Genomic DNA, 55,202 nt, shown 5'->3' with positions numbered 1-55,202 from the left:
TGCGTCAGGGCCGTCTTCAGCACGTCCGTCGTGATCGGTACCTTCTGGATGCGGTGGAAGACGACGCCGTGGAAGCCGTACGTATCGGAGGGCGACTGACGTGTCTGTCGCTGTTCGCGGCGATGGGAGTGTTCGTTCATCGGCGCCACGGTCTGCATGTCTTCGTCACGCGCGGCAGCTCGCGGTTGCGTACGCCCACTGTGAAGGACGTGACGTATCACTGGAGCTCCTCGCCTGACGCGCCCACCCTTCTTCATGTCGCGCCGTTGATCGATGCAGCCCGTCATGCGGTGCGATGCCAAGAACCGCGCGCCGCGATCGCAACGCTGGACAGCCTTCTGCACCACGGTCTCCTCACGATCGTTCAGCTCGATGAGGTCTTCGCAGGACTGCCTGCCCGCGTGCAGCCGCTACGCCCGCTCGTCGACGGCTCCGCCGGTTCGGGGCCGGAGACGTTCGTTCGGCTGATCCTGCGGGCTCTCGGCGTGAAGTACGAGACGCAGGTGGAGATCGACGGCGTCGGTCGCGTCGACTTCGTCGTCGAGGGCTGGCTGATCATCGAATGCGACAGCAAGGAGTTCCACGAGGGCTGGCAGAAGCAGCAGGCCGCCCGGAGACGAGACCTCGCCGCCGCCCGCCAGGGGTATGTGACGATCCGGCCTCTGGCGGCGGACATCCTCGGCGAGCAGACGGCCCTGCAACAGCAACTGCGGGAGATCATCGAGGCCCTAGGCCCACGAGTCACCGATGGTCGGCGTTCACAATTCAGCAAGAACTCCGGCCGTTGACGCGAAACGGCGGGAGAACACGCCTCCGGCGGAATTCTGACTGAATTGTGAACGGGTGACGCAACCCGGCCGCTGGACGCCACCCCCTCTGCCGGGTTACCGTGCTGGCATGGAGACGCTGCTGCTCATTCACGGTCTGCTCGCTGCAGCATGGTTCGCGATGCTGATGCGGAAGCCGCGACCGGCACCCCGGGCCGATCCGGACGGCTTCGCGGTGGATCCGGCGCTGTCGAAGGCGCTCGATGACTCCGCATCCGACAGCGTCAGGTTCCGGGGCTACCTCTGAGTCAGAGGGCGTCGGCGAAGCGCTGGATCATCCGCGCGGCCGGCGCCGAGTCGCTGATAAGGGTGCCGTGTCCGTGATCGGGAATGATCTGCAGGTCGGCACCGGGAATCGCGTCGATGATCGCCCGGCACCAGCTCATCGGCGCCAGCGGGTCGTCCTCCCCACGCAGCACCAGCACCGGGCAGTCGATACGGGCGAAGGCATCCTCCGGCTCGTGCACGATCGTCGCGCGGATCTTTCGGATGAGGTGCGGACCGCCGCGGAGGTACTCTCTCGCACCGCGCCAGATCACGAGGGGCCGCTCTCCGACGAGGTCCGTCAGCAGGTAGCGGGCCTGTGAGCCGACATTGCGCGCCGCCTTGTCGACCGTCGGACCCGCGAGGATGACGCCTTCGACGAGAGACGGATGCCGCGCCGCGAGCTCCGCGGCGATCTGACTGCCCATCGAGTGACCGATGACCACGACCGGTCCGGCGTCGACGTGGCGCAGGTACGCGGCCACGAGATCCGCATGCCGCTCCATGGTGAGGGTGCGCGTGGGCTCCGGCGCTTCGCCGAATCCGGGCAGGTCGAGGGCGATCACACGCCCCTTCAGCCGCTGCACCACGTCGAGGTAGACGCTGCGACCCATGCCGATGCCGTGCAGCAGGAGGAAGGTGTGATCGCCCTCGCCGAAGGCCTCCGCGATGAGGGTCGACCCGCCGTGCTCGTACTCGAGCAGAGTGACTGGGGTGCCCTTCGGGGCGAGGTAACTGTTCGGCACCCGTCAACGGTAGTGCAGCATCCTGGGCGGGCTCTTCGACAGGCTCAGCGGCCCAGAGTGGTTCAGCCGGCCGCTGACAGCACCAGTGTGTCGACCGTCGCCGCATCCACTGCTTTTGACGAGAACGCCCATGGCCGCTGAACGCCGGCCGCCCAGTCCGCGGTCTGGTCGATGTAGTGCTCATGGAACGCGTGCCCGGAGGTGCCCGTGAGCTGGATCCACGTCGAGGCGTCGAAGTCCGACAGATCCACCACCATCCGCATCGACGGCACCGTCGTGGTGGCATAGGAGGTGCCGAGTTCCCAGCCGGTCGCATTGACGACGGAGGCGCCGCCGCTGACCGGGAAGGGGCCGCGGTTGAACAGCGCCTCGACCGGAGCGATGCCCGACGTCCCGAGCGTGTCGCTGGTGAGGGTGATGGCATGCAGGTCGCCCCAGTTCCAGCGGTCGACGGCCGTGCCCTGGATCGCCGAAAGCTCGTTGTAGGCGTCTTCGGCGGAGAGGGCCAGCATCTCTTCCATGCCGTCGACGTCGAGCTCGGCGTTCTGCCACAGCGGATCGGACGGGTTCTCCAGCATGTCGGCGACCACGGCGAACAGACGGGCCTGTCCATCGATGGGGAGGGGCTGCTCGCGCGCTCCGAAGATGTTCTGCACCAGGTTCGACCAGAGCACGTTCGCGTACGCTGCGGCACCGGAGGATGCCGTGGTCTGCGCATCCCAGGAACGAAGCAGCTCGACAGCCTCGCGGGCGCCGGCACCGGACACCTCGACGTCGCCCATGGCGGCCGCGAGCTGCTTGCCGATCCACATCTCGCTGTCCATCTGGATGTCGCGCATGTCCTCTGCGGTCAGCGGAGCGGCCGCGGCTCGGCGCTCGATCAGGTACGCGATACGCGCCGCGCGATAGCCGTAGTCCCAGTCCCGCGAGAGGAAGTACTCGTAGTCGTCGGTGACGATCGCGTTGTTCGCGGTGACGATGTACCCCGACGTCGGGTTGTACGACACCGGCAGCTCCTCGAAGGGGATGAAGCCGGTCCAGTCGTAGGTGCTGTCCCAGCCCGGTTGCGGCATCCACCCGTCTCCGGCGCCGCGGATCGGCAGTCGTCCGGGCGTCTGGTAGCCGATGTTGTCCTCGGTGTCGGCGTAGACCAGGTTCTGCGCCGGCACGTCGAAAAGCGAGGCGGCGTGGCGGAAGTCGTCGAAGTCCTGGGCGGTGGAGAGCGCGAAGATCGCCGTCGCGGTCGTGCCGGGATCGAGTGCCGTCCAGCGCAGGCTGACCGCGTACTCGGCCTCGTCCTCCAGGGCAGGGACGGCACCGCCGATCGCGAGTCCCGGCAGCGGATCGTCGGCGATGGCGGTGAAGTCGTCGGTGAGTCCCGAGATGATCGGACCGTGCACGGTCGAGCGGATGGTCAGCTCGATGTCATCGCCTCCTGCGACCTTGATCGTCTCGGTGCTCTCCTCGAGCGGAACCAGCGCCCCATCGCGCCAGTACTCGTCCCCTTCGACGCGTTCGATGTACAGGTCCGTGACGTCGGTGGTGAGGTTCGTGAAACCCCAGGCGACCTTCTGGTTGTGGCCGATGACGATCCCGGGAAGCCCCGAGAACGAGAAGCCGCCGACATCGAACGGGCACTCCTCGCTCACCGTCGCGCATTTCAGCTGCACCTGGTACCAGACCGAGGGGAGGGATGCTCCGAGGTGCGGGTCGTTCGCGAGCAGCGGCATCCCGGTCTCGGTGAGATCACCCGAGACGACCCACGAGTTCGAGCCGATGCCTTCGCCGACGTCGCCGACGAGCACACTGACCGCTTCGATCACGCTCGAGGTCTCTTCCCATTCGACGGTGGTGAGGGCCTGCTGCACATCGCCGTCCGTGCCGGACGGCGTGAACGCTGCCTGCTTCGCGTCGGTTTCGAGCGCAGTTACCGTCGAGATCTTCGGCACGATCACCGGGTTCTCGTCGAACGGGTAGTCCGGGTAGAGCTTCTCGAGGAGTGCATCCGTCGCTGCGGCATCCGTCTCTCCGGAGTTCAGCTCTGCAGCCAGCAGCGCCCGCTCGGTCTCGTCCTCGATGTTGCCGCGGAGATCCCAGGCCATCGCCTTGAGCCAGGCGACGGAATCCGCAGGCTCCCACGGGTCGGGCGCATACTCCGGATTCTGCATGCCGAGGACGGCATACTCCAGCGAGAGCTCAGCACCCGAGCGCGATGCCAGGTACGCATTGACGCCTTCCGCGTAGGCCTCGTAGTAGCCGAGCGTGACATCGTCCATCGCCGCGACTTCCTGCTCGGCGACCTTGCGCCAGCCGAGAGTGCGAAGGAACGCATCCGTGCCAGCCTGAGATTCGCCGAACATCTCCGCGACGCGACCGGCGGTCACGTGCCGCCGGAAGTCCATCTCGAAGAAGCGGTCCTGCGCGTGCACGAAGCCCTCGGCGTAGAACAGGTCGTGGCTCGAATCCGCGGTGATGGTCGGGATGCCGGTCGCATCGCGCTGCACGGTGACCGTCGAGGTCAGACCCTCCAGCTCGACCGCACCCTCGGTCTGCGGAAACGAGCGCTGGATCGTCCAGGTCACGAAGAATGTCGCGGCCACCGCGATCACGACGATGGCGGCCACGACGAGGAAGACGATGCGTCCGATGCGGACGCCTCGCGAGGGTCGCGAAGGGGTGGCGATCGCCAGCGGATCAGTCGTCATCGTTGAACGCTCTCTCGGGGTGGCAGGTGGAACTCAGTCCCACCGAGCCCCAGTACGCGTTTCAGGTTCGCGCCCTCGCATCATAACCGGCATTGTGCGGCGAACCCTCAATCATATGTTTATCGGCATATCGCTCATCGATCCCCGAAATCGCGTCTCTCGATTGCTACACTCAGTCCAAAATCGGCCGGGGGGCAACTGATTTTGGATGTCTTGATCATCACGGATGCGACTCTGCGCGGCGAGGCGTTGCGGTGGCTTCTCGCCGCGAATGCAGACCTTCGGGTGACATCGTGCAGCTACGAGGCACGACGCACGGGGGCGGCGCGAGGAGTCGACTACGACGTGGTCATCTGCGACGTGGCTGATGCCACGACGTCGGCGCGGCAGATGATCGTGTCGCTTGCTCGCGACTGGCCGGACCGTCCGATCGTTGCCGTCGCCGCAGCAGGCGATGCGTGCTCCGTCGACTGTTTCGCCTCCGGGGCTGCGGGAGTGGTGCAGTGGGATTCGTCTGACGACGAGCTGCGCGCCAGCATTCGAGAGGTCGCTTCCGGGCACTACTACGCGGCCAGGGCAGTGCTCCGCGGGCTGGTCGGAGCGGCTCATCGATCCTCTGCGGCGTCCGCCGATCCGGCACGCCACATCGGAGTGCTCACTGCCAAGGAGCAGACCATCGTCGATCTGTTGCTGCGCGGGATGACCAACCACGAGATCGCCGGCGCGATGTTCCTCGCCGAGCCGACGGTGAAAGCGCATCTCGGACGGATCATGGCGAAATGGGGTGTGCGCGACCGCGTTCAGGTCGTCCTGAAAGCGCTGAACGCCCCGCACAGCTTGCAATCCGGAACCAACCTGAAAGGGTTGGAGAAATGAATACGAAGGTATATGTGAAGAATACTTTGATCATACCGATCGCATACGACCGAACCTCTTATGTCAATGCGGAAATGAATAACTTCGTGAATCACGAGACGGCAAAAGGCCGTCTCGCAATTCACGAATCATTTCCGAAAGGCACGCATTATGGGACCCTTGCTTCGTTTTATCGCCTGGCTCTTCACTCAGATCGGTCGTTGGTCCAAGAAGGTGCTCGATGCCGTCGCCAAGTGGGCGAGGGACAATTGGAAGCGGGTGGTCGGCTGCATCGAGCGCGGCGTCTCCTTCGCGACGATCGTCCAGTGGATCCTGCAGATTCTGGGCTTGGGCTGAACGCCACGCTCATGTCGCATGCAGCGGTGGGCTCGACCCCCGAGTCCACCGCTGCATGTCTGTACTTCCAGGAAGCTCAACATGCAGATCGATGACTGGCGTACCACGTTCGCACCCTCGAAGCGAAGACTGCCCCGAAAGGCGATCACCTATGCACGAACGCGCACGGCCGTGGAATCAGCCCTTCTGGCGACTGTTGGCACCGTGGCCACTGCTGTCCTGGCGCCGGGGGATGCTCGACCATTCTGGTTCGGCGCGGTCGGCGTTCTGGTCCTCGTCATCGTCGCGGTGGATATCCCGTGCATCGATCGCGCGCGAATTCTCAGCGTCTCGTACGACGTGGATAAAGGTTTTGTGCGCCTTCGTCGCGGAATAGTTTTCGTCGAGGACATCGTCGTTCCGATCGAGCGGATATTGAACGTGGCGATCGTCCAAGGTCCGATTCTGCGAGTGTTTGGCCTGGTGCGGATTCGTTTCGTGACGATCTCACGCTTCGATGCGCTGGGCCCGCTTGATCTGGATGTTGCCCTGCGGCTACGGGCAGAGGTGCAGCGGCACCAGGACCGTGTCTCGATCGCCTCGGATGAGAGGTGATCGTGCGGCACATGAAGCGCTTGCCATTCACGTCCGTTACCGCCGAATGGGTTCGCAGCCTGCCTTCCGTCGTCGGAATGGTCGCTGTGTACATCGTGGCGGCGGTGCAACCACTCGGCCCGCTCACCGGCTGGCTCCAGGGCCTCGCCCTCGCACTGATCACAGTTCGTGTGGTCGCACCCATATACCAGTGGGCCACAACGCGCGTAGCGATCGGGGAAAGGGGAGTGAGTACCGTCAAAGGGATTCTCGGCGCACGCAGGGATGCCGTCGCCTGGCGCGACATCGAAGTGGTAGAGGCTCATCAGCCGTGGTCGTTCCGGATCTGGGACCTGTCGATCGTTCGGTTGCGGCCCGCGGGAGACCTCGAGTCGCACGTAGTGCTGGATGGTGTGGACCGCCGAATGCTCAACACGCTTCGCGACGAAGTCCGGTCGCCAGGAGAGGCAGAAGACAGCACGTCGAACACGACGCGGACGCCCATCGCTCCTGATCTTGGTCGCCATATGTACCGGGCGAACGTGCGAGACCTTGTGGTGACGTGCGTCGTGCAGGGGAGGATTCTGGTCGTCGCCCTCGGGATCGCATGTGCTGGGTACGACCTGCTGACGAAATTCAGCTTCGCCGATGTGGCGATCGAATGGACTCGCGACCACGTCTTCCTGGCGGGTTCGCTCATCACGGTCGTCGTGACGGCCATCACCGTCGCATCGATCATCGTTCGGTTCGGCGGTCTGACAATCCGTCGTCGAGGCGACGGTCTGGAACTCCAGTACGGTCTCCTCGACCGGACGAGCCGCGCGGTGAGCAGCGATGCGCTGGTGGGCGTGGCGATTCGCCGGAACATCATCGAGATGATCTTCGACCGCGTGCGCGTCAGCCTCGTCACCTCCGACGGTGCGGGTGGTCTCGGTCAGAATCTCGTGCTTCCGTCGATCCCTCGACGCGCTGCGAACGAGGCCCTCTCCCTGCTGGACCCGGATCTCGCGGACTTCCGCGTCCTCGGTTCGAAGGGTGCGGTGGCCGCTCCGCGGGCCGTCAGCTTGCTCGGACTGATCGCCGCCGCGGCGATCGCTGTCTGGTACGTCGCGATGTCGCTCACCTCGACGGTCTGGCTGTCTCTCGCAGCCGTTCTGGCAGCCGTGCTCGTCGCCATCTGCAGTGCGAGGGTGCTGGCCACCCACTTCGAGGTGACGTCGGTGGCTGTCATCGCCCACCGACACCTCACGACCGAGTTCGAGGAACACCTGCGTGCCGGTGGGCTGCACGTTCTTCGAGTATGCCGACTGCGGCGCCTGCCGATACGGCTGGTGAGACTCACCTACTTCGCAGGATTTGTCCGTCACCGTGCCGGCCTGACGGCGAGCGACGCGGAGGGGCTTGAGATCGCGTCGGCGATGAGAACCGCGGTGCGGGCGGGTGACGAGGTCCGTCGCGTCCCCTCGCACCTGACGGAAGGAAGCGAATGATCGAGGTCATTGAACTCTGCAAGGCATACGACGGCGTGCGAGCGGCGGATCGTGTCACGTTCGTCGCGCCCGACGGAGCGATCACCGGTTTCGTCGGTCCGAACGGCGCGGGGAAGTCGACAGTCCTGCGCTCGATCGCGCAGCTCGTCACGCCGGAGTCAGGTGAGGTTCGGATCGACGGCCGCGAGTCGAAGGTGCACGGGACCCCGAGTCTCCTCGGCGTGTATCTCTCTCCCGGAGACCTGCCACGCCGCGCGACGGCACGCGGCGCACTGCGGTACGTGTGCGACTCCGGGGGTATGCCGTACTCCGCTGCCGACGAGATCCTGGAACTCGTCGGACTCGAGGGTGTGGCGAGCCGGCGAATACGCACCTTCTCGATGGGAATGACGCAGCGCCTCGGACTCGCGGTCGCTCTCCTCCCGCGGGCGCGATCGCTGATCCTTGACGAACCCCTCAACGGGCTCGACCCCGACGGCATCCGCTGGATTCGGAGCCACCTCAGGTGGCTCGCATCCGAGGGTGCGTCAGTGCTTCTCTCTTCCCACGTGATGTCCGAGCTCGCTCAGACGGCGGACCGGATCGTCATGCTCGATGGCGGGAAGGTCGTCGCCGACGGCACTCTCGCGGAGTTCGTGTCGGAGCAGCACCCGATGCAAGTGCTGGTGGAGGTGACGGATCCGGATCGTGCGCGGGAGGTGTGCATCGCGCGCGGGCTCTCCGTCGTCGCGAGGGGCCAGGGGCTGGTCGTCTCCGGAGCCGCCACCCCCGAGGTCGGTCGCATCCTCTTCGATGCGGACATCGATGTGCTGCACCTGCAGACGGTGCGGAGATCTCTCGAAGAGACCTACTTCGGGTGGCTGGCGACGGACGGAGTCCCGGAATGATGGCGTACGTGGCGGCGCAAGGCGCGGATGACGAGCCGAAGGGCGGATCGGACGCGCCGCAGACCCTTCGGCGCGTTCTCCGGGCGGAATGGCGCGCACTCTGGTCGCTCGGAGGGATCAGGGTCGCCACGGTCGTCGCGGCATCCGTCGCCATCGCGACCGGGTCGGCCGTGTTCGCTGTCCTGCGCACCATCGCCCGAGAGCCAGGACACGTGATCGTCAGCGCGCCCGTCGAGGCCTCATCGACGATCTTCGGCCTGGCCTTCGGCCTGGTCGTCGCGATCGCGGTGGGCCGAGACGCGGAGGGACGCCTCGCGTTCACCATGCTGCGGACACCCGCTCGATCGCGGCTGTTCGTCGCACGCGTGGTGAGTGTCACGATGATCGGGATGCTTGGTGCTCTCGTCTGTTCCGCCGCCATCGCGATCATCGCCGTGGCGCTTTCGCTCCCCGCGGCCGCAAAAGCCCTTCCCCTTCTGGCCGTAGCGCTGATCGTCTGCACCGCAGCGGTCGGGTTGACGATCGTGCTCGCCTTCGCCCTGAGCACGATCGCGTGGCGATCTGTTGCCGCCGTCCTCGTCTATCTGTCGCTCCTCATTCTCCTTCCGCTGGCTCTCGCGATCGGCGGCGCCGCCGTGCCCGGCGCGCTGGGCTCATTCCTTGCTAGCGCAAGCGCATGGACACCGACGCCGCTGCTGATGCAGGCGAGCGCCGTCTCGACGATGCCGTCACAAGGTGCGGAAGGTGTGCTGACGGGCATTCTCGGACTGCTCGGCTGGGTGGGAGCGACCACCGTCGCCGCGCACGTGGTCTTCACGCGTCGAGACGCTCCATGAGCGCCCCCCACGATCCTCGACCGAAACCGACCCGAATGAAGGAACGCCGATGACCGCACGCTCGAATCGAAAAGGAGGCGGGGCAGCGACCGCCGCTCTGTTCGTGACCATTCTGTTGGTGAGCATCGGGCTCGCGCTGTGGACCGACTGGCACATCGTCCTCCGCGGGCTCGCTGCTCTCGGTGCAGGCCTCGTCGCGGCCGTGGTGACGTCGATCGTCAGCCGGTGCATCGAGTCATAGGCGCGATCCACCGTCCGAAGCGCTCCTGTGGACGGCTCAGTCAGCCGATCAGGCTCGGCTGCAGATCCCGCAGAGTGCGTCGATGCGTCATCCGCGTCACTCCGATCATCGCGAACGCCAGGGCGCCGACCAGCCAGAAGGCGAGCACCGCGAGGTCCCAGCCGGCGCGGGCGAGGTCGCCGCCGTACATGAGCTGGCGCATCGCGTCGACGACGTATCCCAGCGGCAGCACATGGTGCAGCGCAGCGAGCGGGGCGGGCAGCGTCTGCCAGGGGAAGGTGCCGCCGGCGGTCACGAGCTGCAGCACCATCAGCACCAACCCGAGGAACTGGCCGACCGAACCGAGCCAGACATTGAGCGCGAGGATGATCGCCGCGAACGTCGCGGAGGCGAGCACCATCACGCCGAGCGTGCCGAGCGGATTGTGGAATGTGAAGCCGAGCGTGATCGCGAGAATGCCCATGAGCCCGACCATCTGTACCGCGCCCAGCGCCGCCGGCGTCAACCAACCGGCGAGCGTGATGCGCACCGGAGAGTGCAGCGCGGTGATCGCGCGACGCGAGATCGGCTTCACGATGAGGAAGAGGGCGTAGATGCCGATCCAGGCGGAGAGCGCCGCGAAGAACGGCGCGAGACCTGCGCCGTAGTCCTCGGCCGAGGCGACCTTGTCGCTGGACACCTTCACCGGATCGGATATGGTGTCGGCCTGCAGGGTGCGGAGTTCGGGGGTGGATGCCGGGATCTGCGTGACGCCGTCGGACAGGCCGTCGCGCAGTTCGGCAGCGCCGGAAGCCAGCGTTCCCAGGCCGTCGCGCAGCTGCGCAGCGCCGTCGTTCGCGGATGCTGCACCGGAGGCGACCGTGCCGGCACCGGTGGCGAGTTCCGAGGCACCGGAGGCGACGGATGCCGCGCCGGCAGCGAGCCGGTCGACATCGCCGACCGCGGACTGCACCCGCGTGTTGCCGTCCTGCAGGCGGCTCGCGAGCGGGTCGAGGGTCGCGAGCACCCGGTCGATCTCCTCCTGCGTCAGGCCCTGTTCGACGAGGGTGGACGTGATGTCGGTGCGCACCTGCGGGAGGGCGTCGGCTGCCTGCTGCACCGCGGAACCCGCGCGGTCGGCGACGTCGGCGAGCTGGCGGTTGCCCGCGCTCACCTGCTGAGCGCCGTCGGCGAGCGTCCGGGCGCCCGTCGCGAGCTGGGCGGTACCGTCGGCGAGCTTCGCCGTGCCGTCGGCGAGGGTGGTGCTGCCGGATGCCGCCGTGTTCGCGCCGTCGGTCAACTGCGTCGCGCCGTCTGCGGCGGTGACCAGGCCGTCCCGGACGTCGCTCAGCCCGGTGAGCAGTCGTTCGGCCGCTTCGCTTCCGACCATCTCGGCGACGGAGCTGCGGATCTTCTCCACCGCCTGGGTGCCCATAGAGGACGCGAGATAGTTGTTCGCGTCGTTGGTCTCGAGGTCGATCCGTGCCTGGTGCGGATCGTCGCCGGCCGCCGACGTGAGCGCGGACGAGAAGTCGGCAGGGATCGTCACCGTGAAGTCGACGGCTCCGTCGCGGAGAGCGTCGGCGGCCTCGGCGGCCGTCATCCGCTGCCAGTCGAAGGCATTGCCCTCGATGAGGTTGTCGGCGACGTCCTCGCCGTAGTTCACGGTGTCGGGATCGCTTCCTTCGGTCCCTGAGCTCGTCGACGGGGCCCCGGTGTCGTCGACCACGAGTGCCACTGGCACCTCGGGGAACTTCGCATAAGGGTCCTGGTTCGCCCACAGGTAGAGGCCGCCGTAGAGGATCGGCACGCAGATCAGCGCCACGAGCGCGATGATGCCCATCCTGCTGGCCGTGAGACGCCGCAGTTCGGCGGCGATCATGGAGGGGACCTTCATGATGCGGTTCCTTCCGGGGCCGGGGCCGGTTCCGCGGCAGGGGCATCGAGCACGAGCGGTTCGACCGGGCCCGAGGCGTTGATCGCGTCGAACTCCTGCATCCGCTCGAGGGCGACGGCCGCAGAACCGCCGACGATCACGAGCATCGCGTAGCCGCGGTCGGCGAACTCGCCCGAGATGCGCCACCAGCCGTCGGGGCTGCCGCCGTGGCGGTCGGGGGAGACGAGCACGATGCCCTCCACGCCTTCGCGCAGGACGGCCAGTTCGCACATGATCCGTACCCGGGCGGCGGGATCGACGCTGCCGATGGGGACGGATGCAAGCTCGCTGAAGCCGAGTTGCGCGAGCCAGCGTCGGGCGTGCAGCGGCGTCGCGCCGACGCCGGCGAACATGAGCTCTTCCCCCACGACGCCCGCGACGCTGATGTCGGCGTGCGGGTCGCTGGCGTCAGGTGCGTCCACGAGCGCGCAGCGTCTTCGCAGCGCTCTCGCGTTCTCGGCCCCGTCGAGGGTGACTCTGCCGGCGTCGGGGTGCATCCGCCCGCTGGCGATCAGTCCGAGGATGGTCGGCCGCTGCTCGGTCTCGGCCAGCGCGAACCGTACGGCGCCGGTGTGGAACTCGAGGTTCGTCAGGGGCAACGCCTGCCCGCCGCGGCCCTTGCGCACATCGTGCAGCGTGATCCTCATGCGTCGGTCTCGGGGTCGATGGCCTCCTGCGCGATGGCGGACGCGACGATGTCGGAATGCGCGGCGAGCAGCTCGTCGGCCTCTCGCCAGGACAGGCCGGCGATGCTGAGCACCGTGCGGACTGCGACGTTCGCGGCGCCCGTGCTCGCGGCATCCGTGCGGGAGACGACGGTGCGCGACATCTCCTCGATCAGTCGCGCGAGCGTGGGGGAGGCGAGGTCGGTGCGGAAGCTGCCGTCCTCCTGTCCGCGACGGACGAGGGCTGCGACCGTGCGGCGGAGAGGTGCGAGCGCTGCGGCCGTGTGTTCGACGTGGGCCTCGTCGAGGGCGAGGGCTGCAGCGACCTGCACGTGCGCGGCCTCCTGCCAGAGACGGGCGGCGAGGCGTGCGAGAGCGAGCCGAGCATCCGGGTCGTCGACCGACGCGGCGATGGCGTTGAAGCGCTGCGCACCGCTGGAGATGAGTTCGCGGATCAGCGCCTCGCGGTCGTCGAAGTGCCCGTAGAGGGTGCGACGCGAGAGGCCGGCGCTGCGGGCGATGACGTCGACGGAGGCGTAGGGGTCGTTCGCGAGCGTCGAGCGGGCGGCGGACAGGATGCCGGCGCGATTCTCGACGGCGTCGCGGCGCGGTGGGCGGGTGGTCATGCCTCCATGCTAGTTATTGTGCACAGTCGTGTGCAAGATAACTCGGAGGACTCACAGCCTCTCCACTTCGGCGTGTGCACAACTCAGCAAAGAACGCACGTTCTCCCCGCGGAAAGTCTGATTCGGACCGGTTCAGCCGAATTCTTGCTGAATTGTGCACGGCGCGACGCGGAGCCGGCACGACGAAGGGGGCGGATGCCGCGGCATCCGCCCCCTCAGGTCAGCGGTCCCCGACCTGACGAGGGTCAGTCGGTGCCGGAGTCGAACGCGGCGCCCTCGGAGGCGTGGTCGACGGCGTCGGCCAGGTTCTCGTCGACTTCCTCGACCGAACCGGTGATCTCGCCCGACTCGCCCGCGGTCACGCGACCGACGAGCTCGCCGGTCGCGCCGCCGATGAGGCCGAGGCCGGCGTACTGCTCCAGCCGCGAGCGCGAGTCGGCGATGTCGAGGTTGCGCATCGTGAGCTGGCCGATGCGGTCGACCGGGCCGAAGGCCGCATCGCCGACGCGCTCCATCGACAGCTTCTCGGGGCCGTACGACAGGTTCGGCGAGACGGTGTCGAGGATCGTCCAGTCGTCGCCGCGGCGCAGGCGGATCGTGACCGAGCCCGAGATCGTGAGGCCGACCCAGCGCTGGATCGACTCGCGCAGCATGAGCGACTGCGGCTCGAGCCAGCGTCCCTCGTACATGAGGCGACCGAGGCGACGGCCCTGCTCGTGATACGTGGCGAGCGTGTCTTCGTTCAGGATGCCGTTGACCAGGCGCTCGTATGCGATGAACAGCAGCGCCATGGCCGGGGCCTCGTAGATGCCGCGCGACTTCGCCTCGATGATGCGGTTCTCGATCTGGTCGCTCATGCCGAGGCCGTGGCGTCCGCCGATCGTGTTCGCCTCCATGACGAGGGCCACCGGGTCGCTGTACTCGACGCCGTTGATGGCGACCGGACGGCCGGCCTCGAACGTGACGGTGACGTCTTCGGTCTCGATCGCGACGGACGGATCCCAGAACTTCACGCCCATGATCGGGTCGACGGTCTCGAGCGACACGTCGAGGTGCTCGAGGGTCTTGGCCTCGTGCGTCGCACCCCAGATGTTCGCATCGGTCGAGTACGCCTTCTCGGCGGAGTCACGGTAGGGGAAGTCGCGGGCGACGAGCCAGTCACTCATCTCCTTGCGTCCGCCCAGCTCGGTGACGAAGTCGGCGTCGAGCCACGGCTTGTAGATGCGCAGGCGCGGGTTGGCGAGCAGGCCGTAGCGGTAGAACCGCTCGATGTCGTTGCCCTTGTAGGTGGAGCCGTCGCCCCAGATGTCGACGCCGTCCTCTTTCATGGCGCGCACCAGCAGGGTGCCGGTCACGGCGCGGCCGAGGGGGGTCGTGTTGAAGTACGTCCTGCCTCCGGAGCGGATGTGGAACGCGCCGCAGGAGAGAGCGACGAGACCCTCTTCGACCAGGGCGGTCTTGCAGTCGACCAGGCGCGAGGCCTCGGCGCCGTACTCGAGCGCGCGGCCCGGGATCGACGCGATGTCGTCTTCGTCGTACTGTCCGAGGTCGCCGGTGTAGGTGAAGGGCACGGCGCCCTTGTCGCGCATCCACGCGACGGCGACGGAGGTGTCGAGTCCTCCGGAAAAGGCGATGCCGACGCGCTCGCCGACGGGCAGGGACTGGAGGACCTTGGACATGCTTTCCAGTCTATCCGCGGGCGGCGTGTCGCCCTGTGCCGCGAGACGACGTGGAGCGTCCGCCCTCAGACCAGGCGTACCTCTACTTTGAGGGCCGCGTAAGTCGGTATCGCGCGTCGATCACAGGACAGCAGAGGCGTTGCGGCCACCCGGGCGGCCAGTGCAACGAGACCGTCGTAAACCGCGCCGCCCGCAATGCCCGCGGCGGCGAAAGTGGCGACGGCCCCCAACGCCTCCTCGGGCGGCAGTGAAACGGATGCCGGGAAGGCGCGCGCTATGACCTGCTCGGCGACCTCCGGGCTGAGGCGGGCATCACCGGGGAGCCGCGTCAAGACGGAGTACGTCTCGACGAGCGCGTGTCCGGCAAGGCCACGGACCAGTCCCCGTGTCGCATCTTTGACAGCGTGATGAGCGGGGTGCGAACGATCCACAAGGGCGACCGCTGCGCTCGTGTCGAGGAGGACGTCAGCGCTGATCGGCAAGACGAAGCTCTCGTATGTCATCGGCGGTGAGCGCCGGACCGCCTGTGATTACCAATATTCCGTCTTCCTCGACGACTTTGCCGCGGGCCTCGACCTCGATTCGTACGCCTGTGCCATCGATGATCAGATCGACGGGTCCAGGAAGAATGCCGAGGCGCTCGCGAATCTGCGCGGGGATCACAATGCGCCCTGCCTTATCCATGGTTGATCGCATACCATCATGATACCATTAGAATGGTCCGGTGAACGGTTGCGCGCAAGCAGCAGGAATCCGCCTTCACCGTGCCAGAGTGTCAGGCGGAGGTGGCCATGGGCGAAGCAGTGCTGTGGGGCGTGGTCGCGGCGTCCCCGCTGTTCGTCGGAGCCGTGCTCGCGATGTTGCGGACCTGGCCCCCGCGCTGGCTCGGCATCGTGCTCGGGTTCGGTGCCGGAGCGCTCATGGCGTCCATCGCCTTCGAGCTCTGGGAAGAAGGCCTCGAGCGCGGCGGGGCCGTACCGCTCGTCGTCGGGGTCACGGCAGGAGCGCTCGCCTATTACATCGCTGCCCGCATTCTCGATGCGAGGGCCGCGAAGAAGAAGGGCGATGCCGGAGGCGGTCAGCTCGCGGTCGGCGCCCTTCTCGACGGGATCCCCGAGCAGCTCGTGCTCGGCATCGGACTCGCATCCGGCGAGCCCGTGAGCATCGCTCTCGTCGTCGCCATCCTCGTCTCGAACCTACCGGAATCGATCGGGTCGGCCGCCGACCTGCTCGAGGGCGGCATGGCGAAATCGCGGGTGCTGCTCCTCTGGGGCGGCGTCGCCATCGTCTGCGCGCTCGCCACGATCGCGGGCTTCGCCCTGGCAACGGTCACCGGCGATGCCTTCCGCACGGCGGCGAGCGGGTTCGCGGCCGGCGCCCTGCTCGTCATGCTCGTGGACTCGATGATCCCCGAGGCGCAGTCGAAGGCGAAGGAGGCGACAGGTCTTGCGACCGTGCTCGGCTTCGCGCTCGCCGCGGGCCTGTCCTTCGCAGGCTGACCTCGACGAGCCTCCCCGCCACATGGCGGCATCCGCCGGGCGGATCGGGTGCGGGTGGCGGGTTACCCTCGGGGAAGTCGTGAAGGATGCTGGCGGGACGCCGCCATGCAGACGGCGAGGACAAAGGAGTTCTGATGACTGACACGCTCGCTCGCCCGCCCTTCGACCCCGAGCTCGAGGCCGCTCTCGCCCTCGTCGGCGACCAGCTGCCGTCGACACTGACATCGGAGATGATCCCGCTTCTCCGTCAGTCCCCCATCAGCGGGGACGACGAGATCTTCGCCGTGCTCGACGGGCGCGGCTTCACCCGACGCGACGTGACGATCGCTGGACACGAGGGCGACGAGATCGTCGTGTCCGTCATCGAGAAGGAAGGGCGCACGGGCACCGGTCCCGGCTTCTTCCACACGCACGGCGGCGGCATGATCATCGGCAACCGCTGGCTGGGCGTCGTCGGCTTCCTCGACTGGGCCGAGCGCTTCAACGGCGTGATCGTGACGGTCGAGTACCGGCTCGCGCCCGAGTTCCCCGATCCCTTCCCTGTGGAGGACTGCTACGCCGCGCTCGTCTGGACGGCGGACAACGCCGGTGATCTCGGCATCGACCTCTCGCGGCTCCTGATCGGCGGTGGCAGCGCCGGCGGCGGGCTCGCGGCAGGAACGGCGCTGCTGGCCCGCGACCGTCGTGGACCCGAACTCATCGGGCAGCTGCTCATCTACCCGATGCTGGATGACCGCGACGAGACCGTCTCGACCCAGCAGATCGACGGGATCGGCGTCTGGGACCGCGGCTCCAACATCACCGGCTGGACCGCCCTGCTCGGTGACCGCAAGGGCGGCGCCGACGTCTCGATCTACGCCGCCCCCGCTCGCGCGATGAATCTCGCAGGCCTCCCGCCGGCGTTCATCGACTGCGGCAGCGCCGAGGTCTTCCGCGACGAGGACGTCGCCTATGCCACGCGGCTCTGGGAGGCCGGAGTCCAGGCCGAGCTGCACGTGTGGGCCGGCGGCTTCCACGGGTTCGACATGTTCGCTCCTCATGCTGCCGTCGCCCAGGCGATGCTCGCCGCCCGCGACAGCTGGGTGAACCGCCTGCTCGCCTGAGTTCCATGCCTGCGGGGCCGCGACGGCGACCCCGTAGGGTGGAACTCCCGCGCGATGGAGCCCGACATGCAAGATCTGCTGGGGCGGCTCACCGCCCTCGACCCGGATGCCAGCGAGACCCTCAAGGTCGTCACCTATTTCGATGCGCTCGTGGCACGATCTGTCGGCGTCGAGAGCATGCTGCGTGGTGCGGCGGTGCTGAGCGGCGCGACCGTCGGGCAGCGCGATGGTCGGCAGATCATGCGCGTGCGCGCCGACGGTGTGCGCGTCGACCCGGCCGATCCCGACGACGGATGGATGCTGCGCGACAGCGGAAGGGATGCCGTCGCCTGGATCGAACGCGAGGGCGAGCCGCACACGAACGACGCGATGATCCTGGAGCGGCTCGCGCTCGCGCTCGGCATCATCCGCGCGCGGCGATCCGTCGGGCCCGAGAGCGCGGTGGAGCTCGCCATCAGCTCCTACGCCGGTCCGGACGAGCGGGCCGCCGCGCAGTCTCGGTTGCGATTGCCCCCCGGTCGCTTCCGCGTCGTCGCCTCCCTTCTCGATCCGGCGCCCCGGGCGCAGCATCCGTCCGCCGTCGTGGCCACGCGGCACGGCCTCACTCGGGCGACCATCCTCGCCGAAGGTGAGGCGGTGGAAGACGCCTGGGACGAGACGCCCGACCGGCGCTGCGGCGTCGGCACGTCCGGAACGGAAGCGCACCTTCCCGAATCCTGGTCGGCGGCGCTCATCGCTGTGCGGCTGACCTCTGCCGAAGAGCCCACGCTTGCGGCCGCCGACCTCGGAGCGATGCTGCTGATCGCCGAGACGGCCGACTCCGGCCCGCTGCATCCGGATGCCGCGGTGCTCGCGCGTCTCGATCCCCGCAGCCTCGAGCTGCTCGATGCGGTGACCGACGAGCAGAGTGTGCGCGCGGCCGCCGTTCGTCTGGGGCGCCATCACTCGAGCGTGCAGGACCGGCTGACCGCGCTCACCGAGACTCTCGGCTACGACCCCCGCACCTCTCGCGGGCACGCCCGCTTCGTCCTGGCCCGGATGCTGCTGCGTCTCGCCAGCTGAGACTCCGGCAACTCGAGGTTCCGGTCGCGAAAAGACAGCGATCCCGGCCCCGGATAGCTGCGTTTTTGCGACCGGAACCCGTCTCGCCGGCGGAGACTCAGTTCAGGGCGGAGGTCAGCCGGAACAGCCCATCGAGGAAGGTCGACTTCGCGGGTTCGCGCAGCCATTCCTCCAGCGTCAGCTCGCGTCCGACGGAGCGGTATTTCTGCTCGACCTCGCGCATCTGGGCCACGAACGAGCGTCCGTGCACCAGCAGGGACATCTCGGCGTTCAGGCTGAACGACCGGATGTCCATGTTGCTCGACCCGATCACGGCGACGTCGTCGTCGATCGAGAAGTGCTTCGCGTGCAGGATGTACGGCGCCGGATACAGGAAGATGCGCACGCCCGCGCGCAGCAGCGTCTCGTAGTACGACCGCTGCGCGTGATAGACCATGCCCTGATCGCCGAGCTCCGAGACGAACAGCTGCACGTCGAGCCCGCGCTGGCAGGCGGTCGTGATCGCGTAGATCATCGCCTCGTCCGGCACGAAGTACGGACTGGTCAGGATGACCCTCTCGGTGGCGCCGTGGATCAGAGACAGGAACATGCGCAGGTTGATCTCGGTGCCGTACGCCGGTCCGCTCGGCACCATCTGGCAGTGCAGATCGGCGTCCAGCGGAATCGGAACAGCGGATGCCGGAACGCGCTCGCTCTCGGACAGGTCCTCGCCGGTCTCGGTCAGCCAGTCCGACAGGAACACCGCGTCGACCTGCGCGACGACCGCGCCGTCCACCCGCGACACCAGCTCCTGCCACATCAGGCCGCGCGCGATGTTCTTCTCCGAGTCGTAATCGCGCGAGATGAGGTTCTGCGAGCCGACGAACCCCACGGCCCCGTCGACGACGACGAGCTTGCGGTGATTGCGCAGATCCGGACGCTGATACTCCCGCTTGAACGGCCGCACCGGCAGCATCCACGACCAGAGCACGCCGATGCGGTCGAGTTCGGCGAACGTCTCCTCCGACTTCGGGATCTTCCGCGACGCGATGTAGTCGGCGAGCAGTCGCACCGTCACACCTCGCCGCACCGCTGCTTCCATCGCCGCGAAGAACCGCTGTGTCGTGGCATCCCACGCCACGATGTAGAACTCCACGTGCACATACCGTTCCGCGGTGTCGATCGCCGCGGCCATGGCGTCGATCGACCCCTGGTAGTCGTCGATCAGGCGGGCGGACGAGTCGCCGACCACAGGCAGCCCCGTGAGCGCATGATTCTGCTGAGCCACGCGCTGCAGCCATCGAGATGCATCCACCTGTGCATGGTCACCCGCGCGTTCGGCGATCATCGCCGTGATGCGCGCCTGCTCGTCGCGGCGTCTCTTCGGCAGTCGGAAGTTGCCGATCAGCAGGTAGAGCGCCATGCCGACGAAGGGCAGCAGGAAGATCAGCAGCAGCCACGCCATCGCCGCGGTGGGCTTGCGATCGCGGGGGATGTAGATCAGCGCGAGCACGTTGATGGCGAGAGCCGCGAGTGCCAGAATCGTCCAGATCAGGTTCGCGGAGAGTATCCCGTCCATGCATCCTCCTTCGAGGTGGCGAAGATCCAGCGTGACGCATGCCGTCCCGCCCCGACAGGGCTCACTCATCCTCTGCGGGTGGTACCGCAGCGGGACCGGTTCAGTCGAAGCCGGGGTACTCCTGCAGCTTCTCCTCGAATTCCGCCCGGTCGGCCTCGCTCAGCACGCCGCTCGCGATGACCACGAGCTGCAGACCCTCCAGCGGCTCACCCGTGCGGGCGCTCTGCGCCTCGCGCGTGGCCAGGAAGCCGCCGTCCTCGTCGTGCGAGAGGTCGTAGATGTTGGCGTAGAACCGCAACGGATCGGGATAGTTCTCGGTGTAGTACTCCCAGGTGTCCTGCGTCTGCGGATCGTCACTGCCGTAGAGCTTCGCGATCATCGAGGGATCGATGCCCGAGTTCGTCGGGTCGTTGAAGGAGTAGAGGTTCCAGAGTCCGTGCTCGAGCACGACCTCGTCGATCTCGGCCATGACGTCGAGCTTCTGCCCGTAGTCCTGCACCGGCTCGTTCGTCGCCCACCCGGTGGACGTGTACTCCACGAGCATCGATTCGCCGCCGTAGCCGTTGCGCTCGGGGCGCAGATCCTCGTCGCCGACCTGGACCCAGGTGTACCCGAACTCGTCGGTCAGCCGTGCGCGGATGTCGGCGAACAGCTCATCGGCCTGGGCGCGCACCTCTTCGAGCGACTGCTGGCTCAGCGTCTGCTGCGGATCGGTGCCCTTGATCGCCGGGTACGCCTCCTCGTGCTTCTGCTCGTCGCTCTTCATGCCCTCGTAGTTGCCCGAGGCCGAGGTCTGCAACGCGCTCATGCCGCCGACCGTGGCCACGTTGAACAGGATCGTGATGACGAGCGCGATCGCGCCCAGCATCCGCCCCCGCGCAGAGAACAGCGCCGCGATGATGACCGCGACCACCACGAGCTGCAGAGCGAGCATGGTGACGCCGTAGAGCACGTCGGTACCGCCGGCGATCAGGGTGAACAGCAGGATCAGGGCGAACAGGATCGATGCACTCAGTGCGATCCAGCCGAGCGCGTTCGCCGGCTTCTTCTCGGCGTCGAGCGTGCCGGTCGCCCCGGGGACCGCGGGCTGGGACGGTCCGGCCGCCGGCACCTGCTGGCGTCGCGCCCCGCGGTAGCCGCCGGGCGGGGGCACGGGTGGTGCGCCCTCGGCGCCGGCGAGATACCGCGCGCGCTGCTTCTCGTGATCCATCACCATGGCTTGTCCGTTCCCGAGTCGCCCGGGTCGCCGTCCTGCTGCTGGTCGCGCTCCTGGGTTCCCTGCTCGAGCTTGTCCTGCAGATCCTCCAGCTTGTCCTCGGACGGCTGCGGTTCCTCTTCCTCGGGCTGAGGCTCCTGGGGCTGCTGCTCCTGCTCCTGCTGCTTCTGCTTGAGACGCTCCTCGGTGCCCTCGAGCGTGTCCGACATGTCGCGCTCCGGATCGGACGACTGCTCCTGCGCCTCGTCGCTGTTGCACTCCTCGGGGGTCTCGACCGTGATCGTCAGCGCCTCGCCGTAGAGCTGCGCCGCCGTCGCGCCGTCGCCCCCGGCGCGAGCCGCGTCGCCCATCCGCTCCACGACGAGAGCCAGGTTGATGCGCACGCCGCACACCTCCAGACCGGTCGCGAGGTCGAGTGCCTCCTCGAGCTTCGCCCTCGCCTCGGGCAACTGCTCGGCCGCGCCGAGCGCGGTGCCGATGTTGAACGGTGCCTTGTACGGCTCGAACCAGTTCAGGAACTCCTGGCCCCGAGCCGCCGCCTCCGAGCCCGCATAGTCGTCGACGACGTAGGCCGTGACCGCCTGGTGCGCGAACGCGTACATGCTCAGCAGCTTGCCGACGAAGAACAGCGCGGCGAGCGTGAGCGGGAGGGTGCCGATCGCGACCCACCGACGGATGCTGCGCCTCCGGCGATTCGAGCGGAGGAGTGCCGCTGCATCCTGAGGAGTCATGACCCGCCTCCGTCACCGGTCGTTGAGCGAGCGGAGCGAGACGAAACGTCGCGCGCTCCGGTCGACGTCGTTGCAGGCGTTTCGTCTCGTCGCTTCGCTCCTCGCTCAACGACCGGGGCGGCGGCACCGGTCATTGAGCGAGCGGAGCGAGACGAAACGCGCTCAACGACCGGGGAGGCAACGACCGGGTTCCGCGGTGCCCGCAGCTGACGGAGCCGAGCGATGAGGAGCGCAGCGCGGAACAGCTCCACGCCGAGGAGCGCCACGATCACCAGAGCGGCGATCCAGTACAGCTCCGTGACGTTCCCGACCTCGCCCGACTCGGCGTAGCTCGTGGTGGTCGAGGGGGCGTCCGGCAGTGCCGGCTCGGCATCCGCCGTCCGGTGCTGGTACTCGACGCCGAGCTGCTCTGCGATCGTTCCGAGATTCTGCTCGTCGATCACCGAGAGCGCGTCCGCACCCTGGTACTCGATATACCCCTCGTCTTCGCCGATGCCGCCGCCGGTGATGCGCATCGGCCCGCCCTCGGTGGTGCCGTAGCCGAAGACTCCACCGGCGTCGGTGTACTCCGCGCTCGCGGTGAAGGGCTCGGGCGGGGTGTCGACCGTCTGCTCGCCGTCGCCGAAGTAGAAGACCATCCGCGAGCGGTCCGGCGACGACTCCGCGGCGGATTCCAGGGTCTCGGCCAGCAGGGGGGCGGCGATGCCGATCGAGCTGCCGCGGGACTGACTGGTCACCTCGGGACGCAGCACCTCCAGCGAGCCGATCAGCGCCGTGGTGTCGGTGGTCAGCGGCATCCGCAGTTCCGCCGCGGCATCGGACGTGATGAGCGCGAACCGTGCGCCGGGATACTCCTCGACGATCTCCTGCACGTCGGCGCGCACGCCGTCGAGTCGCGGCTGCCCGTCGGCCCAGTCCTCCGCGACGATGCTCGCGGTGGTGTCGACGACGAGCACGACGTCGGTGTCGGTCGCGAGAGTCTGCGTCGCGCCTCCCGGGATGCCGGGACGCAGCAGCATCGCGAAGCAGGCGATGAGCAGCAGCAGGCGGAGCGCCCACAGCACGCGGGCGGTGGTCTTCGACTGCGAAGACCCTGAGCTTGTCGATGGGCCGCGCACGATGAGCCACACGGCGAGCCCGAACATCGGCGCGAACAGCAGCGCCAGCAGCAGCGGGTGGAGGACGGGCTGGAAGATCACAGTCTCACCCTCCACAGCACCACGGCGAACGAGAGGAGGGCGACGGCGAGCACCACGATCCAGAGGTTCGGGGTGTCGGTCCAGACGACCTGCGCCTCGCCGCGCAGCTCGGTCGCCTCCTGCTCCTGCACCTCGGTGACGATGTCGGCGACCGTCGTCGTGTCGCGCAGGCCGTAGGCGGCGCCGCCGGTCGTCTCGGCGGCGGCGGAGAGCTCGGCACTGACCGTGGCATCCTTGCCCTGCACCGGGTTGAGCGCGAACACGCGCACGCCCTTCGCCTTGGCGAAGCCGGCGGCCTCTTCGAGCGTGACGATCGAGGCGCCGTTGATCTCGTTGTCGGTCGCGAAGATCACCGAACGAGAGCGCTCGTCATCCGGACGGTCGAAGCCGAGGGTGCACGCGGCGAGGCCGTCGCCGATCAGCGAGGCCCCCTCGCCGTTGAGCGTGCCGACCCAGTGCTCCGGGATCTCTTCGACGAAGTCGAAGCTCTCCTTGATGCTCGCCAGATGCTCGCGGACGAAGTCGTAGTCGTCGGTGAGCGGGAAGATCTGCACCGGCGAGCTGTTGAAGATCGTCAGGCCGATGCGCTCGCCCTCGAAGTCCTCCAGCAGCTCCTCGAACACACTGAGCACCTCGACGTCGACCTCGGTCATCGAGCCCGAGACGTCGAGGCAGAGCATGATGTCGCGGCTCGTGTTCACCGGCTGGATGGTCTGCGACGACATCGGGCGGGCGGCGACGACGCCGGCCGCCACGGTCGCGACGGTGCCGAGCACGAGGATGCCCGACAGTGCCAGCACGCGTCGCGACAGCGCCTGGCGGAACGACGGCAGGGTGCGCAGGCGCTCGGCGCGAGCGACGCGGGCCCGCTCGCCGGCGGCACCGTGGCCTCTGCGACGCAGGCCGAGCACGACGCCGATGCCGATCGCAGCGACGACCACACCGACGGCGACGATGATCATCCAGAAGTTCGCTAGTGCCATGTGCGCACCACCGTCCGTGCGGCCTCGGCGCCGGCGATCGGATCGATCGCCGGACCCTGACGGAAGATGCTCGGGTAGTAGTGCCGGCCGAGCGCATCGATGAGGGCGGGATGCACGCCGCGAGCCCTGAGGTCGTCGAGCGCGAGCACCGGCGCCTCCAGTCCGCTGTACTCGTTCACGAACGTGCGGACGACACGGCTCAGCTCGAGGTTGGCGTTGCGTGCCGTCAGCTTCCGCTCCCGGTAGTCGGTCTCGATCATCGCGATGCGCTCGAGGTACTCGGTGCGGAGCTGCGAGAGCACGTCGACCGTGAGCAGTTGCGGGCCGGTCGCCTCGTCCGCCGTCGCGAGCGCGCGCCGAGGGCGGGTCAGCACGATGAGCAGCCAGGCGCCCAGGACCAGCAGGGCGAGGATGCCGATGGCGAGCAGCATCCATCCCCAGCCGTACTGCGCCGGGGGGTAGAGCTCGTCAGATCCCGGCATGAGACCTCCGGTTCAGCAGCTGCAGCAGCTGCGAGACCGCGTCATCCTGACCGCCGAGCACGGCGTGACTGATCTCCATGCGCTTCAGGGTCTCGGCGAGACGCACGGCATCCGCCTCGGTCTGCGCCGTCAGTTCACGCACGATGCCGAGGTCTCCCTGCACGAAGTCGGGCACATCCCACCGGCTGTCGACGTCGGTGCGGATCGCGCGCGTGGAGTGATCGAGCACCGGATCGGCGTCGCGCACGGTGAGCCAGAGCACATCGTGCTGCACGCGCAGTCGACGCAGCATCCGCTCGGTCTGGTCGGTGATCGGCGCCTCGTCGGTGATCACGACGACAATCATGCGGCGCGAGATCGTGCGGGTGACGTACGACAGCAGTGCATCCCGGTCGCTGGGAGCCGTGCTGTCGTCGATCGCCTTGTCGATCGTGCGCAGCGCATGCTCGAGGGCGCCTTCGCTGCGCCCGGGCGCGCGGCGTCGCACGCGGTCGGCGTCGCCGTAGACCGTGGTGAAGTCGTCGCCGTGGCGCAGCGCGAGCACGCCCAGCACGCCGGCGGCGAGGATCGCGAGGTCTTTCTTCGACCGCTCGTCGTGGGCGAGGGCAGTCATCGAGCGCCCGGTGTCGACGACGAACATGATCGTGTGCATCCGCATCGCACGGTGACGCTTGACAAGAGGAACACCCAGGCGCGCCGTCGCGCGCCAGTCGATGTCCCGCACCTGATCCCCGTACTCGTACTGGCGCAGGTCCTCGAAGTCGAGGCTGCGCCCGTGCAGCAGCGACGCGTAGGCGCCATCGAGCGCGTGCAGCGACTTGCGCGACGAGTGGATGAAGAGCTTGCTCTTCACCTGGGTGATCAGGCTGGGCATGGGTCAGGGGGTCGGGACGGCTGCGAAGATCTCGTCGATGATCTCCTCGCTGCGGATGCCCTCGGCATCCGCTTCGAACGTCAGCAGCAGACGGTGGCGCAGCACCAGGTGGCGGAGCGCGCGGATGTCCTCCGGGAGCACGTGGGCGCGGCCGTTGAGCAGCGCGAGCGCGCGAGACGCCTGCAGGAAGGCGATGCTCGCACGCGGGCTCGCCCCGTACTTGATCAGGCGCGCGCGCTCCTCGCCGATGTAGGGCGCAGGGTTACGGGTGACGTAGGCGATCGACACGATGTAGTTGCGGATGGCGGGGTCGACGTACACGCGGCTCGCGACATCCTGCAGCAGCTCGACGTCGTCGAGGGTGACCGCGCTCGTCACGTGCCGGTCGGGGTCGAGCACGCCGGAGTCGATGCGGCTGAGGATCTCGAACTCCTCGGCGGGGCTCGGGTACTCGACGATCTCCTTCAGCAGGAAGCGGTCCATCTGGGCCTCGGGCAGCTCGTAGGTGCCCTCCTGCTCGATCGGGTTCTGCGTCGCGATCACGAGGAACGGCTTCGGCAGCGGGTGGATCTCGCCGCCGATCGTGGTCTGATGCTCCTGCATCGCCTCGAGCATCGCGCTCTGCGTCTTCGCGCTCGAGCGGTTGATCTCGTCGAGCAGCACGAAGTTCGCGTGCACGGGACCGAGGACCGTGCGGAACGTGCCGGTCGCCGACTCGTAGATCTGGCTGCCGGTGATGTCGCTGGGGAGCAGGTCGGGCGTGCACTGGATGCGCTTGAACTGCGCCTTGACGGTGTCGGCGAGCGTGCTGGCGGCGGTCGTCTTGGCGAGGCCCGGCACGCTCTCGAGCAGGATGTGCCCGCCCGCGATGAGCGAGACGAGCAGGCTCATCCGCAGGCGATCCTGGCCGACCATCTTCGCGGAGTACGATTCCGAGATCACCGTGAGCACCGAGGCCGCGCGCGACATCTCGGTATCCGTGGGCGCGCTCTGATTCTTCGAGCCCGACACGCCCTGGGTCGTGGTCCCCTGGGTCCCTGAGCCTGTCGAAGGGGCCGCTGTCGAAGGGGCCGCTGTCGAAGGGGCCGGAGGCGCGGGCGGGGGAGGCGGAGCCGGGTACGTCTGCGGGTCCTGTGCATAGGGCTCGTTCATCGGTGTCTCCCTCGTTCCACACGGGGCGCACGTCGCATCGGTCCCCCGTGCACCAGCGTATCCCGCATCCGACGGGCCCTCGGCGGGCAGCGGTGCCCAGTTCCGGCCGAAGCGGCAGAGCGGATGCTGCGCTGTCATCGTTCGAGAAAACCTGGAGCATCGCACCGGTATATCGGTAGTCTCCTTCTCGAAGGCGCCGGGGGTGGGCGCGGTGACGGAGGGCACATGAGCGAGGTCGCAGGCGAGAAGACGGGCACCGAGCGGAGAAGATTCCGTTTCCGCGGTGGGCTGAGCATCCAATCGAAGCTCCTCATCATGCTTCTCGCCGTGAGCCTGGTCTCGTCCGTCGTCGTCGGCGCGATCGGATTCATCAACGGGCGGCAGTCGCTCCACGACGCCGCGGTCGATCAGCTGATCACCATCCGCTCGATGCGGGCCGCCGAGATCGTCGAGGCGATCGACGACGTCAAGGAGGGTGCGTCACTGCACTCGCGCAACCTCAGCGCGCAGACCCTGTCGAACACCATGAACGCGGCGTGGGACGAACTGCAGCAGCAGGAGATCACCGACGACCAGCTCGCACAGCTCGAGGCGTACTACGCCGACACGTTCATCCCCGAGCTCGAGAATCGCGCCGGCGAGCAGTACGGCGACGCGGCCTTCATCCCGGAGTCGAATGCCGGACGCTATCTGCAGCTGCAGTACTCGACGAAGAACCAGGACTTCGACGCCGACTACGACGCCCTGCTGGCCGGGAACGACGCCGGCGACGGCACGAGCTACTCGGCGGGGGCCGAGCGCTACGGCGACTACTTCACGCGCCTGATCGAGCGGGCCGGCTACGAGGATGCGCTCCTGCTCAACCTCGACGGCGACGTGGTGTTCTCCGCGTACAAGGGCGTCGACCTCGGCACGAACGTGAACACGGGGCCGTATCGCGACACCGCTTTCGCGCAGACCTACCGCGACACCATCGCCACGAACACGGTCGACGCCATCGGCATCACCGACTTCGAGCGCTGGATCCCCTCGCTGAACATCCCGACGATGTGGGTGATCTCGCCCGTCGGCAACGACAGCGGGATCACCGGAGCCATGGCGCTGCAGATCCCGCTGAGCCGGATCAACGACGTGATGACCGGCGGCGAGCAGTGGAAGGAGCAGGGTCTCGGCGACACCGGCGAGGTCTACCTCGTGGGTCGCGACGGTCTCATGCGCAGCACCTCTCGGCGCCTTGTGGAGGATCCGGAGGACTACGTCGAGCGACTCATCAGCGGAGGGGTCGTCGCCCCGACGATCGCCAACCGCATCGGCGAGATCAAGGGCACGGTCCTGCTGCAGCCCGTCGAGACGTTCGCCGTCGGCGAGGCGCAGGCGGGTCGCAGCGGCACCGTCGTCGGCCGCGACTACATCGGCGGCGACAGCGTCACGGCGTACGCCCCGCTGGAGATGGAGGACCTCGACTGGGTGATCATTGCACGCATCGACACGGCCGAGGCTTTCGATCCGGTGAACGACTTCACCCGCAACGTGCTGCTCTCGCTCCTCGGCATCCTTCTCGGCGTCTCCCTGCTCTCGCTGCTGCTCGCGCAGGTGTTCACCCGGCCCATCCACCGACTGGTCGGTGCCGTGCACCGGGTGGCTGAAGGCGATCTCGACGTGCAGGTGCCGCAGGGCTCCCGCGACGAGTTCGGCGACCTCGGCAATGCCTTCAACGACATGGCTTCGAGCCTGCGCATCAAGCAGGAGCTCATCGACGAGCAGCAGAAGGAGAATGAGAAGCTGCTGCATACGCTCATGCCCGAGAGCGTCGCCGCGAAGTACAAGAAAGGCGACGAGGCGATCTCCGAGGCCCATGAGAACGTCTCGGTGGTCTTCGCGGAGCTCGTCGGCTTCGATGAGGCCGTGCGCGGCCAGAGCGCCGCGGAGGAGATCGCCCTGCTCAACACCCTCATGCGCGGCTTCGACGAGGCGGCCGAGAAGGCCGGTGTCGAGAAGGTGCGCACGCTGCGCGGCGGCTATCTCGCGTCATCCGGACTCATCGTGCCGCGCGTCGACAACATCCGCCGCAGCGTCGAGTTCGCCAAGAATCTGCTCGAGGTGCTCGAGCGGTTCAACTCGCAGCACGGCACGCAGATCGGGCTGCGCGCCGGTGTCGACGCCGGCACGGTCACGAGCGGCCTGGTCGCCCGGACCACCCTCGCGTACGACCTGTGGGGCGATGCGGTGAACCTCGCGTATCGCGTGCGTTCGGTCACCGGTGAGCCGGGCATCTATGTGAGCCAGACCGTCCGCGACCGCACGCAGGAACTCGTCACCTACGTCGAGGCGGGGACGGTGGAGGCACAGGGCAGGACCGAGACCGTCTGGAAGGTGGTCTGACCGTGGAGGACGCGTTCGCGGACGGATGGGCCTGGTGGGTCATCGGGCTCGCGGTCGGAGTGCCCGTGCTTCTCGTGGTGCTGACCGAGATCATCGGCACCCTGACGCGGCGCGGCAACCCCGCGGCGAAACCGCTGCGGATGCTGCGGAACTGGGTCATCCCGGTCGGCGCCCTGTTCGCGCTGCTCGTGTTCGCGATCCAGTCGCCGGCCGAGCAGGTGTGGACGCGCGTCGTGGCGACGGTGTTCGGGTTCCTCGTCATCCTGCTCGTGCTGTCGGCTTTCAACGTGGCCCTGTTCGCGACGGCCCAGCAGGATTCCTGGCGTGGGCGCATTCCGACGATCTTCGTCGAGATCGGCCGGCTCGTGCTCGTCGGCGTCGGCCTCGCGCTCCTCTTCTCGTGGGTGTGGGATGCCGATGTCGGCGGCCTCTTCACCGCCCTCGGTGTCGGGTCCATCGTCATCGGCCTCGCGCTGCAGAATGCCGTGGGCGGCGTCATCTCGGGGCTGCTGCTGCTGTTCGAGCAGCCGTTCAAGATCGGCGACTGGCTGGATGCCGCTGGCGTGAAGGGCCGGGTCGTCGAGGTCAACTGGCGGGCCGTCCACATCGAGACCGGTGCGGGCATCCAGATCGTGCCGAACTCGACCCTGTCCGGCGCATCGTTCACGAACATGAGCGAGCCGGACGGGCCGTACACCGCCGAGTCGCCGGTGACGTTCTCGACCGATGATCCGCCGCACGAGGTGATGGCGCTGCTCGTATCGGTGGCCGAAGGGCTGCCGATGAAGGTGCCGCGCGAGCACGCGACGGTGAGCTACTCGGGCGCAGGAGCGTACGAGGTGTCGATCCCGGTCGCCGGTCCCGCCGACGCGTCACGCGCGCTCTCGATGTACCTGTCCTGGCTCTGGTATGCGGCGCGGCGTCGGGGCTTCGCTCTCGACGGCGACTCGACGGATCCGCTGGCCGAACCTCAGCGGATGGTCGAGGCGATGAAGGCCATCGGACCCACGCTGCACCTCCGCGAAGACGACATCGAGGCCGTGATGGCGGGCGCGCGGCTCGAGCGCTACGGCGTGGGCGAGGTGGTGCTTCCGAGCGGTGTCGTGCCCGACGAGGTGCGGGTGGTCGTATCGGGTCGGGCTGCTCTGGCCATCGAAGCCGACGGCGGCCGCATCGAGTTCGCGAGCGCGGAGAAGGGCGACATCGTCGGTCACACGGCCCTCACCCGTGAGCGCACGCAGGCAGTCACGATCGCGGGGGAGATCCTCACGGTCGTGGTGCTGCCGCTGTCGACGGTCGACGCGCTGATCCAGAGTCGTCCGCGACTGGCGGGGGAGATCGGGGAGGCGCTGGAGCTGAAGCGCACCCTCGCCGCCTCGCGGTTGGCCGAGCTCGGCATTGCCCGGAGTGTGATCGGGGAGCGCTGAGGCGCGGCTGTCAGGACTTTCGAATCGCGCAAATGGCCGTTCTCCGGCCCGAGGATCGGCAATTTGCGCGATTCGATAATCGGCCCTGAGGTCGTTTACGCGCGCCGCCTCCACCGCATCCGGGTGACGAGGACGCCGAGGAGACACAGCGCTCCGCCGAGGAACATGAGCGGCGTCGGCACCTCGCCGAGGATCGCCCACGACATGAGGATGGCGATCGCCGGCACGACGTAGGTCGTCGCCGAGGTCTGTCCGGCCGTGCTGCGTTGCAGCACGTACGCCCAGGTGGTGAAGGCGATGGCTGTGGGGAAGATGCCGAGGTAGATCACCCACAGAGTCGAGTCGAGCGGGGCTGTCTGCAGGGCGCCGATGAGGCTGCCTGTCCACGGGAGCAATGCGACGGTGCCGGCGATCGCCCCGAGCCAGGTGAGCGTGGTCGCGTCGGCGCCGGCGCTGAGCAGGCGCTTCTGGACGAGGGTGCATCCGGCGTACATGACGGCCGCGAGGAGAGCGAGCAGGAGGCCGGTGATGTCGGGCCCGGCGCTGGTCGACGAGTTCATGCCGATCAGCACGACGCCGAGGAAGGCGATCGGCGCACCGATGACCAGGGGCTTCGGGAAGCCCTCGCGCAGGAACAGCCCGCTGAAGACGACGACCATGAGGGGCGCGAGGTTCACCACCATCGCAGCGGTACCGGCGTCGAGCGTGCGCTCAGCGCTGTTGAGGGCAAGGTTGTAGACGCAGAACCAGCCGACGCCCCACACCGCGATGAGCCACCAGTGCCGACGTTCGGGAAGACGGATGCCGTGCCGCACGGCAATGAGTGTGAGGACGAGCGTGCCGACGGCCATCCGCAGCAGCGCCAGCGCCCCCGGTTCATAGTGCGGACCCGCGCCGCGGATGCCGATGAACGCCGAGGCCCAGAGGACGACTGTCACCAGCGCGGCGATGAGGACGAGCGCACCCTGCTTCTTGGGCGTGACCGCACTCGTGCGGGCACCGGTGTCACCCGAAACGGTCTCTGGCATCCTCTGATCGTGGCAGGGGTCACCGACATCGGTCGATGGGTTCGAGCGACAGCATTCGTCGGTTTCCCGCCAGTCGGCGGCCGGCCGGCGGCACCCGGCACCTGCTCTCCTTCCGGTCGCAGTTTCCGCCGCCCCGCCCGTGCCCAGGCGGCACGAACTGCGACCGAAATCACCGCACCCGGCACGAACTGCGACCGGAAGCCCTCCCGCACCCCGACACAGCCCCGAAACCCCCTCCCGATAGGATGGGACCGCCCGAAGAGGGCCAGCTCATCGGCCGGTGCAAGCCCGGCGAAAGCAGGGGGGACACCCATGCCAGGAATCGTGATCGTCGGCGTGCAGTGGGGCGACGAAGGAAAGGGCAAGGCCACCGATCTTCTCGGTGAGCGCACCGATTGGGTGGTGAAGTTCAACGGCGGCAACAACGCCGGGCACACCGTCGTCGTCGGCAACGAGAAGTACGCGCTGCACCTGCTGCCCTCCGGCATCCTCTCTCCCGGAGTCAACCCGGTCATCGGCAACGGTGTGGTCGTCGACCTCGAGGTGCTCTTCTTCGAGCTCGAGGCGCTCGCCGCCCGCGGCATCGACATCTCGCGGCTCAAGGTCAGCGCGAACGCGCACATCATCACGCAGTACCACCGCACGCTCGACAAGGTCACCGAGCGCTTCCTCGGCAAGCGGATGATCGGCACCACCGGCCGCGGCATCGGCCCGGCCTACGCCGACAAGATCAATCGCGTCGGCATCCGCGTGCAGGACATCTTCGACGAGAACATCCTCCGTCAGAAGGTCGAGGGCGCCCTCGACCAGAAGAACCACCTGCTGGTGAAGATCTTCAACCGGCGCGCGATCACCGCCGACGAGGTCGTCGAAGACCTGCTCTCGTACGCCGACCGACTCCGCCCGATGGTCGCCGACACCGGTTACCTGATCGCCCAGGCGCTCGACCGCGGCGAGGTCGTCGTCTTCGAGGGCGGGCAGGCGACCATGCTCGACATCGACCACGGCACCTACCCGTTCGTCACGTCGTCGTCGGCGACGGCGGGCGGCGCGGCCACCGGTTCCGGTATCGGCCCCGGGGCGCTCGACCGCATCGTCGGCATCGTCAAGGCGTACACGACCCGCGTGGGCTCCGGCCCGTTCCCGACAGAGCTCTTCGACGAGCAGGGCGAATGGCTGCGCAAGCAGGGCTTCGAGTTCGGCACCACGACCGGCCGTCCGCGCCGCGTCGGCTGGTACGACGCCCCCATCACGCGCTACGCCACCCGCATCAACGGCATCACTGACCTGGTGTTGACCAAGCTCGACATCCTCACAGGCCTCGAGCAGGTGCCGGTCTGCGTCGCCTACGACGTGGACGGTGTGCACTTCGACGAGGTGCCGGTCAACCAGACCGACTTCCACCACGCGAAGCCCGTGCTCGAGTACTTCCCGGGCTGGAGCGAGGACATCTCGACCGCGCGCACGTTCGAGGATCTGCCGCAGGCCGCGCAGGAATACGTGCTCGCGCTCGAGAAGATGAGCAACACGCGCATCTCGGTGATCGGCGTCGGCCCGGAGCGCGACCAGGTCATCGTGCGCCACGACCTGCTCGACTGACCTCGACCGACCGGGAGGCATGCGCATGACACGGTTTTGGCTCGGGGGCTACGGCCCGGCGATGGACGGACAGGCCGAGGGCATCGGCCTGCTCGCCGGCGACGAGGGCCGCGAGGCGAAGACACTCGCCTACCGTGGCGCGGTCACCGAGACGCCCTCGCCGTCGTGGTTGGCGCAGCATCCGTCCCTCGATGTCGTGTACGCGGCGCTGGAAGGGGATGCGGCGGTGCAGGCCTTCGCCCGCACCAGCGAGTCGGCCCTCTCGCCACTCGGCGATCCGGTGGCGGTCGGCGAGAACGTCTGCCATGTCGCTGTCGCCCCGAACGGCTCGTCCCTGATCGCGAGCTGCTACGGCGACGGGCGCGTGGTGCGCATCGGGCTGGATGCCGCCGGCCGTCTGGTGCCGGCGCAGCAGGGAAGAGCGGATGCCGCGGCGGCGCTCCGCGCGGCCCTGTTCGGCGACGAAGACCCGGATGCCCCGGCCGCCACTCCTCCGGGAGACGGCGTCGCCGCGACCGACCCGCACGCGGCGGGCCCCGAGCGCGCCTCGCATGCGCACGCCGCGGCGTTCCTGCCCGACGGCCGGATCGTCACCACCGACCTCGGGTTCGATCTGGTGCGGTTCTGGCGTGCGGGCAGCAACGGGCTCGTCCTCGACCAGGAGGTCGTCCTGCCCCTCGGCACCGGCCCCCGCCACATGGTCGTGCACCCCAGTGGACATCTGCACGTCGTGACCGAGTACTCGTGCGAGGTGTTCACCCTCGCCTCCAGCGTCGACGGCACCTGGCGCGTCGTGTCTTCGACCCTGTCGAGTCCGATCGCCCAGGTCGGCGTCGACTTCCCCGCCGAGCTCGCCCGCTCCCGCGACGGCCAGTTCTTGTACACGGCACTCCGCGGCAGCAACACGATCGCGGCCCTCCGCGTGCGCGGCGGCGGCGACTCCCTCGAGTCGATCGCCCTCGCCGATTCGGGCGTCGACTGGCCGCGCCATCACCTGATCCACGAGGGCAAGATGCTCGTCGCGGGGCAGCGCTCCGACACGATCACGCTGCTCGACCTCGACGAGCGCACCGGCGCGCCGCTCGGCATCCGTCATGAGGCCCAGGTTCCTGCGCCGACGCACTTCCTTCCGGTGCGCTGAGGCCGCTCAGTCGCCGCTGACTTCTGCGGTCGATCCGAACTTTTGCGGCCATTTCCGGGCTCTGAGGCCGCAGAAGTTGCCATTGGCCGCAGAACTTGCCCAGCCTCGCGCGTGACGACGTGATTTGCGCGGGCGCGAAGTCGTCGATACTCTGCTGAACAGTGTTCAGGTGAACACCGTTCAGGAAGGGTTCCGATGACCACCACTCCCCGCGACACCAGCGCGACTCTCGGCCGCGTGGCCGTGTTCGCCGCCCTCATCATCGTGCTCGGCACGGTCGTGGTCCCGCTGCCCGGTGGCGTGCCGATCACGGCCCAGACGCTCGGCGTCATGCTCGCCGGACTCGTGCTCGGGCCCCGAGTCGCACCGTTGTCGATCCTGCTGGTGCTCGTACTCGCCGCCGTCGGGCTCCCCGTCCTCGCGGGAGGACGCGGAGGCCTGGGCGTGTTCGTCGGCCCCACCGCCGGATACCTCGTCGGCTGGATCGCCGGGGTGGTCGTGATCGGACTCATCATGCGCGCCGGGCGGGTCACCTGGTGGCGGGCCGCCGCAGCATCCCTCATCGGCGGAGTGCTCGTCGTCTACTCCTTCGGCATCCCGGTCCAGGCGCTCGTGACCGGCGTCCCGCTCGGCCTCACCGCGCTGTCGAGCGCCGCCTTCCTGCCCGGCGATCTGATCAAGGTCGCCGTCGCCACGCTCGTGGTCGTCGCGCTGCGGCGGGCCTACCCGCGGGCCTTCGCTGAGCGTCGCCCGGTGCGGGAGGCGGTCGCGGCCTGAGGACGGCGTGCATCCGCACGGGTCGCCGCCGCGCCGGCCGGTGCATCCGCAGGTCCAGATCACATGTGCAGGTCGACACGCCGGGTTCTGCGCCTGCATCCGTGATCTCATCCTGCAGATGGAAGCAGGATGCCGCTTGGCGCGAGGGGCTAACCGATACATCCGCAGGTCCAGATCACATATGCAGGGCGACACGCCGCGTTCTGAGCCTGCATCCGTGATCTGGACCTGCAGATGAAAGCCCGGATGCCGCGACGACCCATGGAACAACTGACCCGTGACTCGACGTTGCTCTTGAGCGAGACTGGGCGACGGAGAGGTGCGACACATGAACGCTGCGGAGAAGACCGACGAGTACGACCTGATCGTCCTGGGCGGAGGTGCCGTCGGCGAGAACGTCGCGGACCGTGCCGTGCAGGGCGGACTCACCGCGATCATCGTGGAGAACGAGCTGGTCGGAGGCGAGTGCTCGTACTGGGCCTGCATGCCCTCGAAGGCACTGCTGCGTCCGGCGCAGGCGCTGCGTGCGGCGCAGCACGTCGGCGGAGCCGCGCAGGCCGTGACCGGAAAGCTCGACGTGCGCGCGGTGTTCGACCGTCGCGACTCGTTCACCAGCAACTGGATGGATGACGGCCAGGTGAAGTGGCTCGACTCGGCCGGCATCGACCTGGCGCGCGGCTTCGGCCGGATCACCGGCGAGCGCGAGATCACCGTGACGGATGCCGACGGGGGCACCCGCGTGCTCCGCGCACGCCACGCCGTCGCGATCAGCACCGGCTCTGAGGCCGTCATCCCGCCCATCGACGGTCTGCGTGAGGCGAAGCCGTGGACGAGCCGTGAGGCGACGAGCGCCGAGCAGCTGCCGGAGAGCCTCGCCGTCATCGGCGGCGGCGTCGTCGCGGTGGAGATGGCGACCGTGTACGCCTCGCTCGGTTCGACCGTGACCCTCATCGCCCGCGGCGAGCTGCTCTCGACCATGGAGCCGTTCGCCGGGGAGCGCGTCGCCGCAGGACTGAAGGAGTTGGGCGTCGACGTGCGCACCTCCACCGGCACCACCTCGGTGCGCCGCACGGATGCCGGCGTGACGATCACCCTCGACGACGGCGAGGAGATCGTGGCGAGCGAGGTCCTCGCCGCGACGGGACGCTCGGCGCACAACCGCGACATCGGACTCGAGACCCTCGGTCTCGAGCCGGGCCGCTGGCTCGAGACGGATGACACGATGCGCGTGCCCGGCCACGACTGGCTCTACGCGGTGGGAGACGTCACCGGCCGCGTCCTGCTCACGCATCAGGGCAAGTACCAGGCGCGCGCGGCGGGCGACGTGATCGCCGCGCGGGCGAAGGGCGAGGATGTCGACGACGCCCCATGGGGCCGGCACGTCGCGACCGCCGATCACGCGGCGGTGCCGCAGGTCACCTTCTCGTTCCCGGAGGTCGCCTCATCGGGGCTCACCGAGGCTGCCGCCCGCGAAGCCGGATACGACGTGAAGGTCGTCGACTACGACCTCGGCTGGGTCGCCGGCGCGAGCGTCTACGAGGACGGCTTCGAAGGGCAGGCGCGGCTCGTGATCGACACCGCGCGCGATGTCGTGATCGGCGCGACCTTCGTCGGGCCCGAGGTGGCCGAGCTCATCCAGGCGGCCACGGTCGCGATCGTCGGCGAGGTGCCGATCAAGCGGCTCTGGCACGCGGTCCCCGCGTACCCGACGATCAGCGAGATCTGGCTCCGGCTGCTCGAAGGATACGGCCGAGACTCGGCCTGATCGCCATTCGACGGCATCCGAGACCAATCCGTTCACGAGACGGCATCGAACAGGATCAGGAATGTTTCCCCCATTGACGACTCCGAGCGCAACCCCGGCCCGGATGTCGCCGCCGTCTTATACGCTCGAACCCACATCCGAGGAGGCAGGACCATGAAGGCTGTACTCGCAGGAACCGTCATCGCCGAAGCAGACGAGAGCGACCTCGTCCGCATCGAGGGGAACTGGTACTTCCCGCCGGCATCCATCGCCGAAGGCGCGCTCGTCGAGAGCCCGACGCCCTATACCTGTCCGTGGAAGGGCGCAGCCCAGTATTTCTCCGTGCAGACGGGTGACGAGCTCCACACCGACTACGCCTGGTCGTACCCGAACCCCTACCCGACCGCCTTCGATCGCGTCGGGACGGACTTCTCCGGCTACGTCGCGTTCGATCCGCGCGTCCAGATCTCCGAGTGATCCTCCCATGACCTCCGTATGCCGGCGCCGGGGCGCCGATGCACGGCTCGTCGATCGAGCGTTTGGAAAGTAGCCCATGATCGAGTTCCGCAGCGTCACCAAGCAGTTCCCTGACGGCACGGTAGCGGTCGACGACTTCAGCCTGGTGCTGCCGTCGCGAAAGACCACCGTGTTCGTCGGTTCATCCGGTTGCGGCAAGACGACGCTGCTGCGCATGATCAACCGAATGGTCGAGCCGACCTCCGGTGACATCGAGATCGACGGCGAGAACGTGCTCGTCGGCGATCCGGTGCAGCTGCGCCGCCGCATCGGCTACGTCATGCAGAACTCCGGCCTCATGCCGCACTTCTCGGTGATCGACAATGTCGCCACCGTGCTGCGCCTCACCGGTGTGAAGAAGCCCGAGGCGCACAAGCGGGCGCGCACACTGCTCGACACCGTCGGCCTCGACCAGGCCCTCGCCGACCGGTACCCGAGCCAGCTCTCGGGTGGTCAGCAGCAGCGCGTCGGCGTGGCGCGAGGCCTTGCCGCAGACCCGAACATCCTCCTGATGGACGAGCCGTTCGGCGCCGTCGACCCGATCGTCCGCGCCGACCTGCAGCAGGAGACGCTGCGACTGCAGCACGAGCTCGACAAGACGGTCGTCTTCGTCACGCACGACATCGACGAGGCGTTCCTGCTCGGCGACCAGGTGGTGATCCTCGACAAGGGCGCGCGCATCGTGCAGGTCGGCAGCCCGAGCGAGATCATCGAGAATCCGGCAGACGACTTCGTCGCCGCCTTCATCGGCGCCGACCGCGGACGCCGCGCGCTGCACCTCAAGGAGACGCCGCACGGCACCGTCGTGGTCGACTCCGAGGGCCGCACGCAGGGTGCGATCGTGCGTGAGGCCGAGGGCATCGCGGTCTTCGAGGCCGGCGAGGGATCGCAGGCGGGGAGCACCGCGTGAACTGGGTCGTCGACAACTTCGGGTTGATCCTCGAGCTCGCCGCGGTGCACCTGCGGCAGAGCATCGTGCCGATCGTCCTCGGGTTCCTGCTCTCTCTGCCGCTCGGCTGGGTGGCCTGGCGCTACCGACTCGTGCGCGGACCGATCATCGTCCTCACCGGGCTGCTCTACACGATCCCCTCGCTCGCGCTGCTCATCCTGCTTCCCTCCGTCGCCGGCTACTCGGCTCGCAGCGAGGCGAACCTCATGATCGCTCTCACCATCTACGCGATCGCGATCCTCGTCCGAGCTGTGTCCGACGGACTCGATTCCGTCGACGACGGGGTGCGCCAGGCGGCGACGGCCACCGGATTCGGGCCCTTCCGACGCTTCTGGGCGGTGGAGTTCCCGCTGGCAGGACCGGTGATCCTGGCCGGTCTCCGCGTCACGGCTGTGAGCACGATCTCGTTGGCCACGGTCGGCATCCTGATCGGCGTCTCGAACCTGGGTTATCTGTTCACGAACGGACTCGACCGGCGCATCATCGCCGAGGTGTTCGCCGGGATCATCGCGGTCGTCGTGATCGCCCTCCTGATCGACCTGATCCTGCTGCTTCTGGGCCGCGCCCTGATGCCGTGGACGAGGGCTGCGTCCGCGACCACGGTGACCCGCACTCTCGCGGTGGGGGCCCCAGCATGAACCTCTTCCTCGAGGCCTTCGCCTGGATGGCGGCACCCGCGCAGTGGACGGGCAACTACGCGTTGCCCAAACTGCTGGGTGAGCACTTGGCGCTCACCGCGATCTCGGTTCTGATCGCGGCCGCCATCGCCATACCCGCCGGGTGGCTGATCGGCCACACGGGGCGCGGGCGAGAGATCGCGGTCGCCATATCCGGAGCCGCGCGCGCGATCCCCGCCTTCGGGCTGATGATCCTGCTCGTGCTCCTGCTCGGCGTGCTTCGCATTCCCCAGGCCGCCGTCATCACCTTCGTGCTTCTCGCGATCCCGTCGCTGCTGGCCGGCGCCTACACGGGACTCGAGGCGATCGACCGCCGGGTCATCGATGCGGCGAAGGCCGTGGGCATGACCGGCTGGCAGGTGTTCTGGAAGGTCGAAGTGCCGCTCGGGCTTCCCCTGCTCGTCGGCGGCATCCGCTCGGCCCTGCTGCAGGTGATCGCGACCGTGACGATCGCGGCGTACGTGAACCTCGGCGGTCTCGGCTATCCGATCATCCAGGGCATCCCCCTGCAGAAGTTCGACCAGGTGCTGGCGGGGGCGCTGCTCGTCGCCGCCCTCGCGCTGCTCGTCGATCTGCTCCTGGCCGCCGCGCAGCACGCAGCAGTCCCCGCCGGTCTTCGTGAACGCCGACCTGCACGTAGACGCGGCGCGAAGGCGACCCCGCCTGTTTCCGCACCCGTCCCGGTCTGACCGATTCGTCCCACAGCAGTCCCAGAAAAGAGGAAGTCCATGTTCACAGCACGAGGCAAGCGCTCCATCGCCGCCGTCGGCCTGGTCGCCGCGGCCACTCTCGCCCTGTCCGCCTGCGGCTCGAGCAACCCGCTCGATGAGCCGTCGGATGACGCCGGATCCGGTTCGGGCAACTCCGACAGCATCGTCGTCGGCTCGCAGGCGTACTACTCCAACGAGATCATCGCCGAGATCTACGCCCAAGCGCTGGAAGCCGCCGACTTCACGGTCGACCGCCAGTTCAGCATCGGTCAGCGCGACGCGTACATGCCCGACGTCGAGTCCGGTGAGATCAACGTCTTCCCCGAGTACACGGGCAGCCTGCTCGAGTACATCTCCGATGACGAGATCGATGTGACCAGCCCCGACGACGTCTTCGCGGCGCTCCAGGACGCACTGCCCGACGGGCTGACGGCTCTCGACTTCGCCGAGGCGACCGACCAGGACTCCTACACGGTGCTCAAGAGCTTCGCCGAGGAGAACGACCTCACGACGATCGGCGACCTGAAGAACGCGCCGGCACCGGTCACGATCGGCGCTGCACCCGAGTTCGAGCAGCGTCCGTACAGCCCGTCCGCAGCGAAAGAGGTCTACGGCGTCGACCTGACATTCTCGGCGACCGGCCCGACCACGCTCGAGTCGCTGCTCGCCGGCGAGATCCAGGTGGCCGACATCTACACCGCCGACCCGGCCTTCGAGACCGAGGAGATCGTCGCTCTGGAAGACCCGGAGAACCTGATCATCTCGTCGAACGTCGTGCCGATCGTCTCGAGCGACATCGCCGAGGACGTCTCCGATGTGCTCAACGCGATCAGCGCGAAGCTGACCGCTGAGGAGCTCGTGTCGCTGAACGTGCTCAGCACCGTCGAGCAGCAGTCGTCGGCCGACATCGCGAAGAAGTGGCTCGAAGACAACGACCTCTGAGTCGTCGCCTCCGAAGTGCCCGGGCCCGTTGCTGATTCAAGCAAGTGGGTCCGGGCATTTCTGTGTTCGGGGTACTAGACCTGCGCGTCCTGCTTCGGCACCCAGACCTGTTTGATGATGATGAGGATGGATGCCGTGACCGGCACGGCTACGAGCGCGCCGAGGAGCCCGAGCAGGGTGCCGCCGGCCAGGGCGCCGATCACGACGAGCGAGCCGGGGACAGCGACCGCCCGGTTCATCACGCGCGGCGTGATGACATAGGCCTCGATCTGCATGTACACGAGATAGATACCCGCGAAGATCAGCGCAGCGACGGGGTCAGCGAACAGCGCGAGCGTCGTGCCGATGATCCAGAACAGCACCGAGCCCACGAGCGGGATGAGGGTGACGCAGAAGGCGATTGTCGCCATCAGCGGCGGGAAGGGCAGCCCGAGGAAGAAGTAGAGCAGGAAGGCGAGCGTGGCGTTGCAGAACGCGAGCACCACCATTCCCATCACGTAGCCGCCGACCGATTCGGTGATCTGGTCGGTGATGTCGCCCGCGCGAGCGCGGTCGCGGGCCGGTGCGAGACGCAGCAGGCTCGTCTTCATTCCGGAGAGGCTCGCGAGGAAGTACAGCGTGAGCACCAGCACGATGATCGTGCCCGAGATGCCGGTGGCGATCGACGCGCCGACCTTCAGGGCGCCGCCGCCGATCATGGCGATGTTGCCGAAGTCCGAGAGGAACGTCTGCACCTCCGCGACCAGATCCTGGAACTGCTCCCCGAACTGCTTGTCCAGGGTCGCGTACAGATCGCTCCGGGTGAAGTCCTGGATCATGCTCGGCACCGACTTCACGAAGCTCGTGATCTGGTCGATGACGATGGGGATCACGATCCACAGCAGAAGCGCGACGACCGCGATGAGCGCGAGGATCACGACGACCACGGCGATCGCGCGGGAGAGCCCCCGGCGCTCCAGGAACCGCACCGCCGGGTCGAGCCCGAGTGCTGCGAAAAGGGCGAGGGCGATGTAGATGAGGACGGTCGAGAGGTTCGTCAGGGCCAGCCCGATCGCGAGCGCGGCGAGTCCGCCGAGCGTGACCAGAAGGCCGAACACGAACGGCCGGTCTATGCGGGTCCAGAACGCGCCCCGAGGCGCAGCGGGTTCGCCCGCCGCGGGCGAGGAGGTCGGCGCGGGTGTGGCCTCCGGTGCGGGGGCGGATGCCGCGTCGTCGAGGCGTTCGGAGGCCGCCGACTCTTCGTTGCTCATGTGCTCACGATAGCGCTGAGGGGTCGTCGGAACACGGGCGATCTGCGGCTCTAGAGTAGGGGCATGACTGCCGCCCCGGACCCGAAGGCCGAACTGCTCCGACTTCGCGCCAGCATCGACAACATCGACGCCGCGCTGATCTTCATGCTGGCCGAACGCTTTCGCGCGACCCAGCAGGTCGGGCAGCTGAAGGCCGAGCACGAGATGCCGGCATCCGACCCGAACCGCGAGGAGCAGCAGGTCGGGCGACTGCGTGCGCTCGCCGAGGAGGCGCACCTCGACCCGGAGTTCGCGGAGAAATGGTTCAACTTCGTGGTGGCCGAGGTCATCCGCCATCACACCGAGGCGGCGGAGGGCCGCTGAGAGAAGTGCCGGACGGGCGACGGTGTGTGCAGCACTCGCCCGTCCGGAGCTTGTCGGAGGCCTGCCGGCCAACTAAGTTCAATGAATAAACTTACGGAGAGACTACGGATCGCAGCACGATCTGTCAACAGTCGGCACACCGACGCCCCGAACGGACCACGATGCTGAACACCGATGACGCCCTCGACACGCAGGCCTCCGTGCGGCGTGCGAACCTGCGGCGGGCGCTTCAGCTGGTCTTCCGGAATCCCGGGGTGCAGACGCGCGCGGGGATCGCCCGCGCGACGGGCCTCACCGCGGCGACGGCGTCGTCTCTGGTCGCCGAGCTCATCGAGAACCGGCTGATCGTCGAGGGAGAGCAGGCCGCGAGCACCGGGGGCAAGCGCGCGACCACCCTCAGCATCGATGCCGGCCACCATCTGATCCTGGTCGTCGTCATCCAGCCGCGGCACGCCCAGCTCGCCCTCGTCGCCCTCGACGGCAGCGAGATCGAGGGGCGCCGTCTCACGTACTCGCCCGAGACCCGCGACGCCGCCCTCGATGCCGCGCTGGTCGAGATCGCCGCCGCGTACGGCGATCGCCTGCTCGCGGCTGGGGTGCAGCTCCCCGGCACCACCGACGGACGCTCGGTCCTGGAGAGCGTGCAGCTCAAGTGGGACGACGTGCCGCTCGCCGCGAGGTTCGAGCGATCCATCGACGCGCCCGTCCTGCTGATCAACGACGTCGACGCCGAAGCCATCGCCGAGGCGGGACGAGAGTCATCGCCCGAGGGGTACCGCCTCTTCATCCACATCGGCGGCGGGATCGGCGCTGCCGTGACGCTCAACGGCGAGCTCGCGCCCGGACCTCGAGATCGCGCGGGGGAGATCGGCCACGTGCAGGTGGTGTTCGGCGAGGCCGCGCGCGACTGCAGCTGCGGGCGACGCGGATGCCTGGAATCGGCATCCGCCATGGGGGCGATGCTCGGCCCCGACTTCTCCGATGCCATGGATGCCGCGGAGCTCCAGGTTCTCGCCGCGCGCGCGGATCCGCGGCAGCTCGACGAGGGCGCCCGCGCACTCGCCCGGGCCGTGAAGCTCATCAGCGCCCTCCTCGATCCGGCGGAGGTGGTGATCGGCGGCCCGGCCACGGTGCTCGGTCCGCGCTTCCTCGAGCGGCTCCGCAGCGAGACCGACTACGCCTCCCGAGGCACGGTGCAGGTGCCCATCCGCTACGCCGACCCTCGTGTCGCGCTCTCCGCGGGCCCAGCTCAGGCGGCGCTCACCGCGGCGCTGGGGGTGCGCTGGAGTCCGGAGCAGCTGCTCGCGGCATCCGCCTCGCCGTCCTGAGGCCGGCGCCGCCGGCATCCGTCCTCCACTTCTGCGGCCCGTTGCCCCCGGCATCCGTCCCTGACTTCTGCGGCCACACGCAACTTCTGCGGCCAATCCGCGCGTAGGAGGCCGCAGAAGTTCGAGATGGCCGCAGAAGTTGCGTGCACGCGAGCCAGCGCGGCTGGTCAGAGCCCGTCGTCCAGGTGCCAGTGCTCCTGCCAGCGCCAGTCGATCGGGTCGGACACGCGCTGGTAGCGGATGTCGGTGGACAGGCGGATGCGGCGCTCCGGGTCGACGTTGTCGGTGGAGGCATGCACGATGTGCGCCGAGTGCACCATCACGTCGCCCGCGCGGTAGTCGTTGATCAGCCATCGCGAGTCGTACTCGTCTGCCAGCCCGGGCAGATCTGCCGTGATCGAGGCCGCCGGCATCTTGAGCGTGCCGGCGCGCTCCTCTGCCATCACGCGGTGGTGGCTTCCCTCGAGGTACGCGAGTCCGCCGTTCTCGACGGTGCAGTCGCCGAGGGGGATCCACATCGAGAGGACGCGGTCGGTGCCCTCGCGCAGGTAGACGAGATCGTAGTGCGCCTGGGTGGCGGTGCCGATGCCGGTCTCGCCGGGACGGGTGTGGCGGATGATGCGGCGCTTGTGCAGGTGCACGTCGTCGCCGAGGAACCACTGGAACCACCCGCGGATGGACGGATGCGAGGTCAGGGCCGCGTAGGCGTCACCGGGGACGACGTCGTCGAAGAGCACGCGCCGGGTGAGGGCCAGGTCGACGTCGCCGCTCGAGTCGATCCCGTCGCTCGCTCCCTCAGGCGCGACGAGGCCTGTCGGTGCGAGCTTGCCGAAGTAGTAAGCGCGGAAGTCGCGCACGACCTCGGCGTCGAGGTGATCGCTCAGGTACAGGTAGCCGTCGCGACGCAGGCGCCCCCACATCGCGTCTTTGTCGTCGCGCACGTCTGTCGGCACGGGCTCGAGTCGTCCGAGTCGCGCGGGGCTCTCGTCGAGGACGTATCCGTTGGAGGTGATCATGCATCCATTCTCAGTCGGGTAGGACTATTCGTCCATGGACGAACCGCAATGTCCCTTGTATTTTCAAGGACTCCGCGGGAGACTCGGACAATCATGGAGAACTGGGCGACCTACGCGAATCCGGCGCGCGTGTTCGCCGACCTCACGATCGCGTGCTTGGGAGCCGGCGAGTATCGCGGCAGCCACGAGGGATTCCGCGGGCGTCAGCTGCGCTCGCACGCGGCGGTCGTGATCAGTGAGGGGAGCGGCTGGTACTCGAGTCCGCTCACCGGCGACGTGCGAGTGGAATCCCCGGCGCTCATCTGGCTCTTCCCCGGGGTGGCGCACGGGTACGGCCCGCACCGCACCGGGTGGACGGAGCACTGGATCCTGTTCTCGGGCGTCGCGACGAGGGCGTTGGACGAGCTCGGGGCCTGGCGGCGCGCGGCGCCGGTCGCGCAGCTCGGACGGATCCCGGACTCGTTGCCGACCACCTTCGAGCGCCTGCGCGCGGCTCTGGCGGACGGCAGTTCGATCGGCGCGCTCCGGCCGTCGGCGGAGAGCTACGCGTGGATCGCCGAGCTCGCCACGATGGTCATGCCGGACTCGGCCCCCGACCTCATCGACGCCTTCATGCGCGGCGCGAGCCGGCAGGTCTCCATGGAGACGCGTGCACACGAGCTGGGGATGAGCGTCGCGCAGTTGCGGACCGCGACGGTCGCCGCCACCGGGCTGACGCCGCTCCAGCTGCTCATCGAGGCGCGGCTCGCGCGAGCGCAGTCACTGCTCGTCGAGACCGACCTCGAGGTGAGTGTGATCGCTCAGCAGGTCGGATTCGACGACCCCTCCTATTTCTCCCGGCAGTTCACGCAGCGTCTCGGCAGCCCGCCGAGTCAGTTCCGCCGTGAACAGCGCCGGATGCCCACCCCGACGGACGGACACGAATGACGAACCTCTCACCCCTGGTGCTCATGGGCGACTGGGTGACTCCGCTGCCCGCCGCGCAGCTCGTCGCGAGCGCGCACGAGCAGGGATACGACGGCGTGGAGGCGTGGTGGCCGGCCGAGGAGGATGCTCAGCGAGAGCTCGCCGCCGCCGTCGCGGATGGAGAGGCGCAGGTGTCGCTTCTCGCAGGCAGCGCGCACCCCGATCCCGCCCTCCACATCGCGGAGATCGAGCAGCAGCTGCGCACGATTGCCGTGAGCGGGCTGAACCCGCTGCATGTGACCCTGCACGCGGGGCGGGATCACTGGAGCGACGCCGACCACGACCGGCTCGCCGAGATGATCGTCGCCAGCCGCCGCGACACGGGCCTCGACGTGCTCGTCGAGCTCCACCGCTCCCGCATCCTGTACGCGGCGCACGCGGCGCGGCGCATCCTCGAGCGTCACCCCGAGCTGCACGTGACATTCGACGTCTCCCACTGGCTCGTGGTCGCCGAATCGATGCTGGAAGATCAGACGGCGGCCGTCGATCTCGCGATCGAGCGGGCCCATCACGTGCACGCGCGGATCGGGCATCCGCAGGGACCGCAGGTCAACGACCCGGAGGCCGAGGAGTGGAGCGCTGTCGTCGATCAGCACCTGCGGTGGTGGGACGCGATCGTCGCTCGCCTGCGCTCCGAGGGACGCCCGGTCACCTTCCTCGCGGAGTTCGGCCCGGTCGACTACGCCCCGAGCGAGCCGGGGACGCGCCGGCCCCTCCGCGACCCCGAGTCATCGAACCGCTGGATGATGCGCGTGCTCCGTGACCGCTACGCGAGCGCACGCGACGTCGGCTGAGACGGGCAGCGGATGCCGGACCCCCGGCATCCGCTCTCCCGCGGACGCCCGCAACTTCTGCGGCCAGACGCAACTTCTGCGGCCATCCCGGGCGGAATTGGCCGCAGAAGTTCGCGATGGCCGCAGAAGTTCGGGCCAGACGAGGTGTTACTTGACGCTGCCCGCGGTCAACCCGCCGACGAGGCGCTTCTCGATGAGCATGAACAGGATGACGACTGGGAGGATCGCGACGATGGAGACGCCGAACACGTATTGCCAGCTGGTTTCGTACTGTCCCACGAACTTCGTCAGCGCGACGGACAGCGGCTGGTTCTTGTCGGTGGAGAGGATGACGAGGGAGGCGGCGAACTCGTTCCAGCAGGCGACGAACGTGAACACGATCGCGGTGACGATGCCGGGCCAGACGAGGGGCAGGTTGATCTTGAAGAGGACGGTGAAGCGTCCGGCGCCGTCGATCTGCGCGGCTTCGTCGATCTCTTTGGGGATGCCGGCGAAGAACGAGTGCATGATCCAGACGGCGAACGAGAGGTTGAAGGCGGCGTTGATGAAGATCATCGCGGCCCAGGTGTCGCCGAGGCCGAGCACGGTGAACTGGCGGAACAGGCCCGAGGTGAGCACGGCGGGCTGCAGCATCTGGGTGACGATCACGAGGAACAGGAACACGATGCGGCCGGGGAACCTGAATCGGGCCGTGTAGTACGCCGCGGGCAGCGAGACCACGAGCACGAGCAGGGTCGCGAACACGGCGATGATGATGGTGGAGATGAGGTTGTACGGCAGTGGGGTCTCGGGGGTCGACCACATCGTGAGGTAGTTCTCCCAGTGCCACTCCGTGGGGAAGTAGGTGGGGTCGACGGAGCGGATCTGCGGCTTCGTCTTCACGGAGCCGAAGAACATGATCAGGTACGGCAGCACGAAGATCGCGAGCACGAGGAATCCGGCGGCCATGCGCAGGATGACGCGGGGGAGGGTGACCTGGTCCTCGGTGTAGCGGCGCTTGCGGCCGTTGATCGGAGGGAGGGCGCGGCCGCCGCGGCCGGTGGTGGTGGTGACGAGCTCGGTCTCGGTGACGGTCACGGTCAGACCTCCTTCATGGGCTTGACGGTCTTGACGTAGATCGCGACGATCACGATGACGATGAGGAACGCGACGACCGAGAGTGCGCTGGCGACGTCGACCTTCTTCTGCAGCTCGATGTATTTGAAGATCATCGTCATGATCGTGTCGGCGCCGTAGCCCGGGATCGACCCGGTCATCACCTTCAGGATCGGCAGCGAGTTGAACACGTTGATGATGTTGATCAGCACGGCGACGGCGAGGGCGCTGCGCAGCTGCGGGAGCACGATCGACCAGTAGGTGCGGGCGGGACCGGCGCCGTCCATCTTCGCTGCCTCGATCGCATCCGCGGGCACCGACTGGAGTCCGGCGAGGATCGTGTAGGTCGTGAACGGCAGCGACACGAAGATCGCGATCACGATCGACCAGGTGAACGCGGTCGCGGGGTTCTTCGTCCACCCGTAGCCGACGGCGTCATCGGAGAGGCCGATGTCGTAGAGGAACTTGTTGAACACCCCGAAGTACGGCTCGAGGCTGTAGTAGAACACCATGGTCGTCATCACGACGGATGCCGCCCATGGCACGATGACCGCCATGCGGACGATCTGGCGTCCGGGGAAGGCCTTGTTCAGGATCTGCGCCAGACCGAGCGAGATCACGACGGTGAACAGCACCACCGACACGACCCAGATGAGGGTGCGGCCGATGATCGGCCAGAACTCCGCGAACGCGAACACGGCCGCGAAGTTGTCGAACCCGACCGAGCCCTTGTCGAGGCCCGAGAGCGAGATGTCGCGGGTGGAGTTGAAGAACATCACCCCGGCGGGGAAGAACACCACGCCGATGATGAGCAGCAGCGCCGGCGCGATCCACGGCAGCGCCTGGAGGAGGTCTTTCCCTCCGGAGCTGCGCCGGGGAAGAGAGTCCGGCCGGGAGCTGCGGGGAGCGCGGGGGCGGCCGATGGCCGCCCCCGCGAGGTTCGAGGATTCTGTCGTCTGGCTCATGGGAATACCCGAACCTCTCCGTTCAGCGGGCTCAGCCCGCGTCGACCTGCGCCTGGATCTCCGTCAGGACATCCTGTGCGGGCTTGGACTGCAGCTGACCGAACAGCGACTTGAAGGCGCCGTCCGCGGCGGACCACTTCTCGTTCGTCGACGGGTAGAACTGCGCGTCGGGCAGCACGTCGAGGAACGGCTTGAGAGCCTCTTCGCCGGCGAGCTCCTCGGCACCGGACTTGGTGACGGGCAGGAAGCCCTCGGCCTGCACCCACGGCACGTAGACATCAGCCGAGTAGTAGTAGTCGAAGAACTTCGTGATCGCGTCGGCCTTGTCACCGTCGTTCTGGAACGCCATCAGCTGGTCCATGACGCCGAGCGTGAACGGCGAGCCGTCCTTGGTCGGGATCGGGACGATCGAGTAGTCCAGCTCGGGGTTGCCCTCTTCGATCTGACCGACCGTCGGCGGAAGGCCGACCTGCATGCCGATCTTGCCCTGGATGAAGATGTCCATCAGCGGCGAGCGCTGCGTCGAACCGGGGTCGGCCTGCGTGGCGCCGGCGTCGATCATCTTCTTGATCTGCTCGGCACCGGCGAGGTTCTCCGGGGTGTCGATCGTGATCTCGGACGCATCGCCGAACGATCCGCCGCCGCCCCAGAGCCACACGGCCGCCTCGGCCTGCGCCTCTTCGGAACCGAGCGGCATGCCGTAACCGGCGACGCCGCCACCGAGCGCGGACACCTTGGTCGCGGCATCCAGCAGCGAATCCCAGTCGGTCGGAGCCTCGACGCCGGCCTGCGAGAGCAAGGCGTTGTTGACGAACAGCGCACGAGCCGACGCGATGAGCGGCAGCGCGTAGGCGGTGCCGTCGACCTCGGCATTCGCGATGAACGACTCCTGGAAGTCGCCGAACGTCTCCGCCGAGACGACGTCCTCGACCGGGTAGAGCAGCTCATCGCTGACGAAGCCGGCGAACGGACCGCCGTTGTAGATGTCGGGTGCCTCGCCCGCCTGGATCTTCGTGGAGACGACCTTCTCGAGGTTGTCCCAGGACTGCACCTCGAGCTTGACGTCGATGTCGGGGTTGGCCTTCTCGAACCCCTCGATCACGGTCTCCCAGTTCGCCTTGGTGCCGTCGGAGTAGCTGGGGACGAGAAGGTCGATGGTGGTCGAGCCCTCCGCATCGCCGCTGTCTCCGGCAGATCCGCCGAACCCGCACGAAGCGAGCGAGAGCGTGGCGACGGCCGCAATGGCGACGGCGCCGAACCGCAGTGACTTCTTCATGTGTATTGCATTCCTCACTGTGAGTGTCCGCTTCGGGACGGGTGCCCGACTCCGAAGGGGGTGTGGTGCACGGTCGCAAGCACATCACGCGACGGTGCGTGGTGATCGCTTCGCCGGAGCAGCCGCGATCGGTCAAGCCGAGGCTCGGGTGTTCGACGGCAGGGTCACCGTCAAGGTGGTGGAACTTGTACGATTATTTGTCAAGGGAACAAACAAATCAAGAAGATCCTGAACTTGCTGTTCTTAATCGTCATACTATGATCGAATAAGGCTCTAAAACATCACAAGTATGCAACTTCTGCCCCGAAAGGCACCCCGATGACCGAATCGCTGCCCGGCGCCCACATGCGCGAAGAACTCCACTCCCAGCCGCAGACCTGGGCGACCGCTGCTGACCTCACGGCTGAGCAGCGGGTGCTCCCTGCAGCCGGCGCTCGCATCGCCGTCGTCGGCTGCGGCACCTCGTGGTTCATGGCCCAGTCGTACGCGGCGCTGCGCGAATCGTCGGGTCAGGGCGAGACCGACGCGTTCGCGGCATCCGAGGCCTTCGTCGACCGCGGCTACGACGCCGTCGTCGCGCTCACCCGTTCCGGCACCACCACCGAGGTGCTCGAGCTCGTCGACCGCATCAAGGGTCGCGTCCCCACGATCGGGGTCATCGGCGACCCGACGTCACCCCTCGTCTCGATGGTCGACGACGCCGTGCTCCTGCCGTTCGCCGACGAGAAGTCGGTCGTGCAGACCCGCTTCGCCACGACGGCGCTCGCGCTCTTCCGCGCCTCCCTCGGCGAGGATCTCACCGCGGCGATCGCCGACGCGACGGCAGTGCTGACCGAGGTCGCCGACGACGACGAGCTGCGCGATGCCGAGCAGTACACCTTCATCGGCCGCGGCTGGGCGACCGGGCTCGCGCATGAGGCCGCGCTCAAGCTGCGGGAGTCGTCGCAGTCGTGGACCGAGTCGTACCCGTCGATGGACTACCGCCACGGCCCGATCGCGATCGCCGCTCCCGGCAGGGTGACCTGGCACTTCGGGGATGTCCCGGAGGGGCTTGCTGCGCAGGTGCGCGCGACCGGCGCCCGGTTCGAGCACCGCGCGATCGACCCGCTCGCCGACCTCGTGCGGCTGCACCGCCTCGCCCTCGACCGGGCGGTCGCCCGCGGGCTCGACCCCGACCAGCCGCGCAACCTCACCCGATCCGTCATCCTGGATGCATGAGCGGATCCACCGATGACCGGCACTGACGGCGCAGCATCCGTCCCCGACGTCGTGCGCGACGCGGCGGGCGAGAAGCTCGCCGCGGTGCGCACGCTGGGCGCGGGTGCGCCCGTGCTGGCGTTCGACGTCGGAGGCACCGACATCAAGTCGGCGCTGTTCGACGCGGAGGGCAACGCCCTCGGGCTGCGACGCACGCCGACCCCGACCGCGGACGGCGACCGGACCGAGGTTCTGATCGATCGCCTCGAGGTGCTCGCCGGTGAACTCCGCGCCGCCTACCCGGACGTCGTGCCGCAGGCCGCTGGGCTGGTCGTTCCCGGGATCGTCGATGCGGATGCCGGACTCGGCGTCTTCGCGAGCAACCTCGGGTGGCACGACTCCCCGTTGCGCGACCTTTCCCGCGACCGCCTCGGCTTGCCGGTCGCCTTCGATCACGACGTCCGGGCCGCGAGCTGGGCCGAGCGCCGCCTCGGCGGTGCCCGCGACTACGCCGACGCGGTCGTGCTCGTGATCGGCACCGGAATCGCCGGCGCCCTGCTCGTCGGCGGAGTGCCCTACACGGCGGGCGGCTACGCGGGCGAGATCGGCCACTCGCCGATCGCCGACGGCCCGGTCTGCGCGTGCGGCGCGCGGGGCTGCCTCGAGGCGGTCGCCTCCGCCGGAGCGATCGCGCGACGCTACCGCGCAGCGACCGGCGTCACGCCCGACGGCGCGAAGGACGTGATCGCGCGTGCTGCCGCCGGCGACGAGATCGCGGCGGAGATCTGGAACTCGGCGCTCGACGCCCTGACGATGTCGCTGGCGCAGCTGACGGCGGTCGTCGCTCCGGAAGCCGTCGTAATCGGCGGCGGCCTCTCCCGCGCCGGCGGAGCCCTCTTCGACGAGCTGCGTTCCCGCCTCGCCGAGCGTCTCAGCTTCCACCGGCTGCCCGTCCTCGTTCCCGCGGAACTCTCCGGCAACGCGGGCCTGATGGGCGCCGCGCTCCGCGCACGGGAGCTCACATGATCCTCACCGTCACGCCGAACCCGGCGCTCGATCTCACCTGGCGGGTCGACCGCCTCGTCGAAGGCGGGACGCACCGCGCGGATGCCGGCATCGCGCGCGCGGGAGGCAAAGGACTGAACGTGGCTCGGGTCGCGCACGCCGAGGGCGTTCCGGTGCTCGCGATCACCACGATCGGCGGTCGGGTCGGCGAGGAGTTCGCCGCAGAACTGGGCGCGAGCGGAGTGCCGCACGCCCTCGTTCCGGTCGCCGCCGAGACCCGTCGCAGCATCGCCGTGGTCGACGACGCCCGCGGCGATACGACGATCATCAACGAGCGCGGGATCAATCCGGCCTACGCCGAGTGGGGTGCGCTCCTCGCCGAGGTCGTCGAACGGCTGCCCAGCGCACGCGTGCTCGTCATCTCAGGGAGCCTTCCGCCCGGGGCGCCCGACGCACTGCTGCCCATGCTGATCGCGGTGGGGAAGGATGCCGGCGTCCCGGTGATCGCCGACACCTCGGGCCCTGCGCTCCTGCGGGCGGCGGATGCCGGTGCCACCGTCCTCAAGCCCAACGCGGCCGAGCTCGCCGAGGCGACCGGCATCTCGGACCCGGTCGAGGGCGCACGGTCGCTGCTCGATCGCGGGACCGAGCTCGTGCTCCTCTCACTCGGAGCCGACGGGATGCTCGCCGTCACGGCATCCGACCTCGTGCATGCCCGGCTCGATGAGCCGCTCGCCGGCAACCCGACCGGTGCCGGCGATGCCGGGGTGGCGGCCTGCGCCGCGCTGTACGCCGAGGGCGTGCGCGACCCCGAGCTGATCCTCCGGCGGGCGACGGCGTGGTCGGCGGCGGCTGTACTGACGCCGCTCGCCGGCGACATCTCCCCGCGCTGGACCGAACTCGAGCAGCAGCTGCGCGTCTCGCGCCCCGATCCCGCGTCGTTCCGACCGCAACCGTCCTGAAAGGACCCTCGTGACCCTCGTCTCCGCCCGTGAACTCGTCTCCGCAGCATCCGCCGCCGGCACCGGCATCGGTGCGTTCAATGTGATCCATCTGGAGACGGCGGAGGGGCTGGTGCGGGCATCGGCCCTTGCTCAGCTGCCCGTGATCCTGCAGATCTCGCAGAACTGCGCCGTCTACCACGGTGGTCTCGAGCCGGTCGCGCTGGCCGCCCTCGCGATCGCCCGGAACGCCGAGACCCCGGTCGCGGTGCACCTCGACCACGCAGAGCGTCCGGAACTGGTCGACGAGGCGATCGCTCTGGGATTCGGCTCTGTCATGTTCGACGGCGGTGCCCTCCCCTACGACGAGAACGTCGCCCTCACGGCAGAGGTCGTGGCACGCGCGCATGAGGCCGGCGTGTACGTCGAGGGCGAGCTCGGCGAGGTCGGCGGCAAGGATGGCGCTCACGCGCCCGGAGTCCGCACCGACCCCGACGAAGCACGCGCCTTCGTGGCGGCTACCGGCGTCGATGCGCTGGCAGTGGCCGTGGGCTCTTCGCACGCGATGACCGAGCGTTCGGCCTCGCTCGACCTCGATCTGATCGCCCGGTTGCGGGAGGCGCTGACGGTACCCCTGGTGCTGCACGGGTCGTCCGGGGTCGAGGATGCGGTGATCGCCGCCGCCGTGCGTGCGGGAATGACGAAGATCAACGTGTCCACGCATCTGAACGGCTTCTTCACCCGCGCCATCCGCGAGAAGCTCGCCGCCGACGAGCGGCTTGTCGATTCCCGCAAGTACCTCGCGCCGGCCCGCGATGCACTGGCCGAGGAGGCTGCGCGCATGCTGCGCCTGTTCGCCCTCGCGGGAGCCGATACGGTGGCGGGATGAAACGAGCGGCCCGGCTGAACGCGATCCTCGATCTCCTCGCCGAGACCGGTGAGGTCACGATCGACGAGATCGTGGAGCGGTTCGGCGCGTCGGCCGCGACCACGAGGCGCGATCTCGACAGCCTCGCGGAGCAGCGCCTGCTCACGCGCACGCACGGCGGGGCGGTCGCGCAGACCGTGGCCTACGAGCTCCCGATCCGCTACAAGAGTCATCTGCGCACGCACGAGAAGGAGAGCATCGCCCAGGCGGCGGCCGACCTCGTCACCCCTGGCATGGTCGTCGGGCTCTCCGGCGGCACCACGACGACGGCGATCGCGGCCGCCCTCGCGGCTCGCGACGACCTTGCGGCGAACGGCGGCATCACCGTCGTGACCAACGCCGTCAACATCGCGGCGCAGCTCGCCACACGACCCGATATCAAGGTCGTCGTCACCGGCGGGGTGATCCATTCGCGCAGCTACGAGCTCGTGGGACCGTTCGTCGAGCAGCTCCTGCGGGGTGTGCGCCTCGACATGGCATTCATCGGTGTGAACGGGATCGATCCGCGCGCCGGCGCCTCCACTCAGGACGAGCGCGAGGCCGCGGTGAACCGCATGATGGCCGAGCGCGCGCGCCGTGCGGTCGTCGTCACCGATGCCAGCAAGCTCGGGGTCGTCGCCTTCGCGTCCGTGGGGGGCGCCGAGTTGTTCCCGACCGTGATCACGGATGCCGGAGCGGATGCCGGGGTCGTCGCGGCCCTCCGGGAAGCGGGGCACGAGGTGCTGCTCGCCTGACGGGACCGCGTGACGGCTCTGTCAGCCGAGCAGGCGAACGTACTGCGGGCGCGCGCGCATGGCATGGATCAATTCTTCAGTGCCGTCATCCCAGACGAGGACGATGAGCTCCAGCAGTCGGCCGCTCGTGTCGAAACCCAGCCGAAGCTGGCGCCCGGGGTTGTCGTCGTCGAGGGATAGCGCCAGCGCCGGCCATGTGGCGGCATTGACGCCATCCTCCTCTCGGACTCCGTGCTTGAGGGCCGAGCCGCGGACGATCACGCGGCGTGCGACCAGGCCGCCAGAGCCGCGCGGATCGCGTCAGAGCGATTCAGGTGCTCTCGCTCCGCCCGTTCCATCACCGCGGCGAGCTCGGCCTCGGTGAGCCTGACGGGCACGACGTGTGATGCCTGGCTTCCCCGCGCCGGCCTGCCGCCGGCTCGGCGCAGCAACTCTTCCGGGTCGTATCCGGCCTCGGCTTCAGCGACCCATTCGTCGACCTGCGACTCCGATACCTCGCGTCCCTGCATCTTCCTTGCCATACGCGGTATCGTAATACGAAACCTCGGCACTGTGAAGGGCCCGAAACCTCGGGGTTCCGGGCCCTCGTCACGGTGTCGGACGAGCTGCCGCTTTCAGGAGCGGCCGAACATCTGCGTCCAGTAGATGCCGTGCGGGCCGCCGTGACCGATGCCGACGCCCATGGTCGTGCTGTCGCAGTTGAGGATGTTGGCTTTGTGCCCTGCGCTGTTCATCCAGCTCGACATCACGCTCTGCGCGGTGCTCTGACCCGCCGCGATGTTCTCGCCGCTTCCGTCCGAGTAGCCGGCCGCCTCGAGGCGATCCCACGGCGAGCGGCCGTCGAGCGACGTGTGGCTGAAGTAGGCCTTGTCCGCCATGTCCTGGCTGTGCGCGCGAGCGACCTCGGCGAGCACGGGGTTGACGGTC

At 68.2% G+C, this 55,202-nt stretch carries 57 protein-coding genes (1 of these 57 running past the window's edge); 32 read left to right on the top strand and 25 right to left on the bottom strand.

All coding sequences use genetic code 11. From position 1 onward, the window contains the following. Together RS85_RS16605 and RS85_RS19765 are read left to right on the top strand one after the other, a co-directional pair. On the top strand, positions 1-788 hold the 3' portion of the coding sequence (locus RS85_RS16605) for a hypothetical protein (RefSeq protein WP_052703608.1). It extends 118 nt beyond the left edge of the window; only the last 788 of its 906 coding nucleotides appear in the window; its start codon lies beyond the left edge, outside the window; its stop codon occupies positions 786-788. Positions 789-897: 109 nt separating this feature from the next. Then, a complete protein-coding gene (locus tag RS85_RS19765; RefSeq protein WP_160298644.1) occupies positions 898-1,074 on the top strand; it encodes a hypothetical protein in 177 nt (58 codons plus the stop codon). Between the two features lies 1 nt (position 1,075). On the opposite strand, the gene RS85_RS16600 is transcribed toward RS85_RS19765, so the two are convergent. Together RS85_RS16600 and RS85_RS16595 are read right to left on the bottom strand one after the other, a co-directional pair. Further along, positions 1,076-1,837 carry an alpha/beta fold hydrolase gene (locus RS85_RS16600; protein ID WP_052703607.1) on the bottom strand — a complete coding sequence of 254 codons (762 nt, stop codon included), beginning with the start codon at positions 1,835-1,837 and terminating at the stop codon, positions 1,076-1,078. 62 nt (positions 1,838-1,899) lie between these two features. Beyond that, a complete protein-coding gene (locus RS85_RS16595) occupies positions 1,900-4,542 on the bottom strand; it encodes a penicillin acylase family protein (protein ID WP_082087679.1) in 2,643 nt (880 codons plus the stop codon). A 213-nt stretch (positions 4,543-4,755) separates the two neighbouring features. On the opposite strand from RS85_RS16595, the gene RS85_RS19105 reads away from it, so the two are divergent. The 7 genes from RS85_RS19105 to RS85_RS16560 all read left to right on the top strand — a co-directional run bounded on the left by RS85_RS19105 (position 4,756) and on the right by RS85_RS16560 (position 9,781). Continuing rightward, positions 4,756-5,418: a response regulator transcription factor gene (locus RS85_RS19105; RefSeq protein ID WP_052703606.1), complete on the top strand. Its 663-nt coding sequence runs from the start codon at positions 4,756-4,758 to the stop codon at positions 5,416-5,418. A gap of 150 nt (positions 5,419-5,568) precedes the next feature. Further along, positions 5,569-5,754 (top strand): aureocin A53 family class IId bacteriocin, encoded by a 186-nt coding sequence (locus RS85_RS16585; protein WP_046014587.1) that lies wholly within the window; start codon positions 5,569-5,571, stop codon positions 5,752-5,754. 81 nt (positions 5,755-5,835) lie between these two features. Then, the gene (locus RS85_RS16580; protein ID WP_046014586.1) at positions 5,836-6,348 is read left to right on the top strand and encodes a PH domain-containing protein; all 513 of its coding nucleotides are present in this window, start codon (positions 5,836-5,838) and stop codon (positions 6,346-6,348) included. Between the two features lie 521 nt (positions 6,349-6,869). Further along, complete coding sequence (locus RS85_RS19560; RefSeq protein ID WP_152642448.1) at positions 6,870-7,817, top strand: hypothetical protein; 948 nt, start codon at positions 6,870-6,872, stop codon at positions 7,815-7,817. Beyond that, on the top strand, positions 7,814-8,704 hold the full coding sequence (locus RS85_RS16570) for an ABC transporter ATP-binding protein (RefSeq protein WP_046014584.1): 891 nt from the start codon (positions 7,814-7,816) through the stop codon (positions 8,702-8,704). The genes RS85_RS19560 and RS85_RS16570 overlap by 4 nt, the downstream gene beginning before the upstream one ends. Further along, the gene (locus RS85_RS16565; RefSeq protein WP_152642447.1) at positions 8,701-9,540 is read left to right on the top strand and encodes a hypothetical protein; all 840 of its coding nucleotides are present in this window, start codon (positions 8,701-8,703) and stop codon (positions 9,538-9,540) included. Before RS85_RS16570 ends, RS85_RS16565 begins: the two co-directional genes overlap by 4 nt. A gap of 49 nt (positions 9,541-9,589) precedes the next feature. After that, on the top strand, positions 9,590-9,781 hold the full coding sequence (locus tag RS85_RS16560) for a hypothetical protein (protein WP_046014582.1): 192 nt from the start codon (positions 9,590-9,592) through the stop codon (positions 9,779-9,781). A gap of 40 nt (positions 9,782-9,821) precedes the next feature. Here RS85_RS16560 and RS85_RS16555 read toward each other — a convergent pair whose 3' ends face one another. The 6 genes from RS85_RS16555 to RS85_RS19340 form a co-directional block, all read right to left on the bottom strand. Next, positions 9,822-11,657: a YhgE/Pip family protein gene (locus RS85_RS16555; protein ID WP_046014581.1), complete on the bottom strand. Its 1,836-nt coding sequence runs from the start codon at positions 11,655-11,657 to the stop codon at positions 9,822-9,824. After that, complete coding sequence (locus tag RS85_RS16550; protein WP_200894857.1) at positions 11,654-12,343, bottom strand: hypothetical protein; 690 nt, start codon at positions 12,341-12,343, stop codon at positions 11,654-11,656. The genes RS85_RS16555 and RS85_RS16550 overlap by 4 nt, the downstream gene beginning before the upstream one ends. Continuing rightward, positions 12,340-12,987: a TetR/AcrR family transcriptional regulator gene (locus RS85_RS16545; protein ID WP_046014580.1), complete on the bottom strand. Its 648-nt coding sequence runs from the start codon at positions 12,985-12,987 to the stop codon at positions 12,340-12,342. Before RS85_RS16545 ends, RS85_RS16550 begins: the two co-directional genes overlap by 4 nt. A gap of 245 nt (positions 12,988-13,232) precedes the next feature. Continuing rightward, on the bottom strand, positions 13,233-14,666 hold the full coding sequence (gene argG / locus RS85_RS16540; RefSeq protein WP_046014579.1) for an argininosuccinate synthase: 1,434 nt from the start codon (positions 14,664-14,666) through the stop codon (positions 13,233-13,235). A gap of 65 nt (positions 14,667-14,731) precedes the next feature. Further along, on the bottom strand, positions 14,732-15,169 hold the full coding sequence (locus tag RS85_RS16535; RefSeq protein WP_235282473.1) for a PIN domain-containing protein: 438 nt from the start codon (positions 15,167-15,169) through the stop codon (positions 14,732-14,734). Next, a complete protein-coding gene (locus RS85_RS19340; RefSeq protein WP_235282472.1) occupies positions 15,132-15,362 on the bottom strand; it encodes an AbrB/MazE/SpoVT family DNA-binding domain-containing protein in 231 nt (76 codons plus the stop codon). The genes RS85_RS16535 and RS85_RS19340 overlap by 38 nt, the downstream gene beginning before the upstream one ends. Before the next feature lie 95 nt (positions 15,363-15,457). On the opposite strand from RS85_RS19340, the gene RS85_RS16530 reads away from it, so the two are divergent. From RS85_RS16530 to RS85_RS16520, 3 genes are all read left to right on the top strand, one after another. After that, on the top strand, positions 15,458-16,165 hold the full coding sequence (locus tag RS85_RS16530; RefSeq protein ID WP_046014578.1) for a ZIP family metal transporter: 708 nt from the start codon (positions 15,458-15,460) through the stop codon (positions 16,163-16,165). Between the two features lie 134 nt (positions 16,166-16,299). After that, on the top strand, positions 16,300-17,268 hold the full coding sequence (locus tag RS85_RS16525) for an alpha/beta hydrolase (protein ID WP_046014577.1): 969 nt from the start codon (positions 16,300-16,302) through the stop codon (positions 17,266-17,268). Between the two features lie 66 nt (positions 17,269-17,334). Next, on the top strand, positions 17,335-18,330 hold the full coding sequence (locus RS85_RS16520) for a hypothetical protein (RefSeq protein WP_235282471.1): 996 nt from the start codon (positions 17,335-17,337) through the stop codon (positions 18,328-18,330). 97 nt (positions 18,331-18,427) lie between these two features. On the opposite strand, the gene cls is transcribed toward RS85_RS16520, so the two are convergent. The 8 genes from cls to RS85_RS16480 all read right to left on the bottom strand — a co-directional run bounded on the left by cls (position 18,428) and on the right by RS85_RS16480 (position 26,342). Further along, the gene (gene cls, locus RS85_RS16515; protein WP_046014575.1) at positions 18,428-19,888 is read right to left on the bottom strand and encodes a cardiolipin synthase; all 1,461 of its coding nucleotides are present in this window, start codon (positions 19,886-19,888) and stop codon (positions 18,428-18,430) included. Between the two features lie 100 nt (positions 19,889-19,988). Further along, positions 19,989-21,104, bottom strand: coding sequence for a DUF4064 domain-containing protein (locus RS85_RS16510; RefSeq protein ID WP_046014574.1), 1,116 nt, complete (start codon positions 21,102-21,104; stop codon positions 19,989-19,991). After that, a complete protein-coding gene (locus tag RS85_RS16505) occupies positions 21,098-21,835 on the bottom strand; it encodes a hypothetical protein (protein WP_046014573.1) in 738 nt (245 codons plus the stop codon). The genes RS85_RS16510 and RS85_RS16505 overlap by 7 nt, the downstream gene beginning before the upstream one ends. Further along, positions 21,832-23,034, bottom strand: a complete 1,203-nt coding sequence (locus tag RS85_RS16500; protein ID WP_082087676.1) for a VWA domain-containing protein — start codon at positions 23,032-23,034, stop codon at positions 21,832-21,834. The genes RS85_RS16505 and RS85_RS16500 overlap by 4 nt, the downstream gene beginning before the upstream one ends. Next, positions 23,031-24,017 carry a VWA domain-containing protein gene (locus RS85_RS16495; protein WP_235282470.1) on the bottom strand — a complete coding sequence of 329 codons (987 nt, stop codon included), beginning with the start codon at positions 24,015-24,017 and terminating at the stop codon, positions 23,031-23,033. Before RS85_RS16495 ends, RS85_RS16500 begins: the two co-directional genes overlap by 4 nt. Then, entirely contained in the window at positions 24,008-24,499 is a 492-nt protein-coding gene (locus RS85_RS16490) for a hypothetical protein (RefSeq protein ID WP_046014572.1), read from the bottom strand. The genes RS85_RS16495 and RS85_RS16490 overlap by 10 nt, the downstream gene beginning before the upstream one ends. Further along, positions 24,486-25,373 carry a DUF58 domain-containing protein gene (locus tag RS85_RS16485; RefSeq protein WP_046014571.1) on the bottom strand — a complete coding sequence of 296 codons (888 nt, stop codon included), beginning with the start codon at positions 25,371-25,373 and terminating at the stop codon, positions 24,486-24,488. Before RS85_RS16485 ends, RS85_RS16490 begins: the two co-directional genes overlap by 14 nt. Before the next feature lie 3 nt (positions 25,374-25,376). Then, positions 25,377-26,342: an AAA family ATPase gene (locus RS85_RS16480; RefSeq protein WP_046014570.1), complete on the bottom strand. Its 966-nt coding sequence runs from the start codon at positions 26,340-26,342 to the stop codon at positions 25,377-25,379. 408 nt (positions 26,343-26,750) lie between these two features. Between RS85_RS16480 and RS85_RS16475 the strand changes: the two genes are divergently transcribed. Both RS85_RS16475 and RS85_RS16470 read left to right on the top strand, forming a co-directional pair. Beyond that, on the top strand, positions 26,751-28,907 hold the full coding sequence (locus RS85_RS16475) for an adenylate/guanylate cyclase domain-containing protein (protein WP_052703605.1): 2,157 nt from the start codon (positions 26,751-26,753) through the stop codon (positions 28,905-28,907). Positions 28,908-28,909: 2 nt separating this feature from the next. Continuing rightward, the gene (locus RS85_RS16470; protein ID WP_046014569.1) at positions 28,910-30,334 is read left to right on the top strand and encodes a mechanosensitive ion channel domain-containing protein; all 1,425 of its coding nucleotides are present in this window, start codon (positions 28,910-28,912) and stop codon (positions 30,332-30,334) included. A 95-nt stretch (positions 30,335-30,429) separates the two neighbouring features. On the opposite strand, the gene RS85_RS16465 is transcribed toward RS85_RS16470, so the two are convergent. Beyond that, entirely contained in the window at positions 30,430-31,362 is a 933-nt protein-coding gene (locus RS85_RS16465; protein WP_046014568.1) for a DMT family transporter, read from the bottom strand. A 312-nt stretch (positions 31,363-31,674) separates the two neighbouring features. Between RS85_RS16465 and RS85_RS16460 the strand changes: the two genes are divergently transcribed. The 9 genes from RS85_RS16460 (at position 31,675) to RS85_RS16420 (ending at position 40,417) form a co-directional block, all read left to right on the top strand. After that, positions 31,675-32,961, top strand: a complete 1,287-nt coding sequence (locus RS85_RS16460) for an adenylosuccinate synthase (protein ID WP_046014567.1) — start codon at positions 31,675-31,677, stop codon at positions 32,959-32,961. Between the two features lie 25 nt (positions 32,962-32,986). Next, on the top strand, positions 32,987-34,102 hold the full coding sequence (locus tag RS85_RS16455; RefSeq protein ID WP_046014945.1) for a lactonase family protein: 1,116 nt from the start codon (positions 32,987-32,989) through the stop codon (positions 34,100-34,102). Positions 34,103-34,297: 195 nt separating this feature from the next. Beyond that, positions 34,298-34,879, top strand: coding sequence for a biotin transporter BioY (locus RS85_RS16450; protein ID WP_046014566.1), 582 nt, complete (start codon positions 34,298-34,300; stop codon positions 34,877-34,879). A gap of 328 nt (positions 34,880-35,207) precedes the next feature. After that, complete coding sequence (locus tag RS85_RS16445; RefSeq protein WP_046014565.1) at positions 35,208-36,644, top strand: dihydrolipoyl dehydrogenase family protein; 1,437 nt, start codon at positions 35,208-35,210, stop codon at positions 36,642-36,644. Between the two features lie 153 nt (positions 36,645-36,797). Then, complete coding sequence (locus RS85_RS16440) at positions 36,798-37,100, top strand: DUF427 domain-containing protein (RefSeq protein ID WP_046014564.1); 303 nt, start codon at positions 36,798-36,800, stop codon at positions 37,098-37,100. A 76-nt stretch (positions 37,101-37,176) separates the two neighbouring features. Beyond that, positions 37,177-38,049, top strand: coding sequence for an ABC transporter ATP-binding protein (locus RS85_RS16435; protein WP_046014563.1), 873 nt, complete (start codon positions 37,177-37,179; stop codon positions 38,047-38,049). Then, a complete protein-coding gene (locus tag RS85_RS16430) occupies positions 38,046-38,726 on the top strand; it encodes an ABC transporter permease (RefSeq protein WP_046014562.1) in 681 nt (226 codons plus the stop codon). Before RS85_RS16435 ends, RS85_RS16430 begins: the two co-directional genes overlap by 4 nt. Beyond that, positions 38,723-39,454, top strand: coding sequence for an ABC transporter permease (locus tag RS85_RS16425; protein ID WP_046014561.1), 732 nt, complete (start codon positions 38,723-38,725; stop codon positions 39,452-39,454). Before RS85_RS16430 ends, RS85_RS16425 begins: the two co-directional genes overlap by 4 nt. Before the next feature lie 39 nt (positions 39,455-39,493). Continuing rightward, complete coding sequence (locus RS85_RS16420; protein WP_046014560.1) at positions 39,494-40,417, top strand: ABC transporter substrate-binding protein; 924 nt, start codon at positions 39,494-39,496, stop codon at positions 40,415-40,417. 74 nt (positions 40,418-40,491) lie between these two features. On the opposite strand, the gene RS85_RS16415 is transcribed toward RS85_RS16420, so the two are convergent. Next, positions 40,492-41,667: an AI-2E family transporter gene (locus RS85_RS16415; protein WP_046014559.1), complete on the bottom strand. Its 1,176-nt coding sequence runs from the start codon at positions 41,665-41,667 to the stop codon at positions 40,492-40,494. A gap of 63 nt (positions 41,668-41,730) precedes the next feature. On the opposite strand from RS85_RS16415, the gene RS85_RS16410 reads away from it, so the two are divergent. Together RS85_RS16410 and RS85_RS16405 are read left to right on the top strand one after the other, a co-directional pair. Next, positions 41,731-42,030, top strand: coding sequence for a chorismate mutase (locus tag RS85_RS16410; protein WP_046014558.1), 300 nt, complete (start codon positions 41,731-41,733; stop codon positions 42,028-42,030). 161 nt (positions 42,031-42,191) lie between these two features. Continuing rightward, positions 42,192-43,358, top strand: a complete 1,167-nt coding sequence (locus RS85_RS16405) for an ROK family protein (RefSeq protein WP_046014557.1) — start codon at positions 42,192-42,194, stop codon at positions 43,356-43,358. Positions 43,359-43,525: 167 nt separating this feature from the next. Here the strand turns inward: RS85_RS16405 and RS85_RS16400 are convergent, their stop codons facing one another. Further along, complete coding sequence (locus tag RS85_RS16400) at positions 43,526-44,374, bottom strand: phytanoyl-CoA dioxygenase family protein (RefSeq protein ID WP_046014556.1); 849 nt, start codon at positions 44,372-44,374, stop codon at positions 43,526-43,528. 93 nt (positions 44,375-44,467) lie between these two features. On the opposite strand from RS85_RS16400, the gene RS85_RS16395 reads away from it, so the two are divergent. Continuing rightward, complete coding sequence (locus RS85_RS16395; RefSeq protein WP_046014555.1) at positions 44,468-45,301, top strand: helix-turn-helix domain-containing protein; 834 nt, start codon at positions 44,468-44,470, stop codon at positions 45,299-45,301. Further along, positions 45,298-46,134 carry a sugar phosphate isomerase/epimerase family protein gene (locus tag RS85_RS16390; protein ID WP_052703604.1) on the top strand — a complete coding sequence of 279 codons (837 nt, stop codon included), beginning with the start codon at positions 45,298-45,300 and terminating at the stop codon, positions 46,132-46,134. The genes RS85_RS16395 and RS85_RS16390 overlap by 4 nt, the downstream gene beginning before the upstream one ends. A 147-nt stretch (positions 46,135-46,281) precedes the next feature. Here RS85_RS16390 and RS85_RS16385 read toward each other — a convergent pair whose 3' ends face one another. Genes RS85_RS16385 through RS85_RS16375 form a run of 3 tightly spaced genes read right to left on the bottom strand, consistent with a single transcriptional unit; the run spans position 46,282 to position 49,470 of the window. After that, positions 46,282-47,211, bottom strand: coding sequence for a carbohydrate ABC transporter permease (locus tag RS85_RS16385; protein ID WP_200894856.1), 930 nt, complete (start codon positions 47,209-47,211; stop codon positions 46,282-46,284). Positions 47,212-47,213: 2 nt separating this feature from the next. Continuing rightward, positions 47,214-48,194: a carbohydrate ABC transporter permease gene (locus RS85_RS16380; protein ID WP_046014554.1), complete on the bottom strand. Its 981-nt coding sequence runs from the start codon at positions 48,192-48,194 to the stop codon at positions 47,214-47,216. Positions 48,195-48,225: 31 nt separating this feature from the next. Further along, positions 48,226-49,470: an extracellular solute-binding protein gene (locus RS85_RS16375; protein WP_046014553.1), complete on the bottom strand. Its 1,245-nt coding sequence runs from the start codon at positions 49,468-49,470 to the stop codon at positions 48,226-48,228. Between the two features lie 318 nt (positions 49,471-49,788). Between RS85_RS16375 and RS85_RS16370 the strand changes: the two genes are divergently transcribed. From RS85_RS16370 to RS85_RS16350, 5 genes are read left to right on the top strand one after another with little or no spacing between them, the layout of a single operon-like run. After that, positions 49,789-50,688 (top strand): SIS domain-containing protein, encoded by a 900-nt coding sequence (locus RS85_RS16370; RefSeq protein WP_046014552.1) that lies wholly within the window; start codon positions 49,789-49,791, stop codon positions 50,686-50,688. A gap of 12 nt (positions 50,689-50,700) precedes the next feature. Next, positions 50,701-51,693, top strand: a complete 993-nt coding sequence (locus tag RS85_RS16365) for an ROK family protein (protein WP_082087673.1) — start codon at positions 50,701-50,703, stop codon at positions 51,691-51,693. Beyond that, positions 51,690-52,634 carry a 1-phosphofructokinase family hexose kinase gene (locus RS85_RS16360; RefSeq protein ID WP_046014551.1) on the top strand — a complete coding sequence of 315 codons (945 nt, stop codon included), beginning with the start codon at positions 51,690-51,692 and terminating at the stop codon, positions 52,632-52,634. Before RS85_RS16365 ends, RS85_RS16360 begins: the two co-directional genes overlap by 4 nt. A 10-nt stretch (positions 52,635-52,644) precedes the next feature. Next, the gene (locus RS85_RS16355) at positions 52,645-53,502 is read left to right on the top strand and encodes a class II fructose-bisphosphate aldolase (RefSeq protein ID WP_046014550.1); all 858 of its coding nucleotides are present in this window, start codon (positions 52,645-52,647) and stop codon (positions 53,500-53,502) included. After that, positions 53,499-54,275, top strand: a complete 777-nt coding sequence (locus tag RS85_RS16350; RefSeq protein WP_046014549.1) for a DeoR/GlpR family DNA-binding transcription regulator — start codon at positions 53,499-53,501, stop codon at positions 54,273-54,275. The genes RS85_RS16355 and RS85_RS16350 overlap by 4 nt, the downstream gene beginning before the upstream one ends. Positions 54,276-54,296: 21 nt before the next feature. On the opposite strand, the gene RS85_RS16345 is transcribed toward RS85_RS16350, so the two are convergent. The 3 genes from RS85_RS16345 to RS85_RS16335 form a co-directional block, all read right to left on the bottom strand. Next, positions 54,297-54,536, bottom strand: a complete 240-nt coding sequence (locus tag RS85_RS16345) for a hypothetical protein (protein WP_046014548.1) — start codon at positions 54,534-54,536, stop codon at positions 54,297-54,299. Then, the gene (locus tag RS85_RS16340) at positions 54,533-54,796 is read right to left on the bottom strand and encodes a ribbon-helix-helix protein, CopG family (RefSeq protein ID WP_046014547.1); all 264 of its coding nucleotides are present in this window, start codon (positions 54,794-54,796) and stop codon (positions 54,533-54,535) included. Before RS85_RS16340 ends, RS85_RS16345 begins: the two co-directional genes overlap by 4 nt. A gap of 93 nt (positions 54,797-54,889) precedes the next feature. Continuing rightward, positions 54,890-55,202, bottom strand: a 313-nt coding sequence (locus RS85_RS16335; protein WP_046014546.1) for a CAP domain-containing protein, incomplete at its 5' end; no start/stop codon positions are given.

This window comes from Microbacterium sp. SA39 (genome assembly GCF_000967865.1).
Taxonomy (GTDB): Bacteria; Actinomycetota; Actinomycetes; order Actinomycetales; family Microbacteriaceae; genus Microbacterium.
This window is presented reverse-complemented; position numbering and strand designations above follow the sequence as displayed.

What these genes read in the sequence shown, in the direction of transcription:
- RS85_RS16400 (WP_046014556.1), bottom strand. Translation starts at nt 44,374, where the DNA reads ATGATCACCTCCAACGGATACGTCCTCGACGAGAGCCCCGCGCGACTC.
- RS85_RS16465 (WP_046014568.1), bottom strand. Translation starts at nt 31,362, where the DNA reads ATGCCAGAGACCGTTTCGGGTGACACCGGTGCCCGCACGAGTGCGGTC.
- RS85_RS16530 (WP_046014578.1), top strand. Translation starts at nt 15,458, where the DNA reads ATGGGCGAAGCAGTGCTGTGGGGCGTGGTCGCGGCGTCCCCGCTGTTC.
- RS85_RS16405 (WP_046014557.1), top strand. Translation starts at nt 42,192, where the DNA reads ATGCTGAACACCGATGACGCCCTCGACACGCAGGCCTCCGTGCGGCGT.
- RS85_RS16595 (WP_082087679.1), bottom strand. Translation starts at nt 4,542, where the DNA reads ATGACGACTGATCCGCTGGCGATCGCCACCCCTTCGCGACCCTCGCGA.
- RS85_RS16495 (WP_235282470.1), bottom strand. Translation starts at nt 24,017, where the DNA reads ATGGCACTAGCGAACTTCTGGATGATCATCGTCGCCGTCGGTGTGGTC.
- RS85_RS16580 (WP_046014586.1), top strand. Translation starts at nt 5,836, where the DNA reads ATGCAGATCGATGACTGGCGTACCACGTTCGCACCCTCGAAGCGAAGA.
- RS85_RS16585 (WP_046014587.1), top strand. Translation starts at nt 5,569, where the DNA reads ATGGGACCCTTGCTTCGTTTTATCGCCTGGCTCTTCACTCAGATCGGT.
- RS85_RS16505 (WP_046014573.1), bottom strand. Translation starts at nt 21,835, where the DNA reads ATGACTCCTCAGGATGCAGCGGCACTCCTCCGCTCGAATCGCCGGAGG.
- RS85_RS16390 (WP_052703604.1), top strand. Translation starts at nt 45,298, where the DNA reads ATGACGAACCTCTCACCCCTGGTGCTCATGGGCGACTGGGTGACTCCG.
- RS85_RS16440 (WP_046014564.1), top strand. Translation starts at nt 36,798, where the DNA reads ATGAAGGCTGTACTCGCAGGAACCGTCATCGCCGAAGCAGACGAGAGC.
- argG (WP_046014579.1), bottom strand. Translation starts at nt 14,666, where the DNA reads ATGTCCAAGGTCCTCCAGTCCCTGCCCGTCGGCGAGCGCGTCGGCATC.
- RS85_RS16560 (WP_046014582.1), top strand. Translation starts at nt 9,590, where the DNA reads ATGACCGCACGCTCGAATCGAAAAGGAGGCGGGGCAGCGACCGCCGCT.
- RS85_RS16340 (WP_046014547.1), bottom strand. Translation starts at nt 54,796, where the DNA reads ATGGCAAGGAAGATGCAGGGACGCGAGGTATCGGAGTCGCAGGTCGAC.
- RS85_RS16435 (WP_046014563.1), top strand. Translation starts at nt 37,177, where the DNA reads ATGATCGAGTTCCGCAGCGTCACCAAGCAGTTCCCTGACGGCACGGTA.
- RS85_RS16490 (WP_046014572.1), bottom strand. Translation starts at nt 24,499, where the DNA reads ATGCCGGGATCTGACGAGCTCTACCCCCCGGCGCAGTACGGCTGGGGA.
- cls (WP_046014575.1), bottom strand. Translation starts at nt 19,888, where the DNA reads ATGGACGGGATACTCTCCGCGAACCTGATCTGGACGATTCTGGCACTC.
- RS85_RS16455 (WP_046014945.1), top strand. Translation starts at nt 32,987, where the DNA reads ATGACACGGTTTTGGCTCGGGGGCTACGGCCCGGCGATGGACGGACAG.
- RS85_RS19340 (WP_235282472.1), bottom strand. Translation starts at nt 15,362, where the DNA reads ATGCGATCAACCATGGATAAGGCAGGGCGCATTGTGATCCCCGCGCAG.
- RS85_RS16480 (WP_046014570.1), bottom strand. Translation starts at nt 26,342, where the DNA reads ATGTCGCGCGCGGCCTCGGTGCTCACGGTGATCTCGGAATCGTACTCC.
- RS85_RS16395 (WP_046014555.1), top strand. Translation starts at nt 44,468, where the DNA reads ATGGAGAACTGGGCGACCTACGCGAATCCGGCGCGCGTGTTCGCCGAC.
- RS85_RS16555 (WP_046014581.1), bottom strand. Translation starts at nt 11,657, where the DNA reads ATGAAGGTCCCCTCCATGATCGCCGCCGAACTGCGGCGTCTCACGGCC.
- RS85_RS16475 (WP_052703605.1), top strand. Translation starts at nt 26,751, where the DNA reads ATGAGCGAGGTCGCAGGCGAGAAGACGGGCACCGAGCGGAGAAGATTC.
- RS85_RS16485 (WP_046014571.1), bottom strand. Translation starts at nt 25,373, where the DNA reads ATGCCCAGCCTGATCACCCAGGTGAAGAGCAAGCTCTTCATCCACTCG.
- RS85_RS16565 (WP_152642447.1), top strand. Translation starts at nt 8,701, where the DNA reads ATGATGGCGTACGTGGCGGCGCAAGGCGCGGATGACGAGCCGAAGGGC.
- RS85_RS16525 (WP_046014577.1), top strand. Translation starts at nt 16,300, where the DNA reads ATGACTGACACGCTCGCTCGCCCGCCCTTCGACCCCGAGCTCGAGGCC.
- RS85_RS16365 (WP_082087673.1), top strand. Translation starts at nt 50,701, where the DNA reads ATGACCGGCACTGACGGCGCAGCATCCGTCCCCGACGTCGTGCGCGAC.
- RS85_RS16375 (WP_046014553.1), bottom strand. Translation starts at nt 49,470, where the DNA reads ATGAAGAAGTCACTGCGGTTCGGCGCCGTCGCCATTGCGGCCGTCGCC.
- RS85_RS16550 (WP_200894857.1), bottom strand. Translation starts at nt 12,343, where the DNA reads ATGAGGATCACGCTGCACGATGTGCGCAAGGGCCGCGGCGGGCAGGCG.
- RS85_RS16570 (WP_046014584.1), top strand. Translation starts at nt 7,814, where the DNA reads ATGATCGAGGTCATTGAACTCTGCAAGGCATACGACGGCGTGCGAGCG.
- RS85_RS16350 (WP_046014549.1), top strand. Translation starts at nt 53,499, where the DNA reads ATGAAACGAGCGGCCCGGCTGAACGCGATCCTCGATCTCCTCGCCGAG.
- RS85_RS16535 (WP_235282473.1), bottom strand. Translation starts at nt 15,169, where the DNA reads ATGACATACGAGAGCTTCGTCTTGCCGATCAGCGCTGACGTCCTCCTC.
- RS85_RS19765 (WP_160298644.1), top strand. Translation starts at nt 898, where the DNA reads ATGGAGACGCTGCTGCTCATTCACGGTCTGCTCGCTGCAGCATGGTTC.
- RS85_RS16410 (WP_046014558.1), top strand. Translation starts at nt 41,731, where the DNA reads ATGACTGCCGCCCCGGACCCGAAGGCCGAACTGCTCCGACTTCGCGCC.
- RS85_RS16370 (WP_046014552.1), top strand. Translation starts at nt 49,789, where the DNA reads ATGACCGAATCGCTGCCCGGCGCCCACATGCGCGAAGAACTCCACTCC.
- RS85_RS16425 (WP_046014561.1), top strand. Translation starts at nt 38,723, where the DNA reads ATGAACCTCTTCCTCGAGGCCTTCGCCTGGATGGCGGCACCCGCGCAG.
- RS85_RS16445 (WP_046014565.1), top strand. Translation starts at nt 35,208, where the DNA reads ATGAACGCTGCGGAGAAGACCGACGAGTACGACCTGATCGTCCTGGGC.
- RS85_RS16450 (WP_046014566.1), top strand. Translation starts at nt 34,298, where the DNA reads ATGACCACCACTCCCCGCGACACCAGCGCGACTCTCGGCCGCGTGGCC.
- RS85_RS16360 (WP_046014551.1), top strand. Translation starts at nt 51,690, where the DNA reads ATGATCCTCACCGTCACGCCGAACCCGGCGCTCGATCTCACCTGGCGG.
- RS85_RS16380 (WP_046014554.1), bottom strand. Translation starts at nt 48,194, where the DNA reads ATGAGCCAGACGACAGAATCCTCGAACCTCGCGGGGGCGGCCATCGGC.
- RS85_RS16415 (WP_046014559.1), bottom strand. Translation starts at nt 41,667, where the DNA reads ATGAGCAACGAAGAGTCGGCGGCCTCCGAACGCCTCGACGACGCGGCA.
- RS85_RS16545 (WP_046014580.1), bottom strand. Translation starts at nt 12,987, where the DNA reads ATGACCACCCGCCCACCGCGCCGCGACGCCGTCGAGAATCGCGCCGGC.
- RS85_RS16510 (WP_046014574.1), bottom strand. Translation starts at nt 21,104, where the DNA reads ATGGTGATGGATCACGAGAAGCAGCGCGCGCGGTATCTCGCCGGCGCC.
- RS85_RS16520 (WP_235282471.1), top strand. Translation starts at nt 17,335, where the DNA reads ATGCAAGATCTGCTGGGGCGGCTCACCGCCCTCGACCCGGATGCCAGC.
- RS85_RS16420 (WP_046014560.1), top strand. Translation starts at nt 39,494, where the DNA reads ATGTTCACAGCACGAGGCAAGCGCTCCATCGCCGCCGTCGGCCTGGTC.
- RS85_RS16460 (WP_046014567.1), top strand. Translation starts at nt 31,675, where the DNA reads ATGCCAGGAATCGTGATCGTCGGCGTGCAGTGGGGCGACGAAGGAAAG.